The sequence below is a fragment of the Mesorhizobium sp. Mes31 genome (assembly GCF_024519675.1).
Taxonomy (GTDB): domain Bacteria; phylum Pseudomonadota; class Alphaproteobacteria; order Rhizobiales; family Rhizobiaceae; genus Mesorhizobium.
Genome location: NZ_JALJRL010000007.1, coordinates 159,789 through 217,459, shown reverse-complemented (window position 1 = coordinate 217,459; position 57,671 = coordinate 159,789). Strand labels below are relative to the sequence as shown.

General features: G+C 63.3%; 49 protein-coding genes and 2 tRNA genes (1 of these 51 only partly in view). 31 read left to right on the top strand and 20 right to left on the bottom strand.

Translation table 11 applies throughout. The features are described from left to right. Nucleotides 1-116, top strand: partial view of a hypothetical protein gene (locus NR193_RS14615; RefSeq protein WP_256751506.1) — the final stretch only. 400 nt of this gene lie to the left of the window's left edge; 116 of the gene's 516 nt are visible here — the last part of the coding sequence; its start codon lies beyond the left edge, outside the window; it ends in the stop codon at nt 114-116. 147 nt (nt 117-263) lie between these two features. Beyond that, nucleotides 264-548 (top strand): SCP2 sterol-binding domain-containing protein, encoded by a 285-nt coding sequence (locus tag NR193_RS14610; RefSeq protein WP_091578059.1) that lies wholly within the window; start codon nt 264-266, stop codon nt 546-548. A gap of 90 nt (nt 549-638) precedes the next feature. On the opposite strand, the gene NR193_RS14605 is transcribed toward NR193_RS14610, so the two are convergent. Both NR193_RS14605 and odc2 read right to left on the bottom strand, forming a co-directional pair. Beyond that, nucleotides 639-1,247 (bottom strand): GNAT family N-acetyltransferase, encoded by a 609-nt coding sequence (locus NR193_RS14605; protein ID WP_256751505.1) that lies wholly within the window; start codon nt 1,245-1,247, stop codon nt 639-641. A gap of 99 nt (nt 1,248-1,346) precedes the next feature. Next, nucleotides 1,347-2,480: an ornithine/lysine decarboxylase gene (gene odc2 / locus NR193_RS14600; RefSeq protein WP_256751504.1), complete on the bottom strand. Its 1,134-nt coding sequence runs from the start codon at nt 2,478-2,480 to the stop codon at nt 1,347-1,349. Between the two features lie 542 nt (nt 2,481-3,022). On the opposite strand from odc2, the gene NR193_RS14595 reads away from it, so the two are divergent. The 4 genes from NR193_RS14595 to NR193_RS14580 all read left to right on the top strand — a co-directional run bounded on the left by NR193_RS14595 (nt 3,023) and on the right by NR193_RS14580 (nt 7,121). Continuing rightward, a complete protein-coding gene (locus tag NR193_RS14595) occupies nt 3,023-4,219 on the top strand; it encodes an amidase (protein ID WP_256751503.1) in 1,197 nt (398 codons plus the stop codon). 2 nt (nt 4,220-4,221) lie between these two features. Next, nucleotides 4,222-5,121, top strand: coding sequence for a LysR family transcriptional regulator (locus tag NR193_RS14590; protein WP_091577813.1), 900 nt, complete (start codon nt 4,222-4,224; stop codon nt 5,119-5,121). A gap of 144 nt (nt 5,122-5,265) precedes the next feature. Beyond that, the gene (locus tag NR193_RS14585) at nt 5,266-5,934 is read left to right on the top strand and encodes a DUF1007 family protein (protein ID WP_256751502.1); all 669 of its coding nucleotides are present in this window, start codon (nt 5,266-5,268) and stop codon (nt 5,932-5,934) included. Next, nucleotides 5,931-7,121: a nickel/cobalt transporter gene (locus NR193_RS14580; RefSeq protein ID WP_256751501.1), complete on the top strand. Its 1,191-nt coding sequence runs from the start codon at nt 5,931-5,933 to the stop codon at nt 7,119-7,121. The genes NR193_RS14585 and NR193_RS14580 overlap by 4 nt, the downstream gene beginning before the upstream one ends. Nucleotides 7,122-7,270: 149 nt before the next feature. Here the strand turns inward: NR193_RS14580 and denD are convergent, their stop codons facing one another. From denD to NR193_RS14560, 4 genes are all read right to left on the bottom strand, one after another. Continuing rightward, nucleotides 7,271-8,245 (bottom strand): D-erythronate dehydrogenase, encoded by a 975-nt coding sequence (denD, locus tag NR193_RS14575; protein ID WP_256751500.1) that lies wholly within the window; start codon nt 8,243-8,245, stop codon nt 7,271-7,273. An 11-nt stretch (nt 8,246-8,256) separates the two neighbouring features. After that, nucleotides 8,257-8,469, bottom strand: coding sequence for a hypothetical protein (locus NR193_RS14570; RefSeq protein ID WP_091577817.1), 213 nt, complete (start codon nt 8,467-8,469; stop codon nt 8,257-8,259). Between the two features lie 89 nt (nt 8,470-8,558). Next, the gene (locus tag NR193_RS14565; RefSeq protein WP_256751499.1) at nt 8,559-9,542 is read right to left on the bottom strand and encodes a cation diffusion facilitator family transporter; all 984 of its coding nucleotides are present in this window, start codon (nt 9,540-9,542) and stop codon (nt 8,559-8,561) included. Between the two features lie 31 nt (nt 9,543-9,573). Then, nucleotides 9,574-10,260, bottom strand: a complete 687-nt coding sequence (locus NR193_RS14560; RefSeq protein ID WP_256751609.1) for a GNAT family N-acetyltransferase — start codon at nt 10,258-10,260, stop codon at nt 9,574-9,576. 83 nt (nt 10,261-10,343) lie between these two features. Between NR193_RS14560 and NR193_RS14555 the strand changes: the two genes are divergently transcribed. Then, nucleotides 10,344-11,528: a pyridoxal phosphate-dependent aminotransferase gene (locus tag NR193_RS14555; protein WP_256751498.1), complete on the top strand. Its 1,185-nt coding sequence runs from the start codon at nt 10,344-10,346 to the stop codon at nt 11,526-11,528. A gap of 148 nt (nt 11,529-11,676) precedes the next feature. Next, a complete protein-coding gene (locus tag NR193_RS14550) occupies nt 11,677-12,051 on the top strand; it encodes a YciI family protein (protein WP_256751497.1) in 375 nt (124 codons plus the stop codon). Nucleotides 12,052-12,076: 25 nt separating this feature from the next. Here the strand turns inward: NR193_RS14550 and NR193_RS14545 are convergent, their stop codons facing one another. The 3 genes from NR193_RS14545 to NR193_RS14535 form a co-directional block, all read right to left on the bottom strand. After that, nucleotides 12,077-12,832 carry an SDR family oxidoreductase gene (locus NR193_RS14545; RefSeq protein ID WP_256751496.1) on the bottom strand — a complete coding sequence of 252 codons (756 nt, stop codon included), beginning with the start codon at nt 12,830-12,832 and terminating at the stop codon, nt 12,077-12,079. A 293-nt stretch (nt 12,833-13,125) separates the two neighbouring features. Next, entirely contained in the window at nt 13,126-13,866 is a 741-nt protein-coding gene (locus NR193_RS14540; protein WP_256751495.1) for a tellurite resistance TerB family protein, read from the bottom strand. Between the two features lie 123 nt (nt 13,867-13,989). Next, entirely contained in the window at nt 13,990-14,916 is a 927-nt protein-coding gene (locus tag NR193_RS14535) for a rhodanese-related sulfurtransferase (RefSeq protein ID WP_256751494.1), read from the bottom strand. A gap of 177 nt (nt 14,917-15,093) precedes the next feature. On the opposite strand from NR193_RS14535, the gene NR193_RS14530 reads away from it, so the two are divergent. Beyond that, on the top strand, nt 15,094-15,732 hold the full coding sequence (locus NR193_RS14530) for a 2-dehydro-3-deoxy-phosphogluconate aldolase (protein ID WP_256751493.1): 639 nt from the start codon (nt 15,094-15,096) through the stop codon (nt 15,730-15,732). A 71-nt stretch (nt 15,733-15,803) separates the two neighbouring features. Here the strand turns inward: NR193_RS14530 and NR193_RS14525 are convergent, their stop codons facing one another. The 3 genes from NR193_RS14525 to NR193_RS14515 form a co-directional block, all read right to left on the bottom strand. Next, a complete protein-coding gene (locus NR193_RS14525; RefSeq protein WP_256751492.1) occupies nt 15,804-15,998 on the bottom strand; it encodes a hypothetical protein in 195 nt (64 codons plus the stop codon). A 178-nt stretch (nt 15,999-16,176) separates the two neighbouring features. Continuing rightward, a complete protein-coding gene (locus tag NR193_RS14520) occupies nt 16,177-18,006 on the bottom strand; it encodes a DUF882 domain-containing protein (RefSeq protein WP_256751491.1) in 1,830 nt (609 codons plus the stop codon). A gap of 449 nt (nt 18,007-18,455) precedes the next feature. Further along, nucleotides 18,456-19,997 (bottom strand): sigma-54 dependent transcriptional regulator, encoded by a 1,542-nt coding sequence (locus NR193_RS14515; RefSeq protein ID WP_256751490.1) that lies wholly within the window; start codon nt 19,995-19,997, stop codon nt 18,456-18,458. A 155-nt stretch (nt 19,998-20,152) separates the two neighbouring features. Between NR193_RS14515 and NR193_RS14510 the strand changes: the two genes are divergently transcribed. The 13 genes from NR193_RS14510 (at nt 20,153) to NR193_RS14450 (ending at nt 34,928) form a co-directional block, all read left to right on the top strand. Then, complete coding sequence (locus NR193_RS14510) at nt 20,153-21,991, top strand: M3 family oligoendopeptidase (RefSeq protein WP_256751489.1); 1,839 nt, start codon at nt 20,153-20,155, stop codon at nt 21,989-21,991. A 377-nt stretch (nt 21,992-22,368) separates the two neighbouring features. Then, nucleotides 22,369-23,163, top strand: coding sequence for a proton-conducting membrane transporter (locus NR193_RS14505; RefSeq protein WP_256751488.1), 795 nt, complete (start codon nt 22,369-22,371; stop codon nt 23,161-23,163). A gap of 219 nt (nt 23,164-23,382) precedes the next feature. After that, complete coding sequence (locus tag NR193_RS14500; protein ID WP_256751487.1) at nt 23,383-24,528, top strand: aminodeoxychorismate synthase component I; 1,146 nt, start codon at nt 23,383-23,385, stop codon at nt 24,526-24,528. After that, the gene (locus tag NR193_RS14495; RefSeq protein WP_256751486.1) at nt 24,477-25,139 is read left to right on the top strand and encodes an aminotransferase class IV family protein; all 663 of its coding nucleotides are present in this window, start codon (nt 24,477-24,479) and stop codon (nt 25,137-25,139) included. The genes NR193_RS14500 and NR193_RS14495 overlap by 52 nt, the downstream gene beginning before the upstream one ends. Nucleotides 25,140-25,165: 26 nt before the next feature. Then, nucleotides 25,166-25,453: a YciI family protein gene (locus tag NR193_RS14490; protein WP_256751485.1), complete on the top strand. Its 288-nt coding sequence runs from the start codon at nt 25,166-25,168 to the stop codon at nt 25,451-25,453. After that, complete coding sequence (locus NR193_RS14485) at nt 25,450-26,388, top strand: DUF3445 domain-containing protein (protein WP_256751484.1); 939 nt, start codon at nt 25,450-25,452, stop codon at nt 26,386-26,388. The genes NR193_RS14490 and NR193_RS14485 overlap by 4 nt, the downstream gene beginning before the upstream one ends. Nucleotides 26,389-26,518: 130 nt before the next feature. Next, complete coding sequence (locus NR193_RS14480) at nt 26,519-27,964, top strand: homospermidine synthase (protein WP_256751483.1); 1,446 nt, start codon at nt 26,519-26,521, stop codon at nt 27,962-27,964. A 187-nt stretch (nt 27,965-28,151) separates the two neighbouring features. Beyond that, on the top strand, nt 28,152-28,529 hold the full coding sequence (locus tag NR193_RS14475) for a hypothetical protein (RefSeq protein ID WP_256751482.1): 378 nt from the start codon (nt 28,152-28,154) through the stop codon (nt 28,527-28,529). A 187-nt stretch (nt 28,530-28,716) separates the two neighbouring features. Further along, nucleotides 28,717-30,801, top strand: a complete 2,085-nt coding sequence (locus tag NR193_RS14470; RefSeq protein WP_256751481.1) for a 5'-nucleotidase C-terminal domain-containing protein — start codon at nt 28,717-28,719, stop codon at nt 30,799-30,801. Between the two features lie 134 nt (nt 30,802-30,935). Beyond that, a complete protein-coding gene (hemH, locus tag NR193_RS14465) occupies nt 30,936-32,000 on the top strand; it encodes a ferrochelatase (protein ID WP_256751480.1) in 1,065 nt (354 codons plus the stop codon). 156 nt (nt 32,001-32,156) lie between these two features. Beyond that, the gene (locus NR193_RS14460; RefSeq protein ID WP_256751479.1) at nt 32,157-33,368 is read left to right on the top strand and encodes an FAD-binding oxidoreductase; all 1,212 of its coding nucleotides are present in this window, start codon (nt 32,157-32,159) and stop codon (nt 33,366-33,368) included. Nucleotides 33,369-33,489: 121 nt separating this feature from the next. Next, nucleotides 33,490-34,440, top strand: coding sequence for an SPFH domain-containing protein (locus tag NR193_RS14455; protein WP_091577846.1), 951 nt, complete (start codon nt 33,490-33,492; stop codon nt 34,438-34,440). A 23-nt stretch (nt 34,441-34,463) separates the two neighbouring features. Further along, nucleotides 34,464-34,928 (top strand): NfeD family protein, encoded by a 465-nt coding sequence (locus tag NR193_RS14450; protein ID WP_256751478.1) that lies wholly within the window; start codon nt 34,464-34,466, stop codon nt 34,926-34,928. A 3-nt stretch (nt 34,929-34,931) separates the two neighbouring features. Here the strand turns inward: NR193_RS14450 and NR193_RS14445 are convergent, their stop codons facing one another. Further along, on the bottom strand, nt 34,932-35,933 hold the full coding sequence (locus NR193_RS14445) for an SIS domain-containing protein (RefSeq protein ID WP_256751477.1): 1,002 nt from the start codon (nt 35,931-35,933) through the stop codon (nt 34,932-34,934). A 251-nt stretch (nt 35,934-36,184) separates the two neighbouring features. Here NR193_RS14445 and NR193_RS14440 point away from each other — a divergent pair, with 251 nt between their 5' ends. After that, nucleotides 36,185-37,969 carry an outer membrane beta-barrel protein gene (locus tag NR193_RS14440; protein WP_256751476.1) on the top strand — a complete coding sequence of 595 codons (1,785 nt, stop codon included), beginning with the start codon at nt 36,185-36,187 and terminating at the stop codon, nt 37,967-37,969. A gap of 71 nt (nt 37,970-38,040) precedes the next feature. On the opposite strand, the gene galU is transcribed toward NR193_RS14440, so the two are convergent. Next, nucleotides 38,041-38,946: a UTP--glucose-1-phosphate uridylyltransferase GalU gene (gene galU / locus NR193_RS14435; RefSeq protein ID WP_306280080.1), complete on the bottom strand. Its 906-nt coding sequence runs from the start codon at nt 38,944-38,946 to the stop codon at nt 38,041-38,043. 212 nt (nt 38,947-39,158) lie between these two features. Between galU and NR193_RS14430 the strand changes: the two genes are divergently transcribed. Together NR193_RS14430 and NR193_RS14425 are read left to right on the top strand one after the other, a co-directional pair. Next, the gene (locus NR193_RS14430) at nt 39,159-40,382 is read left to right on the top strand and encodes a lytic murein transglycosylase (protein ID WP_256751475.1); all 1,224 of its coding nucleotides are present in this window, start codon (nt 39,159-39,161) and stop codon (nt 40,380-40,382) included. A 127-nt stretch (nt 40,383-40,509) separates the two neighbouring features. Next, a complete protein-coding gene (locus tag NR193_RS14425; RefSeq protein ID WP_256751474.1) occupies nt 40,510-41,733 on the top strand; it encodes a DUF459 domain-containing protein in 1,224 nt (407 codons plus the stop codon). A gap of 80 nt (nt 41,734-41,813) precedes the next feature. On the opposite strand, the gene NR193_RS14420 is transcribed toward NR193_RS14425, so the two are convergent. Beyond that, nucleotides 41,814-43,268, bottom strand: a complete 1,455-nt coding sequence (locus NR193_RS14420; RefSeq protein WP_256751473.1) for a glutamate synthase subunit beta — start codon at nt 43,266-43,268, stop codon at nt 41,814-41,816. A 145-nt stretch (nt 43,269-43,413) separates the two neighbouring features. Further along, entirely contained in the window at nt 43,414-48,150 is a 4,737-nt protein-coding gene (gene gltB / locus NR193_RS14415; RefSeq protein WP_256751472.1) for a glutamate synthase large subunit, read from the bottom strand. A gap of 474 nt (nt 48,151-48,624) precedes the next feature. Between gltB and NR193_RS14410 the strand changes: the two genes are divergently transcribed. Next, nucleotides 48,625-49,677 carry a low specificity L-threonine aldolase gene (locus NR193_RS14410; protein WP_256751471.1) on the top strand — a complete coding sequence of 351 codons (1,053 nt, stop codon included), beginning with the start codon at nt 48,625-48,627 and terminating at the stop codon, nt 49,675-49,677. Between the two features lie 126 nt (nt 49,678-49,803). On the opposite strand, the gene NR193_RS14405 is transcribed toward NR193_RS14410, so the two are convergent. Next, nucleotides 49,804-50,271, bottom strand: a complete 468-nt coding sequence (locus NR193_RS14405) for an Hsp20 family protein (protein ID WP_256751470.1) — start codon at nt 50,269-50,271, stop codon at nt 49,804-49,806. 474 nt (nt 50,272-50,745) lie between these two features. On the opposite strand from NR193_RS14405, the gene NR193_RS14400 reads away from it, so the two are divergent. Next, nucleotides 50,746-51,723, top strand: a complete 978-nt coding sequence (locus NR193_RS14400) for an alpha/beta fold hydrolase (protein WP_256751469.1) — start codon at nt 50,746-50,748, stop codon at nt 51,721-51,723. A gap of 62 nt (nt 51,724-51,785) precedes the next feature. Here NR193_RS14400 and NR193_RS14395 read toward each other — a convergent pair whose 3' ends face one another. From NR193_RS14395 to NR193_RS14385, 3 genes are all read right to left on the bottom strand, one after another. Continuing rightward, on the bottom strand, nt 51,786-52,298 hold the full coding sequence (locus NR193_RS14395; RefSeq protein WP_256751468.1) for a DUF1579 domain-containing protein: 513 nt from the start codon (nt 52,296-52,298) through the stop codon (nt 51,786-51,788). Nucleotides 52,299-52,446: 148 nt separating this feature from the next. Beyond that, entirely contained in the window at nt 52,447-53,220 is a 774-nt protein-coding gene (gene hisN, locus NR193_RS14390; protein WP_256751467.1) for a histidinol-phosphatase, read from the bottom strand. Nucleotides 53,221-53,588: 368 nt separating this feature from the next. Then, nucleotides 53,589-54,530 (bottom strand): N-formylglutamate amidohydrolase, encoded by a 942-nt coding sequence (locus tag NR193_RS14385; protein ID WP_256751466.1) that lies wholly within the window; start codon nt 54,528-54,530, stop codon nt 53,589-53,591. 162 nt (nt 54,531-54,692) lie between these two features. Here NR193_RS14385 and cpdR point away from each other — a divergent pair, with 162 nt between their 5' ends. From cpdR to NR193_RS14365, 4 genes are all read left to right on the top strand, one after another. Beyond that, a complete protein-coding gene (gene cpdR, locus NR193_RS14380; protein ID WP_006199474.1) occupies nt 54,693-55,055 on the top strand; it encodes a cell cycle two-component system response regulator CpdR in 363 nt (120 codons plus the stop codon). A gap of 218 nt (nt 55,056-55,273) precedes the next feature. Next, a tRNA-Val gene (locus NR193_RS14375) sits at nt 55,274-55,348 on the top strand. A 662-nt stretch (nt 55,349-56,010) separates the two neighbouring features. Then, nucleotides 56,011-57,306, top strand: a complete 1,296-nt coding sequence (locus NR193_RS14370) for a phospholipase D family protein (RefSeq protein ID WP_256751465.1) — start codon at nt 56,011-56,013, stop codon at nt 57,304-57,306. Between the two features lie 286 nt (nt 57,307-57,592). Beyond that, a tRNA-Val gene (locus NR193_RS14365) sits at nt 57,593-57,667 on the top strand. The last annotated feature ends 4 nt before the right edge of the window (nt 57,668-57,671 follow it).

Below are 57,671 nucleotides of genomic sequence, written 5' to 3'. Positions count from 1 at the left end.
AGGTCCTGATCGATCAGGTCAACTTCCTGTCGAAGGACGAAATCCGCGACAACTGGCTGCGCCGCAAGAAAAGCGAGACGGCGTCGGAAATGACCAAGCCGTTCAAGGAACATTGAACCGCCCGAAGCCGGAATTCGCGTTGACGTAAACGTCAACCCAAAGCTATATGCGGCAGCGACCAGGATCGCGAAAAACACGGCATGGGGCTTCGGCCGGATCGAAGCGCCGTTGCGCGACAGATGCAACCAGACAAGGAGAACAGCGTGAGCGTTCAGGAGATTGCCGAGAAGATCAAGTCGCGCGTGGCCAGCAGCGGGTTCGATCGTTCCGTGAAGTTCGACACTGGCGGCGACGGCGTCATCGTCATCGACGGCGCGACCATTTCGACCACAGATGCCCCCGCCGATTGCACCATCAAGCTCTCGCTCGACGATCTGGATTCGCTGATATCAGGCGACCTGAACCCGACGATGGCGTTCATGACCGGCAAGATCAAGGTCGAAGGAGACATGACCGTCGCCATGGCGCTCAGCCAGTTGCTGGGCTGATCGATTTTAGACACCCAAAACGCCGCCGGACCGGCGGCGTTTTGTTTTCGACGATAGGTCACGTACCCGCTTCAAGCTGCGCCTGAAGCCTCAGGCCGCCGACGTCAGCTCCTGTCCCTTCAGCTTTCGTCCTGCCGCCTTCAGCGTGCCTTGCACGCCGTCGAGCGCGCCGTCCACGAGCTCCAGCGCCAGCAGGCGGTGCCGCTCATAGGGTCCCGGCATGGCAAGCGAACCGGTCCTGGCAGCCGAGAACCCGAAGCGTCCATAGTAGGGCTCGTCGCCGACCAGCAGGATCGCGGCGTGGCCGAGGCGCGCCGCCTCGGCGATTGCATGGCGCATCAGCGCCGAGCCGATGCCGGCACTCTTGAGCGAAGGGGCGACGGCGAGCGGGCCAAGCAGCAGCGCCGCCGGACCGCCCTCGCCCAGCCTGACATCCCACAGCCGCACCGTGCCGGCCACGGCGCTCGACGCATCGCGCGCGACGAAGGCAAGGCCTTCCGAAGGGCGACGGCCGCGCCGCAGCTTCTCCGACGATTTTGCCTTGCGCTTCGGCCCCATGGAATCGTCGAGCAAGGCTTCGCGCGCCGCGACGTCGGCCGCGGTTTCGGCAACGATGGCGACAGCGCCGGCCACCTCTCCCTCAAGGGAGGAGATCGACCAGTGCGCGGCGCCTTCAACAGTGAAATTTGCAATGTCCATTTCCGCAATCCCTGGCGAGCGGAGATCTGTTCCACAAGCGAGCCGAGGCGGGCGATCTCTTCGCCCGCGCCGGATGATCTGATCGGCTCTTGCGAACCGTCAGATCACGTAGGATCGGAGAGGCTCGAAGCCGTTGAAGGCGACCGCCGAATAGGTGGTCGTGTAGGCACCGGTGCCTTCGATCAGCACCTCGTCGCCGATGGTCAGCGACAAGGGCAGCGGATAAGGCGTCTTCTCGTACATCACGTCGGCCGAATCGCAGGTCGGGCCGGCGAGCACGCAAGGCGCGGTCTCCGTGCCGTCATGCCGGGTGACCAGGGGATAGCGGATCGCCTCGTCCATCGTCTCGGCCAGGCCGCCGAACTTGCCGATGTCGAGGAACACCCAGCGCACATTGTCGTTGTCGGCCTTCTTCGAGATCAACACGACTTCCGACTTGATGACGCCGGCGTTCCCCACCATGCCACGGCCCGGCTCGATGATGGTTTCCGGAATGGCATTGCCGAAATGCTTGCGCAGCGCCGAAAAGATCGACTGGCCATAGGCCTGGGCGGCCGGCACGTCGCGCAGATAGCGCGTCGGGAAACCGCCACCCATGTTGACCATCTTGAGCACGATGCCTTCCTCGGCGAGCGTGGCGAACACCGCCTTGGCGTCGGCGAGCGCACGATCCCAGGCGGTCAGGTCGGTCTGCTGCGAGCCGACATGGAACGACACGCCATAGGCGTCGAGGCCGAGCCCCTTGGCATGGCGCAGCACATTAACGGCCATCGCCGGTACGCAGCCGAACTTGCGCGACAGCGGCCACTCGGCGCCTTCGCCATCGGTCAGCACGCGGCAGAACACGCGCGCGCCGGGAGCGACGCGGGCGATCTTCTCGACCTCTTCGACGCAATCGACCGCGAACAGCTTGATACCGAGCTGGTAGGCGCGCGCGATATCACGCTCCTTCTTGATGGTGTTGCCGAAGGAAATGCGGTCCGCCGGCGCACCGGCGTCCATGGCCATCTCGACTTCGGCAACGGAAGCGGTGTCGAAGGACGAGCCCATCGCAGCAAGCAGGCGCAGGATTTCCGGCGCCGGGTTTGCTTTCACCGCATAGTAGATCTTCGAATCGGGGAGCGCCTTCTCGAAGGCGCGGAAATTGTCGCGCACGACATCGAGGTCGACCACGAGGCAGGGGCCGGTCGGACGTCGGGTGGCGAGGAAGTCAAGGATGCGCTGGGTAGCCATCGGGTCTCTCCATCAGCGCCTTTCGGCGCGCACAAAGGCTGCGGGACGCGGGCTCTCGGCCTCGCGAACACGCGGTGGACAAAGGCGGGACGGAAATCCATGGAACCAGCCGGTGGAGACCCCGGAACCATGAAACGCCGTCTCGCGGCGGTGAACCTTGGCCTTGCCCGGCCTCGGTTCGCTTTGTCTGCCTTGGCTTGGATTGGGAGACCCCGTTCCGCACTGCCGGCAATGAAGGTGTGCCTCTTCAGTAACCCCGGTCTTTGGACGACCGGCAGAACACCAGAAAGGCCCGCACCGTCGTTGCTTCAAGGTGTCCTCGGTCTGGCGGTTGGCCGCTAAACCGACTGGAGGGGTTGGCTCCAGCTACCTTACCGATTTCCCTCACCATTCGAGGATCGGCGGACACCCACAGGCACGTGCGACTTTGGGCAAGCGCGATATAAGAGCGAAGCGTTTCACAATCAATAAAAATCGCGTCCAAGGTTGTAAAATTTCCGGCATCGAACAATGTTGCGACAACCGTATCCGGATATCGAACGATGACAGGCACGCTCGGCCCTCTCAACGCCTTTCTCGATCTTCCCCAGATGCCAGTGGCACATGCCGAGCTCGGACCGCTTGCCGGCCTGCGGCTGGCCGTCAAGGACATCTACGACGTTGCCGGCTACCGCACGGGCTGTGGCAATTTACGGAAGTTCGCCGAAAGCGATGCCGCCTCGCGCACCGCCCCCGCCGTGCAGATGATTCTCGATGCCGGCGCACGCTTCGTCGGCAAGACCCAGACCGACGAGCTTGCCTTCGCGCTGTTCGGCCAGAATGCACACTTTTCGTTTCCGGTGAACCCGGCAGCGCCCGACCGCGTCACCGGCGGCTCATCGTCGGGATCGGCGGTGGCGGTGGCGGGCAGGCTGGCCGACATAGCGACCGGCTCCGACACCGGCGGCTCGATCCGCGCGCCGGCGAGCTTTTGCGGGCTGATCGGCCTGCGCACCACGCATGGACGCATCTCGCTCGGCGGCGCCATGCCACTGGCGCCGAGTTTCGACACGTTCGGCTGGTTCGCCGACGACATCGAGACCTACGAGACGGTCGGCAAGCTGCTGCTTGGCCGCGACCCGCACCACCATCCGTTGGACCGCCCGTTGTCGCTGGACTGGCTGGACGATCTGGTGGCCCGCCCGGCGATTGCCGAATATGCTGACATGAAGGCACTGGCGAGCGCGGTTTTCGGCGCGCCGGCGTCGCCGGAAACGCCCTTCACCTCGTCTCCGGATGAACTCTACTGGTGCTTTCGCCGGCTGCAGGCAAAGGAGGCCTGGGCGGTGCACGGGGAATGGATCACCAGTGGCGAGCGCGACCTCGGCCCCGGCGTCGAGGAACGTTTCGGCTTTGGCCGTGCCGTCGACGACCGAACAGCGCAGGCCGAGACGGTGCGCCGGCTGACCTTTCGCGGCGAACTGGCCGCCCTGCTCGGCAAGCACGGCTTCCTTGTCCTGCCGACGGTTCCCGGCCCGGCGCCGTATGTGGACAGCACGCCGGAGCAATTCCAGGCCTATCGCGAGCGGGCGCTGCAGCTTCTGTGCCTGGCCGGACTGTCCGGCTTTCCGCAAATCACCTTGCCCATCGGCTCGGTCGTCGGCGCGCCGTTCGGCCTGTCGCTGCTTGGCCCTTCCGGCAGCGACATTGCCCTGATACGGCTCGGCCGGAAACTTCTCGACGCGGCACGAAAGGCCTGATCATGGACACACTGACCCGCATGCGTGCCTTCATCGACGTGGTCGAAGCCGAGGGCTTTTCGGCGGCGGCGCGCAAGATCGGCCGCTCCAAGGCGCTGCTGTCGAAATATGTGCGCGAACTGGAGGACGAACTCGGCGCGCTGCTGCTCAACCGCACCACCCGCCAGTTCTCGATGACCGAGGCCGGCCACACCTACTACCGGCGCGCCTCGGAGATCGTGCGCGAGGTCGACAGCCTGGCCGACGCCGTGCGCGAATCCTCCGGCGACGTGCGCGGCCGGATCAAGCTGTCGGCGCCGCGCACCTTCGCCGACGCGCCGATCGGCCAGTCGCTGATCGACTTCGCCAAGCAGCACCCCGACATCGTGCTCGACATCCAGCTCGACGACCGTTTCGTCGATCTCGTCGAGGAAGGCTTCGACCTTGCGGTGCGCATCTCGCGGCTGGAGAACTCGTCGCTGATCGCCAGGCGCCTGGCGCCGTTTTCGATAAAGCTCTGCGCCTCCCCCGAACTGATCGCCAAGCATGGCACGCCGACACGGCCGCAGGACCTTGGCCGCATGCCGTGCATCATCGACACCAATGGCCGAGGCCTGAACAACTGGCCGTTCAAGGGTGACAATGGCGATCCGATAAGCGTTTCGGTGTCAGGCCCGATCGAAGTCAACAGCCCGATGACGGCGCGCGCCGCGGCGGTGGCGGGGCTGGGATTTTCCGTCCTGCCGGACTTCATCGCCGCGCCCGACATCGAGAGCGGCCGGCTGGTGACGGTGCTGGATGACCGCATCCTGTCCGGCGGCGGCATTTTCGCCGTCTACCCGCATCGCCGCTATCTGCCGGCGAAGGTCCGCGTCTTCGTCGACTTCCTGGTGCAGTGGTTCAGGACGCGCGAAGCTGCCTGACCAGTGTCAGCCGCCAAAGCGCGTTGCGCCCCAATGAGCCAAAGCCGCCACACTACCTGGGTGACACGCACCAGCGGTCCCAATTTCGCCCCCTTTCTGGTAACTCTCGACATCTCTCCGAGGCCGATGGAATCGCGACCGAGAATGCATCTTGAACGGCACGCAATCATGCTGGCTTCGGCCTTGGCGGCGACCTTTGCCGCCGTCGGACCGGCTGAGGTGCATCCGCACGTCTTCGCCGAGGCCCGCCTCGACGTGATCCTCTCCCCGGATCACCAAAGTGTGAAGGCGCTGCGCCATCTCTGGCGCTTCGACGATCTGTTCTCCAGCACGGTGATGATGGAGTTCGACAAGAACTCCGACCTCAAGCTTGACGACAACGAGCTGAAGGAGGTCGCCGACACCGTCCACGCCTCGCTGGCCGAGTTCAACTACTTCCAGCTCGTCACCGTCGACGGCAAGGACGTGGCGATGACACCGCCACCGCATTTGATGGCCAATTTCGACAACGACCAGCTGATCATCCTGTTCGAGTCCGAACCGAAGGTGCCGATCAAGCTGGCCGGCAAGATCGACATCGGCGTCTACGATCCAACCTTCTACACCGCGATCGACTTCACCGAGGACTCCAACATAACGGTTGAAGGCCTGCCGTCGAATTGCACCAGCAAGGTCGTTCGGCCGGACCCGGATGAAGCCATCAAGGAAAACCAGAAGACCCTGACGGACGCCTTCTTCAACGATCCGACAGGCACCGACATGAGCAAGATCTTCGCCACCAAGCTCGAACTGAACTGTCAGCCAGAAGGATGAACCCGGTGACGAAACCGTCCCTGCGTTTGGCATTCGGCCTGTTGGCCATCACCTTCGCCATGATGCATTTCGCCAACGTCGCCCATGCCCAGAGTTCGCTCGGCATCGGCGTCAATGACGGCATGGCGCCCACCACCGGCCCGTTCGCCCACATCCTGATGTGGATCAATCTCAGGCAGCAGGAATTCTATCGCGCACTGGCGACGGCGATGAAGGCGATGCGCCAGGACGGCAGCAAACTCTGGCTGCTCATCGGCCTGTCCTTCGCCTACGGCATCTTCCATGCCGCCGGTCCCGGCCACGGCAAGGCGGTGATCTCGTCCTACATGGTGGCCAATGAAGTGGCGCTGCGGCGCGGCATCCTTTTGTCCTTCGTCTCGGCGCTGCTGCAGGGCCTGACCGCGGTCGCGGTGATGGCGGTCGCGTATTTCGTCCTGCGCGGCACCGCCGTCTCGATGACCGACGCGGCCTGGTTCATGGAGATCATGAGCTTTGTCTTCGTCACCCTCTTCGGCGCCTGGCTGCTGTGGCGCAAGCTCGGCCCCTCCGTCCTGCGCCTGTTCGGCAGAGGGCCCGCCTACAGCCTGTCGGCGGCCCGCGCCGGTCATTCCCATGGCGGCCACTCGCATGCCGGTCATTCGCATGCCGGTCATTCGCATGCCGCCCACGGTCATTCGGCGCATGCTCATGCGCACGCCCTGCACGTGCATGACGATCACGATCATGCGCACGATCATCACGACCACGATGCGCACGATCATGGTGCGCATGATCATGCTCATCACGATCACCCGGCGGGCGAGGTCTGCGACACGTGCGGCCATTCGCATGCGCCCGATCCGGCGCTGCTGTCGGGCGATCGCTTCGACTGGCGCACGGCCTGGTCGGCGGTGGCGGCGGTCGGCATCCGCCCCTGCTCCGGCGCGCTGATCGTGCTCAGCTTCGCCCTGCTCAATGGGCTGTGGCTCGGCGGCCTGCTGTCGGTGCTGGCGATGTCGCTCGGAACCGCGATCACCGTCTCGGCCCTGGCCACGCTGGCGGTGACCGCCAAGAACTGGGCGGTGTATTTCGCCGGCGACGGCCGCATGGGCAACCGCATCCACTCGATCGTCGAGATCGGTGGCGCTGCCTTCGTGTTCCTGTTCGGGCTGCTGTTGCTGTCGGCCAGCCTGACGGGCAGCGTTTGACCCATAGGGAGCGCCCGAAGGTGTGTTGAGATTCAGGTCAGGCCGTGCCGAGAACGGTTGATACAGAGAACCGGAGCGGAGCGTACTTAAAGTACGTGAGCACCGGAAGCGCAGGTATCAGCCGTTCGCAGGCCGGCATCACCTGAATATCAATACACCTTGCCGCCCAGTTCATCCTCGATATAGGCGCGGATGATCTCGTCGAAACTCTTCTCGGCGCTGAAGCCCAGTTCCCTTGACCGCCGCGCCTCGAATCGTGTCGGCCAGCCCTTGACGATCGCCCAGATCGTTTCGTCCGGCTCCTCGCGGATCAGGCTTACCGCCTTGGCGCCGGCAACGCGCTCCAGCGCTTCGATCTGTTCGCCGACGGTGACGGCGACGCCGGGCATCGTCAGGTTTCGGCGCGGCCCGACGGCGCCGCCGTCGATCTGAGCCGCATGGATCAGGAAATTCACCGCCGAACGCGGGCTGGCGTGGGTGTGCACGACGGAGCGCGGCACCGGCAGGATCGCCTCCTGGCCGTTCAGCGGCTCGCGGATGATGCCGGAGAAGAACCCAGAAGCCGCCTTGTTCGGCTTGCCGGGCCGCACGCAGATGGTCGGCAGCCGGATGCCGATGCCGTCGAAGAAACCGCGTCGGGAATAGTCTGCCAGCAGCGCCTCGCTCATCTGCTTCTGCGTGCCGTAGGAGGTCAGCGGCGTCGGATGGAAGTCATCGGGTATGACATCCGGGAACGGCGCGCCGAACACCGCGATCGACGAGGTGAAGACGACGCGCGGCGCAAAGCCGGCCAGGCGGATGGCATCGAACAGCGCCCGTGTGCCGTCGAGATTGACGCGGTAGCCGAGATCGAAATTGGCTTCCGCCTCGCCGGACACGATGCCGGCAAGATGGAAGACGACATCGGGGCGCGACGCGACCAGGCCTTCCGCGGCACCCGCCACGGCGAGATCGCCCGTGTGAACCGCGACGCTGACGCCGTCCATGATCGGCGCCTGCGGTGGCACGATGTCGTGCAGGTCGAGCGCGGTGATCTTGCGGTCGCGCAGCATGCCGTCCTTGGCCAGCCGGGCGATGAGCTTGCGGCCGACCATTCCCGCGGCGCCAGTGATCAGAATGCGCATGTCAAAGACCTCTACTTACCCTGGTTTTTGCGCTGGTTGCGGGCCCGCAGCCAGAACACCGAGAAAAACGCCAGAACGAAGACAATGCCAAAGGCACCGGCCAGCACGGTCGAGAGGCTGCCCAGCGCCAACATCACGGTCGGCAGATAGAAGGCCGCGATGCCGAACAGAAGCATGATCCACACCGCCGCGATGGCGGCATTGCGCGTGTCGCGGTCCATCAGGCTGCACCCGGGCAGCGGTCATTCATCGAGCTGGCTTTCAAGGCTTTGGAACTCCTGAGGCAGGACCGATCGATATCAATCGATCGCCCCTAGTGATAATGGCCATGATGCGGCGCTGCATGGTGCCCGTGATCATGATCGTGGTCGTCGCCATCGTCGGCACACTGGCCGAATTCCGGTTCCACCGTGGCATGGCTGATGCCGTGCTCGCTGGCAAGCCGCTTCTTGACGGCGCTGACCGCCTGATAGGCATCGACGCCCTCGTCAAGGCAGGCATGCAGCGTCGCCATGTTGCTTGACCCATCGAGCGACCAGACATGCATGTGGTGCACTTCGCGCACGCCCGGGACCGTCGTTTCCAGGTCCCTGGCGATCAGATCCCGGTCGAGGGTCGGCGGCACGCCCTCGAGCAGCACATGCGCGGCTTCGCGCATCAACGACCACGCCGTGTACAGGATCAGCAGCGAGACCAGGACCGACAGGATCGGGTCGATCGGCGTCCAGCCCGTGGCCAGGATGACCAGCGCGGCAACGATCGCGGCGGCCGAACCGAGCAGGTCGCCGAGGACATGCAGGATGGCGCCGCGCATGTTCAGGCTTTCGCGGTCGCCGCCATGCAGCACGAAGAAGCAACCGATATTCACCACGAGGCCGAGGATCGCCACCGCCAGCATCGGCCCGCCAAGCACCGGCAACGGCGCCTGCAGGCGCCCCCATGCCTCGTAGACGATCCACAGCGCGATAACGAAGATGGCGATGCCGTTGGTGTAGGCCACCAGTGTCTTGACCCGCCCGAAGCCATAGGTGAGACGGCCGGTCGCCGGGCGCCCCGCGAGATGAAACGCATACCAGGCAAGGCCGAGCGCGATCGAATCTGCAAGCATGTGGCCGGCATCGGCCAGCAGCGCCAGCGACCCGGTGAAGAGGCCGCCGAGCGCTTCGGCGACCATGAAGCCACCGGTCAGGCAGGCGGCGATCAGGACGCGTTTCTTGTCGGTCGAGCCATGCACATGGCCGGCCCCATGATCGTGCCCGGTGTGATCGTGCCCGCTATGATCGTGGGTATGCGCCAATGACGAACTCCCGCTACGCACCGAATTCAGCTTACGCGCCGAACTCCGCGCGAAAATCCTCGAGCCGTCGCTTCTGGTGGCCGTCACCATCGAAGTTGGCCGGATCGAGCCACGCTTCATAGGCTTTGCTTAAGCGCGGCCACTCCTTGTCGATGATCGAATACCACGCGGTATCGCGGTTTTCACCCTTGACGATGAGATGCTGCCGGAAAATGCCTTCGAACTTGAAGCCGAACCGTTCCGCTGCCCGCTTCGATGGCTCGTTGCGGTTGTTGCATTTCCATTCGTAGCGGCGATAGCCGAGTTCGTCGAAGATGTATTTCATGAACAGGTACTGCGCTTCCGTCGCCGCTGGCTTGCGCGAGATCAGCGGCCCCCAATAGATGTTGCCGATCTCGATGACGCCGTAGGCCGGATCGATGCGCATCAGCGTCTGGCGTCCGGCAACCTTGCCGCTGGCCTTGTCGATGACCGCGAAGAACAGCGGATCCTCGCTGGCTTCCACTCTGTCCAGCCATGGCTGGAAGGCGGCGCGGGTTTCCGGCGGATAATCGGGCAGCCAGGCGAAGCGGCCGTCGACGTCGGATACGGAGGACGCCTCATAGAGACCGTCGCCATGTTTTGCGGCGCTCAGCGGCTCGAGCCGGACGTACCGGCCGTCGATGGTCTTGCGCGCGGGACGCGGGCGCGGCTGCCAATCTTTGAGATTTTCCGACACCGAAAGCTCCAATCTGTTTGACATTTGCCCGCCGAGGCTCACAAAAACGCACGCCAACAGTAAGAACCACACGGACGGGAAAAATGCTCCACACGATTTCGGCCTTCGACCGTCTCGGCGAGGAAAACGCCTTTGCCGTACTGGCGCGGGCGACGGCACTCGCGAGCCAAGGCCGCGATATCGTCAATCTCGGCATCGGCCAGCCGGACTTCAAGACGCCGCAGCATATTGTCGAGGCCGCCATCAAGGCGCTGCGCGACGGCCACCACGGCTACACGCCGGCAAACGGCCTGCAGGCGACGCGCGAGGCGGTGGTGCGCCGCACGCTGACCACCACCGGCGTCGAGGTCTCGCCCGAAGCGGTGATGATCCTGCCCGGCGGCAAGCCGACCATGTTCGCCGCCATCCTGATGTTCGGCGAGCCGGGCGCCGAGATCCTCTATCCCGACCCCGGCTTTCCCATCTACCGCTCGATGATCGAGTTCACCGGTGCCGCCCCGATCCCGGTGCCGATGCGTGAGGAGAACGGCTTTGCCTTCTCCGCCGAGGAGACGCTGGCGTTGATCACGTCCAAGACCAGGCTCCTGATCCTCAATTCGCCGGCCAACCCGACCGGCGGCGTCACGCCACGCGCCGAGATCGAGAAACTGGTCAAGGGGCTGGAGAGGCACCCCGACGTCGCCATCCTCTCCGACGAGATCTACGACGTCATGACCTATGACGGCGAGACGCATTGCTCACTGCTTGGCTTTCCCGAGATCCGCGACCGGCTGATCGTGCTCAACGGCTGGTCGAAGACCTGGGCGATGACCGGCTGGCGCATGGGCTGGTCGATCTGGCCGAATGGCGACAAGGGCGCCCATCTCTACGACAAGGTGCGCAAGCTGGCGGTCAATTGCTGGTCCTGCGTCAACGCGCCGAGCCAGTTGGCCGGCATTGCGGCCATCGACGGCCCGCAGGACGATGTCGACAAGATGATGCGCGCCTTCGACCGCCGCCGGAAGGTCGTGGTCGAGGGGCTGAATGCCTTGCCCAACATCTCCTGCATCACCCCAAAGGGCGCGTTCTATGCCTTCCCCAACGTGTCGAAGACCGGCTGGAAGGCGAAGAAGCTCGCCTCCGCCCTGCTCGACGATGCCGGCGTGGCGCTGATCGGCGGCCCCGATTTCGGCGTTCTCGGCGAAGGCTATGTCAGGCTCTCCTACGCCAACTCCGAGGAGAACATCCTGCGCGCGCTGGACCGGATCGGGGCGTTCCTCGCAAAGTAAGGCCCAGCCTCCGCCTTGCGAACCCATAAGGTTTCGGCCGGCTGCCATGGCGGTGTCATGAGCCGTCGGGAGACGAGCACTCGAGACTGGGCGTGCATAGCCAGAACGGTTACGGTCCTCGGATAAGGATCGAAGCGGGGTGCCCCAGATGTTCTATGCAATCCTTGCCTATCACGTGGAAGATGCGATCAAGGCGCTGACGCCGCAGGAAGATGCGGCCCTGATGGCCGACCTGCTGAAGATCAACACCCGGCTTCATGAGGAAGGCACGCTTGGACCGTCCGCGCGCTTGGGGCCCACCCAGGATGCCTGCACCCTGCGTGGTCCGGGCGACGGCATGATCATCGACGGCCCTTTCGCCGAGACCAAGGAACAGTTGCTCGGCCTCTATGTCGTCGACTGCGCCACGAGAGACGACGCCATCGCGATCGCCCGCGACCTTCGCCGCGTCAATCCGACCGCCGTTTACGAGATCAGGCCCATTCTGCTCTTCAAACCCGGAGTACCGCTGGCGGGCAAATGAGCCGGCCGCGAAAGCCCAGCACGGCTCACCCACGCCCGACGAACGGCATCTTGGTCGCCATCACCGTCATGAACAGCACATTGGCGTCGAGCGGCAGGCTGGCCATGTGAACGACGGCGTCGGCGACGCGCTGAACGTCCATCACCGCTTCGGCGGCGATGGAGCCGTTGGCTTGCGGCACGCCGACAGTCATCGGCTGCGCCATGTCGGTCAGCGCGTTGCCGATGTCGATCTGGCCGCAGGCGATGTCGTAGGGCCGGCCGTCGAGCGCCAGTGTCTTGGTCAGCCCGGTGATGGCATGCTTGGTCGCCGTATAGGGCACCGAGCCCGGGCGCGGCGCGTAGGCCGACACCGAGCCATTGTTGATGATGCGGCCACCCATCGGCCGCTGCTTGCGCATGGCGCCGAAAGCGGCGCGGGCGCACAGGAACGAACCGGTGAGATTGACGCCGACGATATCGTTCCACACCTCGACCGGGATCTCGTCGATCAGCGTCGATTTGTAGCCCATGCCGGCATTGTTGAAGAGCAGGTCGACACGGCCGAAGGCCTCCGCCACCGTCTCGAACAGATCATCGACCTCGCCGGCCTTGCTGATGTCGCAGGCAACCGCCAACGCCTTGGCGTTCGTGGGACCGGCCTCGACGATCGCCGCATCCAGCACGGATTTGCGGCGCCCACAGAACACCGTGTTCCAGCCGGCCTCGAGCAGCGCCGTGGCGACGCTCTTGCCGATGCCGGTGCCGGCGCCGGTGACGATGGCGGTTCGTTGCTCGGTCATGGCTGTCCTCCTGATGCCCTAAAGTGCGCTGCGTTTTTGGGACAACGACACGCATAAAACAAGGTGCCGCGCTTACTCGCCTGATTTTCAGGGTTTGGCGCGGAGGCTTTGCGGATAACGGCGTGATGGCAAGCGAGACCACCAGCAGGTCCCGACAAAAAGGGCGGCCATTGGCGACCGCCCTGATCTGAACCGGGCTTGGGAGGAGGAAAGCCGGTCCGACTGCATAGAATCATGCGCTTCCTGAGTTAACGAAAGGTTAACGCCGGGAAGACGACCTGTGCCGATTTGGACTACCAGCGCGGATTGGGTGAGGTCCCAGCCTGTGTTGCCGGCACCTTGGCCGCCGAAACCGTCGCCTCGACATGATCGACCAGCGCGTCCGGCAGGCCAAGCCGGCCGGCAAGCAGGTCCAGATAACCGCGCTCGGCGCGTGTGTCGGGATCGACGGTGAGGCGCGACGCGGTGTAGAGTTCGAGCTTCTGCGCATCGGTTTTGGCACCGGCCACCAGCGTGTCGAGATCGAGCGGGCTCTCCAGCTCCGCCATCAGGAATTTTTCGGCATCGGTACCGATCCCCGAGAGGCTCAGCTTGCCGGCGATCTTCTGGCGTTCGTCATCGTCGATATGTCCGTCGGCCTTGGCGGCCGAGATCATCGCGCGGATCAGGGTCAGCGTGAATTCGTCCTCGCCTTGCGGCGCCTGCGACGGGTGGAAGGCGGTGTCCTCGGGAGGCGGCAGCAATTCCGGTTCGCCGGCTGCCGGCGCTTCGGCGGGTGCGTTGCCGGCCTTGTAATTCTGGTACGCCTTGTAGGCGAGGCCACCGATCGCGGCCAGTCCACCAAGCTTCACCGCGGCGCCCGTCACCTCGCGACCGGCCCCCGTTCCGAGTAGCACGGCAGCGAGTGCGCCGGCGGCCAGCGGATTGTCCTTGGCCATCTGCACGGCTTGCCCCGCCTTGTCGCGGACGGTGCCGCTGGTGCCGGGAATTTGCGAGCCGAGCAGATCGTCGAGAAGCTTCTTGGGATCGAACATCAATGCCTCCAGGATTTGCCCGGCCGAACGGGCAGGTTTCGAACGTCGAAGACGTAGGGCCCGAATCTTTGCATTACAATGACAAACCGTCGCTTTGCCGCAGCCGTCGAAACCAGCACGGACTTATGATCCGATATGCGGACCCCTGCCCCGTGCCTGCGCCAGTTCGACCTGACGCTGGCGCTCGGCATAGCGCCGGCGGTCCTCGTCCGAACGGGCATCGAAGCAATGCGGGCACGAGACGCCGGCGGCAAATTCAGGCGACAACCGGTCGCTCGGCGTCAGTGGATGGCGGCAGGCGCGACACAGTTCGGCCTCGCCCTCGGCGAGGCCGTGCGACACCGAAACCCGCTCGTCGAAGACGAAGCACTCGCCTTGCCACAAGCTCTGTTCGGGCGGAACATCCTCGAGGTATTTGAGGATGCCGCCCTTGAGGTGGAACACGTCCTCGAAGCCGAGCGACTTGACGTAAGCGGTCGCTTTCTCGCAGCGTATGCCTCCGGTGCAGAACATCGCGACCTTGCGGCCCTCGAGCTCTGCCCGGTGCGCTTCAACCCAGGCCGGAAACTCGCGAAAGCTTGCCGTCGCCGGATCGATCGCCCCCGTGAAGGTTCCGATCGACACTTCGTAGGTGTTGCGGGTGTCGATGACGATCGTGTCGGGCTCGGAAATCAGCGCGTTCCAGTCGGCTGGCGCGACATAAGTGCCGGCGCTTGTCGTCGGGTCGATATCCCCGACACCCATGGTGACGATCTCGCGCTTCAGCCGCACCTTCATGCGGTGGAACGGCACTTCCGCAGCTACGCTGTACTTGACCTCGAGACCGGCCAGTCCTTCGAGGGCTTCGAGATGCGCGATCAGGGCGGCGATGTCGGCCTCGCTGCCGGCGACGGTGCCATTGATGCCCTCACGCGCCAGTAGCAAGGTGCCCTTGATGCCGCGCCCGCAGCAGAAGGCAGCGAGCGGCGCGCGCAATTCCTCGAAGGCGTCGAGCCGGGCAAACCGGTAGAGCGCGGCGACGCGAAAAGGTTGAGGCGTGGACGAAGTCATTGCCAAAGCCACTAAACGCTCATGCAAGCCGATTCAAGGCAGAGCCGGAGATCCTTCCTACATGGAGAGAAGAGCCGACTGATCCCGACTGCGTGACATCGCGACACGGCTGGTTTCGTGGACAGGAAAACGACCTTCTGCTAATCGGTTGAATTGTCCAGATCAAGGAGAGACGAAGTGCCCAGCAAGACCGAAAAGCTCCTGTCGCTCCTCAACGGCCAACCGGTCATTCCAGTGCTGAAGATCACCAATGTCGCTGACGCAGTACCGCTGGCGCGCGCTCTGGCACGCGGCGGCCTGCCGGCAATCGAGATCACGCTCAGAACCGCCGATGCGCTGGAAGCGATCCGTCGGGTGACAGCCGAGGTCAAGGAAGCCATTGTCGGCGCCGGCACCATTCTCGATGCCCGCCAGTTCGACGAGGCGGCCGCCGCGGGCTCGCGATTCATCGTCAGCCCCGGCATCACCCGCGAGCTTCTTGCCGCGGCCGCTGACAGCGAGGTTCCGCTGTTGCCCGGCGCCATCACGCCCGGCGAGATCATGGCCGCGCGCGAGGCGGGCTTGCGCTTTCTCAAGTTCTTCCCGGCCGAGCAGTCGGGCGGCATCGCCTCGCTGAAAGCCTTCGCTTCGCCGCTCGCCGATGTGAAATTCTGCCCGACAGGCGGCATCACCGGCAAGAACGCGGCCGATTATCTCAGCCTGCCCAACGTCGTCTGTGTCGGCGGCTCCTGGGTGGCGCCCGACGACTTGGTCAAGGCGGGCAAGTGGGACGAGATCGAAGCCCTGGCGCGCGGCGCGAGCAAGCTCGCGAAGTAAGACCTTCCGTACGGCATGAAAGCCCGGCCGGCTTGCGTCGACCGGGCTTTGCTGGATCGCCTTCAGGCCGCCTAATTGCAGACCCTGACCTTCTCGACCACCTTGTGATGATGCCGCCAATGCGTGATCACCTTGGTCCGGCAGTGCTTCTTCATCCCATGCATGTGGTCGTTGGTCTTGACGATCATGGTGGCGGCCTGCGTTGGAGCGATGGCCGCCGAAGCGGTTGCCAACGCGATGACCGATGCCAATAGAATGCTCTTCATGGATAACCCCGGGTTTGAATGAACTTGGGAGAAACCACTGAATTGGCAAGCAGTTCCACGATCACCGTAATGTCAGGCTGGCGTGATCGGACCTACGGGGGGCGGTGCACCCGCGCCCGGCCGCGCAACAAAAAGCCGCGCAGGTTTCCCGGCGCGGCTTTGTCGATTGCTTGGTCCGTTACTTGGTCTGGAAGCGAGCGACCGACAGGAACTTGACGGCATTGCCGGTGAAGCGGTTGGCATCGGCCATCTGGTTGCCCGGCTGGAAGCCGGCCGTGTAAACCTCGCTCGGCGGCGTATGCACGATATTGTAGGCATAGCCCGGCGCCGTCGTCGCGCTCGAAACGGTGGCGACATTGTCGCCGCTGGTCAGCGCCCAGCGAGCGGCCTGCGGCGCGGCGGCAACCACCATGGCCTTGGGGCCGGGTTTCAGGTCGCGGGCGGTAGGCCTCGATTCCTTGCGCGTCGTCTTCACGCCGGCGCCGATCGCGGCAACCGGGTCGGAGCCGGCCGGGCGGGCAGCGACAGCCACGCGCGGCGATGCGGCATCGGCGCCCGATGGGTCGTTGAAGGCCGAACGCGACTCGGGCAAGGAAGCGACCTGGTAATCGTCAGCCGCCTCGCCGACCTGGGCGTTGGCCTCGTCGAGCACGGCCTTTACCGCATCCGGCTTGGCCGTCTCGGGCCGTGCCGACGGCAGCACCGAGAACGCGGCGGTCGCGGTCTTGTCTTGCTCAGCCGTATTGGCCAGCGCCATCAGCACATCCTTGCTGGGAGGCGGGGCCAAGGCTGCAGGCAGCGTGCGCTCGGGACGCCATGTCGGCAACGGTATGTTGTTGACGGCAACCTGTGCCGGATCGGCGGTAGCCGATGCATCGGCCGTGCCGAAAGGAACACTGGCCGGCGCCTGCGCGGTCGCCACGGCCTGTTCGGTGGTGGCCGTCGCATCCGCCGTACCAAACGGCACGGTCTCAGGCGGCTGAGCGCCAATGTCGGCCTTCGGCCGCGGCGCGAAATCGGGCAGCGGAACCTCGCGGGCAGGCAGCGCCGCGATGATCGTCTCCGGCGTATCCTTTTCCGGCTCCTGAGTCTGCTCTTCGGCGACCTGCGGAATTTCGGCGCGCTGCGCGTTCTCAGGTGCCACGATGGCGATGCCCGGCAGGTTGCTGGTCTTGGCTGCCGCGGCCGGCTTCAGGTTTCTGGCCTTGGGCGGAGGCGCAGCCGAAGCGGTCACGACATCGGCGCTGTCGTCAGCCTCGTCTTCGCCGCCGCCGCCAAAGAAAGCCGACAGGAACCCACCCGACTTCTTGCCGCTGCCACCGGCGCTGGCCATCTCGATGGCCGGAGCGCCAGAACCCCTGCGCGCCTTGTAGGAGGCAAGCGCCTGCTCGTAGCCGGGCAGAGGCCGGCCGTCGCTCGGTACATGCAGCGTCTTGCCGTTGGGGAACAGGCTGACCAGTTCCTGGCGGCTGATGCCGGGCCAGTGGCGCACGTTGCCGACATCCATATGGACGAACGGCGAACCGGATGTCGGGTAGTAGCCGACGCCGCCGCCCTGCATCCTGAGACCGATGTTGCGCAGCTTCTTCAGCGGCACGCCGGGAATGTAGAAGTCCATCGCCTTGCCGAGCATGTGCTGGCTCTTTTCGGCGACACCCTTGCTGCGGCTGCGCAGCATCGAGTTCGTCGACGGCGAGCGATAGCCGCAGACGACCTGGATGTAGTCCGAGGAGCCGCTTTCCCGATAGGCTTCCCAAACCAGGTCAAGCAGGCGCGGATCCATCTTGGTCGGCTCGTTGCGACGCCAGTCGCGCAGAATGATGTTGATCTTCCTCAGGCCCTCCGGATCGTAGCGGCCATTGCGCTTGTAGACGATCTCGGCCTTCTCATGCGTGTGGAGGTGGTAAAGTTTCAGCGAACGTGTGTCGGCGCTGGCGCCCGTCGCGGCCGCGGCAACAAAACCAAATGCGACAATCAACGCTGCCAGCCACTTCGGCCAGACGCTCACGTGATGGTGCCGCCCGTCTGTGTGTCGTTCGATTCTGTTCAAATCAAAAGGCCTTGCAGGCTGCCGTTTGTCCCCGGATTTGCCCAAACGGATGTGTCGTTATCACATCCGAATATCGATCCTAATGGTTAATCATCGCTTATTGAAGCCGAAATGCGGTAACACCATGGCGATATCCCGTCAAAAATTGTTCACAGAGTTTCTTGGTAAACCGCTGGTTTAGATCATGTTTCCGCTTTCGCACGAAACACGATCTGTTACCGTTAGCCTTAATGCGTGAACAGGTCTGTCCATAGGCCTGCCGCATTTCCGCCAAAGCCCGATACCGGGCCTGTTCTGGCACTGCAAGCTGATCCCGACCTTGCGTGAGGGGCACGGTCCGGGTTTCCGGACAAGGTCACGCACAAACAAGCAGACAGGAATCCAGATTCGATCTGAAAGGAATCTGGCTAGGAAGCGAGCCGTTCGACGCGGCCGGTTTCCGGGTCGATGCCGTATTCCTTGAGCTTGCGGTAAAGCGTCGAGCGGCCGATGCCGAGGCGGCGGGCGACTTCGCTCATCTGGCCGTTGTAGTGGTCGATGGCGAGCTTGATCATCTCGAGTTCGACGTCGGCCAGCGCACGCACATTGCCGCGTTCGTCGAGCGCCCGCAACGTGCCGAAGCGAGACTGAAGCCTGGCCGGCGGATCAAGCTCTGTCGCCGAGGCGGCCTCGCCGGGCAAAGCGTGCTCGTCGCGCTGCTGGATGTCCAGGGGCAAGGACGGTACCGGCCTGACGCCACCGGCATCGAGGTTGACGGTGCCTTCCACCTGCGCTCGGATCTGCGGGAAGTCCTCGGTGGTCAGCACATCGCCTTCGCAGAGCACCGAGGCCCGGAAGACGGCATTTTCGAGTTGCCGGATGTTTCCGGGCCAGTCATAGGCCTGCAGCACGGCGAGCGCCGCGGCCGAGATGCCTTGCAGGCGATGGCGCGGGTCGGCCGGCGCCACCTTCTGCATGAAATGCGCGACCAGATAGGGAATGTCGTCGCGACGGTCGCGCAGCGGCGGCACGAAGATCGGGTAGACGTTCAGCCGATAGAACAGGTCCTCGCGGAACTTGCCGTCCTTGACCTGTTGCAGCAGGTTGCGGTGCGTCGCCGAAATCAGCCTGATGTCGACCCTTACGGTCGAGCGGCCGCCGACCGGATCGACCTCGCCGTCCTGTACGGCGCGCAGGAGCTTGACCTGCACGTCGAGCGGCAGGTCGCCGATCTCGTCGAGGAACAGCGTGCCCGAATGCGCCTCGACGAACTTGCCCGTGTGCTTGTCGGTGGCGCCGGTGAACGAGCCCTTCTCGTGGCCGAACAGGATCGATTCGACCAGATTGTCGGGAATGGCGCCGCAATTGACGGTGACGAAGGGTTTCGAGCGGCGGTCGCCGCTGCCCTGGATGGCGCGCGCCACCAGTTCCTTGCCGACGCCCGACTCGCCCTCGATCAGGATCGGTATATTGGATGCCGCCGCCTTCTGGCCAAGGCGGATCACCCTGTCCATGGCCGGGCCGTGCGTGATCATGTCCTTGAAGGTCAGAAGGCCGCCACGACGGCGCGACGTGCGCTTGACCTCGCCCTCGACGGCCTCGACCTTGAGCGCGTTGCCGATCGACGCCTGCAGCCTGTCGGGAGACGCTGGCTTGACGACGAAATCGAAGGCGCCGTGGCGCATCGCCGAAACCACGGTCTCGATGCCGCCCTGGGCGGTCTGCACGATCGACGGGACGTTTATGTCGCGATCGCGCATCGCCTTCAGCACGCCGATGCCGTCGAGACCGGGCATGACCAGATCGAGGATGACCACCGACACGTCGCGGGCGCTGGGCCCGTCGAGGACATCGAGCGCGGCCGCGCCGCCGTCGACCACGATTGCCGTATGGCCGAACCGCGTCACGGCGGCCTCGAGCAGCCGGCGCTGCACGGGATCGTCATCGACTATGAGTATGGAACCTGTCATGACTGGTACGACTACGCCCGCCCGAGGAATTCTGCCCTGTGGACCATCTTGGCACAGGGTTCTAAATAAGGTTTCAAAAAACCCGGTGAACGAATTCCTTAGGATTTGACCGGCTTCACGTTCTCTTTGAACCTTGGTCACGGAAGGTGTCGGCAATGCACATGGTTTCTGGTCGTCAGCTTGCGGCGCCAACGTCCAGTCAGGGCGCGGCCGAGCTTGGCGACCTGCCGGAGTGGAACCTTGCCGATCTCTATGCCGGCATGGAGGCGCCGGAACTGAAGCGCGACATCGCCAGGGCCGCCACCGACGCGATCAGCTTCGAGAGCCGCTGGAAGGGCACGCTGGCCGCAGAGGCCGGGCGTGGCAGCGCCGGCAGGCTGGGCGAGGCGCTTGTCGCCTACGAGGCGCTGGAGGAACTGATCGGCCGCATCGTCTCCTATGCGGGATTGGTCTATGCCGGAAACACCGCCGATCCGCAGCGCGCCAAGCTCTATGGCGACATCCAGGAGAAGATGACCGACGCCAGCGCGCACCTTCTGTTCTTCACGCTCGAACTCAACCTGATCGACGACGCGGCGATCGAAGGCGCGCTGGCCGCCGATCCCGCGTTCGGCCACTATCGGCCATGGGTGCTCGATCTGCGCAAGGACAAGCCCTACCAACTCGAGGATCGCGTCGAACAGCTTTTCCACGAGAAATCGATCACCGGGCGCGGTGCCTGGAACCGCCTGTTCGACGAGACGATGACCGACCTTCGTTTCGACATCGATGGCGAGGAGCTGACGCTGGAACCGGCGCTCAACCGCCTGCAGGATGCCGACGGCGAGGTACGCCGGCGGGCCTCCGAGGCGCTGGCCGCGACCTTTCGCAAGAGCCTGCGCACCTTCACGCTGATCACCAACACGCTGGCCAAGGACAAGGAAATATCCGACCGCTGGCGGGGCTTCGAGGACATCGCCGATTCACGTCATCTCGCCAACCGTGTCGAGCGCGGCGTGGTCGATGCGCTCGCCACAGCGGTGCGCGAGGCCTATCCGCGCCTGTCGCACCGCTACTACGCGATGAAGGCACGCTGGCTGGGCATGGAGGTGATGAACCACTGGGACCGCAACGCGCCGCTGCCGGATACGCCGCAGGCGATCATCGGCTGGGACGAGGCCAGGCACACCGTGCTTTCCGCCTATCAACGTTTTTCACCCGACATGGCCGAGATCGCGCGAACCTTCTTCGACCGCAACTGGATCGACGCGCCGGTGCGGCCGGGCAAGTCGCCCGGCGCCTTCGCGCATCCGACCGTGCCGTCGGCGCATCCCTATGTCCTGCTCAACTACATGGGCAAGCCGCGCGATGTGATGACGCTGGCGCACGAGCTTGGCCATGGCGTGCATCAGGTGCTGGCCGGCGGCCAGGGCGCGCTGATGGCCTCGACGCCGCTGACGCTGGCCGAAACAGCGTCGGTCTTCGGCGAGATGCTGACCTTCCGCTCGCTGCTCGACCAGACCTCCGACAGGCGCGAGCGCAAGGCCATGCTCGCCCAGAAAGTCGAGGACATGATCAACACGGTCGTGCGTCAGATCGCCTTCTACGAATTCGAGCGCAAGGTGCATGCCGAGCGCAAGAATGGCGAACTGACCTCCGACAGGCTCGGCCAGTTCTGGCTGGAAGTGCAGGCTGAAAGTCTCGGGCCGGCGATCAAGCTGCGCGAAGGCTACGAGGTGTTCTGGACCTACATCCCGCACTTCATCCATTCGCCCTTCTACGTCTATGCCTATGCTTTCGGCGACTGCCTGGTGAACTCGCTCTACGCCGTCTACCAGAACGCCGAGCGCGGCTTCCAGGACAAGTATTTCGAGATGCTGCGCGCCGGCGGCACCAAGCATCATTCCGAGCTTCTGGCGCCCTTCGGCCTCGACGCCACCGATCCCGCCTTCTGGCAAATCGGGTTGGGCGTGATCAGCGGCCTGATCGACGAACTCGAAGCGCTCGACGCATGAAACGCGTCCCGTAGATCTCATCTGTTCGCAAAGCAGTTTAGCCGGAATGCATATTGGAAACGGCTCTATTCTTGGCCTAAATATCTGTTCTTGAAGTACTCTCCACGGAAGTTTTCCGATAGCTTTCCACAAGCTCTATGGTAGCTTCGCTCCAAGCTCAGCCGGAGCCCATGCGGATCGGCGAGGAGAAGTCTCAGCCGGACGTGGCGCTCAGGCGAACGCGACAACGGCCGTTGGCCATGGGCAAGCAAAGCCATCGCTGACAGCTCCATCGAAGCCGGCTGTTCTGCGAACCCGCGGAACCACCATCGAGTAGTCCTTCGCCGAAAGTCATGGCCTCATGCCACGGCAGACGGACCTGACTGGAGAAAGAGACAATGGGCACTTTTTTCTACATGCTCCTGGCGTTCCTTGTGGGTTTGTTGGTTGGCTGGTTCATCTGGGGGCGTCTGCGTGGTGAACTCGACGGCGTGCGCGGCGACCTCGATCGCACACGCAGCGAACGCGACAGGCTGCGCGCCGACAGCGACCGCCTGACCGGCGAACTGGATGCATGCGGCAAGACCCGCGCCGACCTCGAGCGCCGGCTGCGCGAAGCGCAGGCAGCGCCCGCCGCCGGGACCAGCGCAGCAAAGCCGGCCAGCCAGGCCCCCGCGGCTTTGATGTCGACACCCGCGGCAGCCAAATCCGCTCCCGCAAAGCCTGCACCCGCCAAACCGGCCGCCGCGAAGGCCGCTCCTGCAAAACCGGCGGCGCCAAAGCCGGCCGCGGCGAAACCTGCGGCCAAGGCAACGGCATCAGCCAAATCCGTGGCGAGCAAGCCGGCCGCCACGGCCTCGGCAGCCAAGAGTTCGGCCGCGCCAAAGGCGGCGGTCGCCAAGAAAGCGGCGCCGGCGACAGCCAAGCCAGCATCCGGAAAGCCCGACAATCTACGCCGCTTGATCGGTATTGGCCCCGCCAACGAGAAGCTGCTCAAGGCGCAGGGTGTCACCAGCTTCGCCCAGATCGCCGCCTGGACCGCCGCCGACATCAAACGGATCGAGGATGTCATGAACTTCGACGGCCGCATCGCGCGCGAACGCTGGATCGAGCAAGCCAAGCTGCTCGCCGCCGGCAACGAGAAGGAATTCGCCAAGCAGTTTCCGACAGCGGGAACCGCCAGCAACACCTGAGCGGTTGGCAAGCTGCCACGATTGCAGCCGGCGGCGCGACCATGGCGCCGCCGGTTTGCTTTTGGCCGCGAGGCCGGCACCGAGGTCCCCCCGAAGGTTGGCCCAGAGGTCGGCCCAAAGGTCGGCTTTGAGGGAGAGGCTGCCGTTCCCTCGATTGCGCTTGAGCGGCCCCCCATATAGAGCGGTCGATGGCTTCATAGACCGCAGCATCCGAGTCCCATGTCCCTGCCCGCCGCAATTTTCCGCAACGACGAAAGCGCGCGCGAGCTCGTTTTCGACCGGCCGGCCGAAATCATCGTGGCGCATGAGGCAAAGGATTTCGGGCCGGCGCTGGCGGCGGCACAGGCCGCGCACGATGCCGGCAAATGGCTGGCCGGCTATTTTTCCTACGAGGCGGGTTACCTGCTCGAACCAAAGCTCGTTCCCCTGCTGCCGGACGGACGCCGCGCCCCTCTTGTCTGCCTGGGGGTCTTCGATACGCCGGTCGAACAGGCGGTGCCGACCCGCAATGCCGCGGCGACCAACGGACCGATCTTCGATGCCCGCGCAACCTGGTCGTTCGAGGATTACGAAAAGCGCTTCGCGCGGCTGCACCGGCACATCAGGCAAGGCGATTGCTACCAGGGCAACCTGACCTTCCCGGTGCATGCGCAATGGTCGGGCGACCCGCTGGCCGCCTTCGACGCGCTGACCGAACGCCAGCCGGTGAAGTATGGCGCTCTGGTCGCGCTCGGCGAGCCCATCGTGCTGTCGCGTTCGCCGGAGCTGTTCTTCGAGATCGACGCCAATGGCATGATCGAGACGCATCCGATGAAAGGCACGGCGCCGCGTGGCGCGACCAGGGCGCAGGACGAACGGCAGAAGATCTTCCTGCGTAACGACGAGAAGAACCAGGCCGAGAACCGGATGATCGTCGATCTCCTGCGCAACGATATCTCGCTGATCAGCGAGGTCGGCACGCTGGAGGTGCCGGCGCTGTTCCGCATCGAGACCTATCCGACCGTCCACCAGATGGTGAGCGACGTCAGGGCAAGACTGTTGCCCGGCCTCACCATCCGCCAGATCTTCGCCGCGCTGTTTCCTTGCGGCTCGATCACCGGTGCGCCGAAGATACGCGCCATGGAGATCCTGCACGACCTGGAGGGAACGCCGCGCGACGTCTATTGCGGCGCCATCGGCTGGATCGCGCCCGGCGGCACGATGCGCTTTTCCGTGGCGATCCGCACCATCTCGCTCTTTTCCAGCGGCGAGGCCGTCTACAATGTCGGTGGCGGCATCGTCTTCGATTCGACGGCGCAGGAGGAGTATCAGGAGTGTCTCTTGAAAGCGCGCTTCGCGACGGGAACGCCGCCAATTTCGACCTGATCGAGACCATGCGGTGGGAACCCGGCTCGGGCTTCCTGCGGTTCGAGCGCCATCTGGCGCGTCTCTACGGATCGGCGGCGGAACTGGGCTTCCGCCACGATCCGGGCAAGATCGGCGAAGCCTTGAGCAGCGCGGTCAACCGGTCCGGCATTGCGCTGCGCGCGCGCCTCGTCCTGTCGCGCGATGGCGCGGTGTCCGCCTCCGCGCAGCCCTATGAACCGCTCGCCGCCGACAGGGTCTGGGTGCTGCGGCTGGCGCGGACAAGGCTCGATTCGCACGACATGCTGCTGCGCCACAAGACCAGCCGGCGGCAGGTCTACAGCCACGCCCGCGCCGAATATCTCATCACCCAGGCCGACGAAGTGCTTCTGGCCAATGAGCGCGGCGAAATCTGCGAAGGCACCATCACCAACGTCTTCGCCGATCTTGGCGACGGCATGCTGGCGACGCCCCGGCTCGACTGCGGCCTGCTGCCTGGTGTATTGCGCGCCGAGCTTCTGGATGAAGGCCGCGCACGCGAAGCGATATACAGCCTGGCTGATCTGCAATCCGCCAAGGCGCTGTTCGTTGGCAACTCGCTGCGCGGACTGATCCCTGCGAGACTCGCCTGAGAGCCAAACCTGTCCGAGGGAATGCCATGTTCATCGTTTCGCTGAACTACAAGGTGCCACTGACCGAGATCGACCGCTTGCAGGCGGCGCATGTCGAATGGCTGAAGGCCTGCTATGCTGAAGGTATCTTCGTCGCCTCCGGGCCGAAGAAACCGCGGACCGGCGGCATCATCATCGCGCGCGGCTCTCGCGACGTGCTTGACGCCAGGTTGGCCGCCGACCCTTTCGCCAAGGCAGGCGCGGCCGATTACGATGTCACCGAATTCGTGGCGAGGATGACCGCGGCCGGGCTCGACACTTTCGGGGAAGCATGAGCTTGGCCGAAATCCTGCCCACCCATACGCCCTATGACGGCTCGTCGAAACTCTTCACCATCGGGCTGAAGCCGCTCGATCCGGCGGACTGGATCGAGGTCGACGACCATCTGCTGCCATATCTCGCCGAGAAGCGCCGGCTCTATGCCGAGATCCCCGAGCGGGTTTTCGTCGAGGAGGACCACACGCGAGACGCCCAGCAGGAAGTGCTCGACCTGCTCGGCACGCATTTGCTGGAGAAGTTCCCCGACACCTATCGGAGCACCGGTTCGGGCATCGAGGCAGGGGGCGCGGCGAGCCGTCTCACAGCTCCTTCCGGTCTCGACGGCGCCCCGCTTTTCACGGCCTCGCTGCTCATCCAGGAAGATCTGATCCTGATGCGCCGCGACGACAATGGCTGGCGGCTTGTCGCCGGCTCGCTGTGCTTTCCCTCGTCCTGGTCGCTGGTCGAGAAATTTGGCCGGCCGCTGCAGGATATCCATGCGCCGGTGCCGGGGTTCGGGCCGGGCACAAGGCCCGCCGAGCTGATCAACCGCATGTTCGACGGCCTCCAGGGCCAGGCCGTCGAGCGCTACAACTGGTCGATCCAGTCGGGCGACGCACTCTATCATCCGCTCTCCGACCTGCAGCGCATCGACCGCGCCACCAACCGCCCGTCGCGGTTTCCGGATGGCGACATCGACGCGCACGCCTTCATCCGCGTCGAGCGGCAGACGCTGAGGAAGCTGCCGGCATCGCGCGACATCCTGTTCACCATCCGCATCCATCTCGATCCCCTGGCGGTGCTGGCGCGGCATCCGGACCGGGGGAAGCTCGCGATGTCTTTCGCCGCCCAGCTCGAAGCCCTCGATCTTGCCCAGCTCGACTACAAGGGCCTGACATCAGACCGCGACCGGCTGGTCGTCGTCCTTAACCACATGGCCAATGACGCGTAGCCGCTGGTTGGCGCTTTTCGCTGGTTTGTGACAATGATCTGTGATGTAGCGCATGGCCGCCGGGCAAAAATGCCCGGTTTTTGCGCGTGTTTTCCCCGGTTTCCTGGGTTTTGAAGGAGTGTTCGATAAAATGGCGACTGAAAACTGGCCCGTTTACGGTGAGATCACCGGCCCTGTCGTGATGATCGGCTTTGGTTCGATCGGCCGGGGAACGCTGCCGCTGATCGAGCGCCATTTCAAGTTCGACAAGTCGCGCATGACGGTCATCGACCCGCGCGACACCGATCGCAAGCTGCTCGACGAGCGCGGCATCGCCTTCGTTCAGGAAGCCGTGACCGAGAAGAACTACAAGAAGCTCTTGACGCCGCTTCTGACCAACGGTGGCGGCCAGGGCTTTTGCATCAACCTGTCGGTCGATACCGGCTCGGTGGATCTGATGCGGCTCTGCCGCAAGCTCGGTGTGCTCTACATCGACACCGTCGTCGAGCCATGGCTTGGTTTCTATTTCGATGCCAATGCCGACAATGCCAGCCGCACCAACTATGCGCTGCGCGAAGCGCTGATCAAGGAAAAGCACGACAAGCCCGGCGGCGCGACGGCGGTCTCCACCTGCGGCGCCAATCCCGGCATGGTCTCGTGGTTCGTCAAGCAGGCACTGGTCAACCTCGCCACCGATCTTGGCCTCGAGTTTTCAGAACCCGCGCAGGAAGATCGCGAGGGCTGGGCCAAGCTGATGAAGAAGGCCGGCGTCAAGGGCATCCACATCGCCGAGCGCGACACGCAGCGCGCCAAGAAGCCGAAGCCGATGAATGTGTTCTGGAACACATGGTCGGTCGAGGGCTTCATCTCCGAAGGCCTGCAGCCCGCCGAGCTCGGCTGGGGCACGCATGAGAAGTGGATGCCGAAGAACGCCAAGAAGCACAAGCATGGCTCCAAGGCCGCGATCTATATCGAGCAGCCCGGCGCTAACACGCGCGTGCGCTCATGGTGCCCGACGCCCGGCCCGCAATACGGCTTCCTGGTGACGCACAACGAGGCGATCTCGATCGCCGATTTCTTCACCGTGCGCGGCAAGAAGGGCAAGGTGCATTACCGCCCGACCTGTCACTATGCCTACCATCCCTGCAACGACGCGGTGCTGTCGCTGCACGAGATGTTCGGCGCCGCCGGCAAGGCTCAGCCGGTACACCACGTGCTCGACGAGAATGAACTGGTCGACGGCGTCGACGAACTCGGCGTGCTGCTCTACGGCCACGACAAGAACGCCTACTGGTACGGCTCGCATCTCTCGCTCGCCGAGGCGCGCAAGCTGGCCCCCTATCAGAACGCCACCGGCCTGCAGGTCACCTCGGCTGTTCTCGCCGGCATGGTCTGGGCATTGGAAAACCCGCAGGCCGGCATCGTCGAGGCCGACGAGATGGACTACAAGCGCTGCCTGGAAGTGCAGTCCCAGTATCTCGGGCCGGTCGAGGGCCACTACACAGACTGGACGCCGCTCGATAACCGCCCCGGCCTGTTCCCGGAAGACCTCGACCGGAACGACCCGTGGCAATTCCGCAACATCCTCGTTCGATAGCACCCTGCGGAGCATATCTCCCTGCCTTGCAATCGCCCGGAAATCGGGCGATTGAAGGGATGCGGACGAGAGCGTCCTGCGTCCATTTGGACGCACGAGGTGCGCTCTCGAAACTTGGATGCACGCATCGTGCCTTACGAAGATCGATTCCGATTTTCGGGCCGATGCGAGAGGAGAGGATTTTCATATGACCATTGCGCGCAAAGTTCTTTCGATGAGCATCGCTGGCGCCCTTGCGACGATGCTTGCCGCTTGCGCCACCAGCGGCCCTGATCAGCCGCCGATGGCGGCCTCGCCGAAAGGCGTCGAAGGTTCCTGGATCGACGCCAAGGGCACCGGCCTTTCGACCTTCACCGGCGGTACCTTTACGACAGTCGCCACCGACACCGGCCAGAAGCTTGCCGACGGCAGCTACACGATGACCGGCGCCACTTCGGTGCAGATCAACGGCACCTCGCTGATCCGCCAGACGCCGGTCAGCTTCAACTGCCTGATGGTTTCGACAAGCCAGCTCAACTGCACCAGCGCCTCGGGCCAGAATTTCGTGCTGACAAGGCGCACCTGAACCAGCGCATCCATTCCTGCAGGACGGCGGCCGATGGCCGCCGTCCTTTTTTATGCCGGCAAAGCGCAGCCCGATTTCCGCTTGCGTCATCCGGAACGCGATGGGAACATGGCGGAAAACGCCGACTGTCATGTTCCAGTCCAGCTAGAGCGTTAAACGCCTCTGATCAGCTTTCCGGGAGACGAAGATGAAGAGACTTGCTGCCATTGCCGCCCTTTCTGCCTCCACGCTCGGCCTGTCGGCTGGCGCATCCTTTGCCGACTACACGCTGAACATCCTGCACATCAACGACTGGCACAGCCGCATCGAAGGCAACAACAAATACGAGTCGACCTGCTCGGCCGAGGAGGAGACCAAGGGCGAATGCATCGGCGGCGCGGGCCGGCTGATCACCGCGATCGGCCAGGAGCGCAAGAAGCTCGAAGGCCAGAACGTGCTGCTGCTCAGCGCCGGCGACAATTTCCAGGGCTCGCTGTTCTACACGACCTACAAGGGCAAGGTTGAAGGCGAATTCCTCAACCAGATGAAGTTCGACGCCATGGCGCTCGGCAACCATGAATTCGACGATGGCGAGACCGCCCTGGCGCCGTTCCTCGACATGATCAAGTTCCCGGTGCTCGGCGCCAATGTGAAGGCCAACGCGCAGTCCAAGCTCGGCGACCGCGTCAAGCCGTCGATCGTCGTCGAGGTCGGTGGCCAGAAGATCGGCATCATCGGCGCCGTCACCAACGACACGCCGGAACTCGCCTCGCCCGGCCCCAACATCACCATCGAGGACGACGTCAAGTCCATCACCGCCGAGGTCGAAAAACTGAAGGCACAGGGCGTCAACAAGATCATCGCGGTCACCCATATCGGCTACAGGCGCGAGCGCGATGTCATCGCCAAGATCCCCGGCATCGACATCGTCGTCGGTGGCCACAGCCATTCGCTGTTGTCGAACACCGACCCGAAGGCGGAAGGCCCCTACCCGACAATGGTCGACAACCCGGACGGCTACAAGGTGCCGGTGGTGCAGGCGGCGTCCTATTCGAAATATCTAGGCGAGTTCAAGGTGGTGTTCGACGACAATGGCGTCGTCAAATCGGCGAGCGGCGACCCGATCTATCTCGACAAGTCGATCACGCCTGACCCCGCCGTGCTCGCCCGCATCAAGGAACTCGGCGCGCCGATCGAGGCGTTGAAGAACAAGGAAGTGGCCGAGACCACCGACGTGATCGACGGCAGCCGCGAGAGCTGCCGCACCCGTGAATGCGCGATGGGCGACATGGTCTCCGACGCCATCCTCGACCGCGTCAAGGGACAGGGCGTCGAGATCGTCATCTCCAATGGCGGTGGCCTGCGCGCCTCGATCGACAAGGGCACCGTGACCATGGGCGAGGTGCTGACCGTGCTGCCGTTCCAGAACACGCTGGCAACCTTCCAGATTTCCGGCAAGGATCTGATGACAGGGCTCGAAAGCGGTCTCAGCCAGATCGAGGACGGCGCCGGCCGCTTCCCGCAGGTCGCCGGCCTGAAATATTCCTTCGACAAGTCGGTCGCGCCCAATGCCGGCCGTGTCAAGTCGGTGGAAGTCATGGAAGGCGGCGCCTGGACGCCGCTCAATCCGGACAAGGACTATCTCGTCGCCACCAACAACTACGTCCGCCAGGGCGGCGACGGCTACAAGGTCTTCGCCGAGAAGGCCAAGAACGCTTATGACTACGGTCCGGGCCTCGAACAGGTCGTCGCCGACTATCTCGGCGCACACCGGCCCTATACGCCGAAGCTCGACGGCCGCATCACCGAGATCGCCGCGACGGTTGCGGCAGCACCGGCAGCCGAACCCGCAAAGCCGGCCGAGCCCGCCAAACCCGCTGAGGCGGCTCCAGCAACTCCGGCTCCCGCTGCAGAACCGGCAAAGCCGGCTGAAGCCGCGCCGGCTGAACCGGCGATGCCCTCGCTGCCGGCCAATTCGGGCGATATCGCCGCCACGCCGCCGACCGTCCCGGCCGAAACCACACCGTCGACGCCGGCGCCCGCCGAACCGGCCAAACCAGCCGAGACTGCACCTGCGCCAGCGACCCCGGCGCCCGCTGCCGAGCCGGCAAAGCCGGCCGAGGCCGCTCCGGCCGAAAGCAGCCATGTCATCGTCGCCGGCGATACCTACTGGGATCTGGCCAAGAAGGCCTATGGCGACGCGACGAAGTGGAAGCAGATCTATGAGGCCAACAAGGGCCAAAGGCCCCACCAGCTCAAGCTTGGCGCGACGCTGACCATCCCGGCGAAGTAGTCGCTTCGCCCCTTTCAACGGAAAGCCCGCCCGGGAATTCGGGCGGGTTTTCCGTTTTCAGCCCAGGGTGCGGCCAGACGCGGTATTGAAAGCGCGCGCGAGATGATTAGGTTCGCGTCTCCTGGAGAACCCTTATGACGCTTTCCACCTCTGTCGATCCCAAAGCCGCGAAGGCCGTCGGCCCGTTGCCGGCCGGACATCCGCCGGTCAAGGCTGGCAAGATCGGCGTCATGCTGGTCAATCTCGGCACGCCCGACGGCACCGATTTCAAGTCGATGTGGCGTTATCTCCGGGAATTCCTCTCCGACCCGCGCGTCATCGAACTCAACAGAGCGATCTGGTATCCGATCCTCTATGGCCTGGTGCTCACCGCGCGACCGAAGAAGTCGGGTGCCAACTATGCCCGGATCTGGAACCAGGAGAGGAACGAGTCGCCGCTGCGCACCTACACCCGTGCCCAGGGCGAAAAGCTGGCCGAGGCGCTCGCCGACCTGCCCAATGTCGTCGTCGACTGGGCGATGCGCTACGGCAATCCTTCGACCGCGAGCGTGGCCCAGGGGCTGGTCGAAAAAGGCTGCGACCGCATCCTGTCGTTCCCGCTCTATCCGCAATACTCGGCGACCACCACCGCGACCGCCAATGACCAGCTTTTCCGAGCCTTGATGAAGATGCGGGCAGCGCCAGCCATCCGCAGCGTGCCGCCTTACCATGACGAGCCCGTCTATATCGAAGCGCTCGCCCGTTCGATCGAACGGCATCTGGCGACGCTGGATTTCGAGCCGGAGGTGGTCATCGCCTCCTATCACGGCATCCCAAAGCCCTATTTCGAGAAGGGCGATCCCTATCATTGCCACTGCCAGAAGACGACGCGGCTGTTGCGCGAGCGGCTCGGTTGGAGCGAGAAGAAGCTGATCATCACCTTCCAGTCGCGCTTCGGCGCACAGGAATGGCTGCAACCCTACACTGACAAGACGGTGGAGAAACTGGCCAAGGATGGCGTGAAGTCGATCGCCATCGTCAATCCCGGCTTTTCGGTCGACTGCATCGAGACGCTGGACGAAATCGGCCGCGAGGCGGCCGAGACCTTCCACCATGCCGGCGGCAAGAACTTCGCCCACATCCCGTGCCTCAACGACAGTGCCGAGGGCATGGCGGTGATCGAGGCGATGGTGCGGCGCGAATTGTCCGGCTGGGTATAAGGCAATTCCAGGAAAAGTTTGAAACGGTTTTCCCGGGAGAAGCGCATAGCGCTTCCCCTCAGGAATTGCCTCAAACAAAGAGTCAGAGCGGCTCGCCGCTCTGACACCGGAACCACACATGCTTCGGAGCGTTGAGGCGCACCTCCGGAGAATTCAATGTCTCGCAAACTCGACCTCAGAACTGGCCGGCCCGTCTGGTCCGCCTATCGCACGCCTGCGGTACCGACAAGCGCGCTCACCCGTGACGCCAAGGCCGATGTGCTCATCGTCGGCATGGGCATCAGCGGCGCCATGATGGCCGAGGCGCTGACGGCGGACGGTCATTCGGTGATTGGTATTGACCGCCGCGGCCCGCTGAAAGGCTCGACGCCCGCGACCACCGCGCTGGTGCAGTTCGAAATCGACCAGCCGCTTACGACGCTCGCGAAGATGATTGGCAAAGGCCCGGCGGAGCAGGCCTGGCGCCGCTCGCGGCTCGCCGTCTCCAATCTCGCCGCCCGCATTGCCGAACTCGGCATCAACTGCGGCCCGAGCCGCACCCAGTCACTCTATCTCGCTGGCACGGTGCTCGGCCCCTCGGAACTGCGTGATGAAGCCGACGCGCGTCGGCAGGCAGGCATCGCCGCGACCTATCTCACGCCGGCACCGCTGGCCGAGACATTCGGCATCGAACGCGACGGCGCCATCCTCAGCCATGGCAATATCGCGCTCGACCCGCGCAAGCTGACGGCCGGGCTGCTGCTCAAGGCGCTCGAGCGCAAGGCACGCTTCTACGCCCCCGTCGAAGCGACGGCGATCGAGGACAGCGCCGATGAGGTGGTCGTCTCGACCAGGGATGGCCAAACCATCACGGCACGGCATGTTGTCCTGGCCACCGGTTACGAACTGGTCGACGTCGTGCCGGCCGCGGCCCACCAGATCATCTCGACATGGGCGATGGCGACGCGCCCGCAATCGCGAAAGATCTGGCCGCGGGCGGCGTTCATCTGGGAGGCTTCGGACCCGTACCTCTACATGCGCGCGACAGCCGACGGCAGGGTCATCTGCGGCGGCGAGGACGAGGATTTTGTCGACGAGACACGGCGAGATGGCCTGATCGCCGACAAGAGCGCGCGGATATCCGAGAAGCTTGGCCGGCTGTTTCCGCATCTCGATGTCAGGCCCGAATTCGCCTGGACCGGTTCTTTCGGCACCACAACCACCGGCCTGCCCTATATCGGCGCCATTCCCAGGCACCCCCGCATCCACGCCGTCATGGGTTACGGCGGCAACGGCATCACCTTTTCACAGATCGCGTCGGAGATTGTCTCGGCCTCGATCAACGGGCTGGAAGACACGGATGCAAGGCTGTTTGCCTTCAACCGCTGATCGCAAGCCCACAAACAATCCCTCATCACCTGATTGTAACGCTCCTGAAACACACTTAAGTCTTTGGTGAAGTCGGCCGCGCGAGAATGGCTCGCGCGGCCGACGTCTGAGGGAGAGCCAAATGGATTTCAGTGGTTTTGATATCGCGGTCATTGTTCTGGTCGCGCTTGTCGTGCTGGTGCTGTTCAAGGGCATCAAGACAATTCCGCAAGGCTATAACTATACCGTCGAACGTTTTGGCCGTTACACCAAGACATTGAGCCCAGGCCTCAATCTCATCATGCCTTTCGTCGACCGCGTCGGCGCCAAGATGAACATGATGGAGCAGGTACTCGACGTTCCGAGCCAGGAGATCATCACCCGCGACAACGCCATCGTCGGTGTCGACGGCATCGCCTTCTACCAGATTCTCAACGCGGCACAGGCCGCCTACCAGGTTGCCGGTTTGCAGAACGCCATCCTCAACCTGACGATGACCAACATCCGTACCGTCATGGGTTCGATGGACCTCGACGAGTTGTTGTCCAACCGCGACGCCATCAACGAGCGGCTACTGCGCGTCGTCGACGAAGCCGCGCATCCGTGGGGCATCAAGATCACCCGCGTCGAGATCAAGGACATCAACCCGCCGGCCAATCTGATCGAATCGATGGGCCGGCAGATGACCGCGGAACGCAACAAGCGCGCGCAGATCCTCGCTGCCGAGGGTCTCAAGCAGTCGCAGATCCTCGAGGCCGAGGGCCGCAAGGAAGCCGCCTTCCGCGACGCCGAGGCGCGCGAGCGCTCGGCCGAAGCGGAGGCCCGCGCCACGCAGGTGGTGTCGGAAGCGATTTCCAAGGGCGACGTGCAGGCGCTGAATTACTTCGTCGCGCAGAAATACACCGAGGCGCTGGGCAAGATCGGCACGGCCACCAACAGCAAGATCGTGCTGATGCCCTTCGAGGCGTCGTCGCTGATCGGCTCGCTCGGCGGCATCGGCGAGATCGCCAAGGAAGTCTTCCGCAGCGAAGGCACGACCGGCGCGCAACGGCAGGCCGCGCGCCCGCCGGTCGTGCGCCCAACCGACAACTGATGTCTCCAACATAGGAGAACGCCATGATCGATCGTGTCATTTCCGAACTCGGCCCGTGGAACTGGATGGTTCTCGGCTTCGTCCTGCTGGTGATGGAAATCATCGCGCCGGGCATCTTCATGCTGTGGATCGGCATCGCAGCAATTCTGATCGGCGCCGTGTCGCTGTTGCTCTGGGATGCCGGCTTCTGGACCTGGCAGGTTCAGGTCCTCGCCTTCCTGGCGCTGTCGCTGGTCTCGGCCTATGTCGGCAAGAGACTGGTGGGTGGTCGCGAAGAACCGACCGATCAGCCGCTGCTCAACAGGCGCGGCGCGCAGATGGTTGGCAAGACGGCGACGCTTGCCGAGCCGATCGCGAACGGGCGCGGCCGCATCAAGCTGGGCGATACGCTGTGGCGTGTCTCCGGCCCGGATCTGCCGGCTGGCACGCAGGTGCGGGTGACGGCTGCGGCCGACACGGATCTGGAACTGACAGTGGAGCCGGTCTGAGGTTCAGGCCGCGCCGATGCGCAGCAGGTCGTGCAGGTGGATGAGGCCGATCGGCTTCTCGCCTTCCACCACCATCAGGCTGGTGATGGCCGAATTGTTGATGGTCTGCAATGCCGTTGCCACCAGCGTGTCCGGCGCTGCCGTCTTCGGCCCTCTTGTCATCACCTGATCCACCGTCATCGCCAGCAGGTTGCTGCCAATGTGACGCCTTATGTCACCATCGGTGATGATGCCGACCAGCGCGCCGTCAGCGTCAGTGATCGCCACGCAGCCAAATCCCTTGCGCGACAGTTCCAGGATCGCGTCTTGCATGCCAGTGCCCGAGACCACCAGCGGCAGCCTGTCGCCGACATGCATGATCTCGCGGATCTGCGTCAGGTTGGCGCCGAGCTGGCCACCCGGGTGAAAGGTGCGGAAATGGTCCGGTGTGAAGCCGCGCGCCTCGAGCAAGGCGATCGCCAGCGCGTCGCCCATCACCAGTTGCAGCAGTGTCGACGTCGTCGGCGCCAGGCCGTGCGGACAGGCTTCCTGAGCCCGCGGCAGCAGGAGCACCACATCCGCCGCGCGCGCCAGGGCTGACGTCTCTCCGGCCGTGATCGCAATCAGCGGAATGGAGAACCGCCTGGAATAGGCGACGATGCCGTTGAGTTCCTTGCTCTCGCCCGACCACGACATGGCGATGATGGCGTCGTCCCTGGCAATCATGCCGAGATCGCCATGATTGGCTTCGGACGGATGGACAAAGAAAGCCGGCGTGCCGGTCGAAGCGAGCGTCGCCGCGATCTTCGAGCCGATATGGCCGCTCTTGCCGACGCCGGTGACGATGACCCGGCCTTCGATTTTTGACACGATGTCGACCGCCTGGGCGAAAGGCCCGGCCAGTCCGTTCTCGAGCGCCTCGGCGAGTGCCGCGACACCGGCCTGTTCGGTTGCCACCGTTCTCAACGCCGAAGCGATCGACGCTTGCCCGTCCAAAGGCTTCTTATCGAGGGATCCCGCATGCATGGGTGATGCGATTAGCGCTTTGCCGCTCGCCTGTCCAACAGAAATGCCGCCGATGCGGATTGCCCAAGACCGTGCGGTGGTCCGGGCTAGCGGCAGCCATGAAAAAAAGACGCCTGACGCAAGCCGCATGTATCGCTTTGGAAATCGGCGGCTGAGGTTGCCAGCGGGTCGCCGCCTCAACCCTCCGTTAACCATCCCCATTTACGGTTCGGTAAGTATGGCGCGCGTGCGCCGCGCAAGCAGTGGTGGCGATGTCCGGGGCCCAGCCAGAAAAATCAGGAGGACGAAGGGGCAAGGCGGCCTGCGCCTTGCTGCTGGCGACCAGCATGCTTGCCTTGCTGCGCCCGGCGCCCCTCCATGCCCAGGAAACGGAACTGCGTGGCGAGGTCTCGGAATCGGCGATCCTGTCCGATCAGCAGCGCAAGGCGAGACAACTGGCTCTTGCCAGGCAGGCCCAGCAGGCATTGGCCAACGCGGCGCAGGACAACGCACCGGCGCGAACCTACCTGCCGGCCAGCGCCGGCGCTGTGCCTGACGACACGAACACCAACGACGCGACCGCGACCGGCAGTGTTTTCGATCCTCCGGCTGCCACCGACGACACGTCCACCGACACCGCGGCGCCGCCGAAGCCTCGCCGCCCATCGACTGCCAGGCAAAAGGCGGCGGACAAGGCCAAGGCCGCCGACAAATCGAAGAAGAAGAAGTCGACGACCGCGGCCACGGACGCCACCGCGACCACGAGCTCTACCGCGGCCGCAGCGGACAACGCTGACAATACCGACACGGATCAGGCGGCCAACCGCCGTGCCCTCACCATCGACAGCGCCGACCGGCAGAAGCTCGACCCCGGCGCCGAACGCACCGCCTCCATTGAAGGCCAGAACAAGAAGGTCGAGGACGATCCCTTTGCCGCCACCGGCATCAAGTGGGGCTCCTTCGTCATACGGCCGACGATCGAACAGGGCCTCACCGCCACCTCGAATGGCGATTCGAGCAATGCCGGCAAGTCGGCGCTGCTGTCCGAGACGGCGCTGCGCTTTTCCGCCGCCTCGGACTGGCGCGAGAACTCGGCGACGATCGACGGCTACGGCCTTTTCCGCGAGACCGTATCGGGTTACCCGGTTCACAATGCGCAGGGCCGCATCGAAGGCCAGCTCAACGTCGACCTCGACAACGAGTTGCGCGCCATCGCCAAGCTCGGCTACGAGGCCGTACCGGAATCAGCCTCGTCGCCGGACGCCATTGCCGGTGTCTCCTCGCAGCCGCTGCGGCAGACCGTGAACGGCAGCCTCGGCATCGAGAAGGATGTCGGCAAGATGCGCTATGCGTTGACCGGCGCGGTCCAGCACGACTTCTATGGCGACGCCAAGCTTTCGGACGGCACCTCGTTGTCGCAGAAGGATCGCGACTCCACGCTCTATACGGCGACCTTGCGGACCGGCTACGAAATCTCCCCCGCCATCACCCCCTTCACCGAGATCGAGGTCGGTCGCCGGGCCTATAATCTCCGCTTCGACACCGATGGCTTCGAGCGCTCCTCGACACGGCTCGGCGCGCGCGCCGGCCTGCAGCTGGACATGGGCGAGAAGCTCTCCGGCGAATTCTCGGCCGGCTGGCTAAGGGAAGCGATCGACGACGACCGGCTGGAGGCGATCTCGGGTGCGACCATGAACGCCGACCTCAAATGGTCGCCGGAACGCGGCACCACGATCGGACTGACCGGCAAGACCACCGTCGAAGGCACGACCACCGCCGGGCAAAGCGGCGACATCCTCTATTCAGGTCGCTTGACGGGCGAACGGCAGATTCGCGCCAACTTGACCGGAAATGCGGCTTTGGGCCTGGACTGGCGCGACTATATCGGCATCGACGGCCACGACATGACCTTGAGCGCCGAAGCCGGGCTGACCTGGTGGCTGAACCGCTATGCCGGCCTCACCAGCCGGATGAGAACTGAAAAGCTGACCAGCAACCTGCCCGGCCGCGACTACACCGCCAACAGCATCTACCTGGGCGTGAAAGTGCAGCGCTGAGCTGCTTGCGCATCAAGGGTATGTCGAGATTTCGAGCCGGCCGTTCACAGGCTGGCATTGCCTGACTAGCGCTAGAAGGCGGCGCCGCGCCGCTCCGATGGTTTTATCTCATCGAGCAGCGTGCGGATGACACCAGCCATGTTCTCGTTCATGTCGCTGCGCCACAGCGCGAAGGCGACATTGGCCTCGACAAAACCCTCAGGCGATCCGCAGTCGAAGGTGCGGCCCTGATAGTGGTAGCCATAGAAGGGCTGCTGCTTTTCCAGCTTCAGCATGGCGTCGGTGAGCTGGATCTCGTTGCCAGCACCTTTTTCCTGGTCTTCGAGTATCTTGAAGATCTCGGGCTGCAGGATATAGCGCCCATTGATGTAAAGGTTGGACGGTGCTGTGCCGGTCTTCGGCTTCTCCACCATCTCGGTGATGCGGAAGCCGTTATGCGTATCCTCGCCGCGACCGACGATGCCGTATTTATGGGCCTCTGCCGGGTCGCATTCCTGCACGGCAATGATGTTGTTGCCGGTTTCCTCGTAGAGCTCGACCATGGACTTCATGCAGCTCTTTTCCGACTGCATGATCATGTCGGGCAACAACAGCGCGAACGGCTCGTCGCCGACCAGCTCTCGCGCGCACCAGACGGCATGGCCGAGGCCCATCGGCACCTGCTGGCGGGTAAAGCTGGTTTGGCCCGGCGCCGGCTGCAGCCGCTGCAGGCGGGCAAGCTGCTCGTCCTTGCCGCGCTGCGCCAGCGTGTCATAGAGCTCGAACTGGATATCGAAATGATCTTCTATGACTGCCTTGTTGCGGCCGGTCACGAAGATGAAATGCTCGATGCCCGCCTCGCGCGCCTCGTCGACGACATACTGGATGACCGGCCTGTCGACGACGGTCAGCATTTCCTTGGGAACAGCCTTGGTGGCCGGGAGAAACCGCGTGCCGAGGCCGGCGACCGGGAAAACTGCCTTGCGAACTCTCTTCATGCTTTCAATTATCCGTTTGCTGGCCGGCTCCGCAATCCCTGTCTCGCGACATTTTCACGCCGGAATTGAAGATTACTGGGGGCGGGTAAGGGAAACTTGCACCGGTTAAAGCATCGAGGTGTCTTTTCGTTCCAGGCGACACCTATGGTAAACTAATTCCTAACCCGGTTCGGCGATGAATGGTCTTTCCTGAGACAGAGAAGGAGGAAAACATGTCCGTTCGCAATGCCGCAAAACGTTTGACCAGCGTCATGACGGCCGCCAGCCTCTCGCTCGCTCTGCTGATGCCTGCCGGGCCTGCCTTCGCCGATGCCGGTTTCCGGCAATGGGTCGCCGGATTCCGCGCCACTGCCGTGCAAGGCGGTGTTTCCGGCGCCCTCTACGACCAGGCCTTCAGGGACATCAAGGACATTGACCCGGTGGTGCTGGAAAAAGCGCGCACGCAACCCGAATTCACCGCGCCTGCCTGGGACTATTTCGACAACCGCGTCCACGACCAGTCTGTCGCCGTCGGCCAGCAGATGGCCAAGAAGTGGAAGCCATGGCTGGACAGGATCGAGGCAAGGTTCGGCGTCGACCGCTATATTCTGCTCGCCATCTGGTCGATGGAATCGAACTATGGCGAGATCCTCAAGCGCGATGACATCATGCGCAATGTCGTGCGCTCGTTGGCGACTTTAGCCTATGCCGATCCGAAACGCGCGAAATTCGCCCGCACGCAGCTGATCGCCGCGCTGAAGATCCTGCAGACCGGCGACATCGACGAAAGCCATCTGAGCGGGTCCTGGGCCGGCGCCATGGGCCACACCCAGTTCATCCCGACCAGCTATCAGCACTATGCCGTCGACATGGACGGCAATGGCAAGCGCGACATCTGGAACTCGATCCCCGATGCGCTGGCGACCGCCGCCAACCTCTTGAAGAAGAATGGCTGGCAGGCCGGCAAGACCTGGGGCTATGAAGTCACCCTGCCGGCAGGCAAGCTTCCCGCCGGATCGAAGACGCTGGCGCAATGGCAGGCGCTCGGCGTCGTCAGGGCCAACGGCAAGCCGTTCAAGAACGGCACGGACAAGGCGACGCTGAAAGTGCCGGACGGCCGCGGTGGGCCAGCCTTCCTGATGATCAAAAATTTCTCGGTCATCAAGGCCTACAACAACGCCGACAAATATGCGCTTGCCGTCGGTCTTCTTGCCGACGAAATCGCCGGTTCCAGCGGTCTTGTGCAGGACTGGAAGCGGCCCTTTACCAAGCTCACTTTCGAGGAAAGGCAGGAGCTGCAGAAGCGGCTTTCCCAGCACGGCCTTTACGACGGCAAGTTCGACGGCAAGATCGGCGACGGCTCGAAGACCGCCATCATGGCCTTCCAGGCCAAGGCTGGCTTGACCCAGGACGGCTATCCGAGCATGGAAGTGCTGAAGTGGCTCCGGCAGAAATAGAGCTACCTGCGGTGCCGTGCGGCCTTTCGGACGCGCAAAGGACACTGTAGCAATCTGATTGGCGCAAGGTTCTCCTCAAAGTCGATGCGATTTTTCGAGGGAAGCGCGCCAGGGATGGAGGAAACGATTGGCCTCGGCTGCGCGCATCGCAAGGCTTGTTCGTCGCGTGCCCGTGCTGATTCTGGCTGTCGTCCTGCTCACCGTCGGTGTCACGGCGGCCCTCCACAGCCCGGCCGTGGCGCAGGAACAGCAGCAAAGCCGTGGCTGGTCGTTGCGCGATCTCTTGTTTCCGCGCCGCAGCGAGCGGATCGAGCCGCCGCTCGACATCCAGCAGGCGAAGCCAAAGCCTCGCAAGCCCCGCGTCCCGCGTGCGCCGGCCGAGCCAGAGACGCCGATCGTCGAGAAAGCGCCTGATGCCCGCACCGTCCTGGTGGTCGGCGACTTCATGGCGGCCGGCCTTGCCGAAGGCCTCGACACCGCCTTTGGCGAAAACGCCGGCATCAGGATCGTCGCTCGCTCCAATGGCTCGTCCGGCTTCGTGCGCGACGATTTCTACAACTGGCCCGAACAGATCAAGTCGCTGATCGAGACTGAAAAACCCGCCGCCGTGGTCGTCATGCTGGGATCCAACGACCGCCAGCAAATGAAGGTAGGCGACGTGCGTGAACAGCCTCGGTCCGAGAACTGGACCAAGGAGTATGAGCACCGAACCGACGCGTTCGGCAAAGCCATCGCGGAGGTCAAGGTGCCTTTCCTGTGGGTCGGCATGCCGGCGTTCCGGGTGCCGAAGATGACCTCCGACATGCTGGCCTTCAACGACATCTACCGTCAGGCGGCCGAGGCCCATGGCGGCGAATTCGTCGACGTCTGGGACGGGTTCGTCGACGAGAACGGCGCCTTCGTCACCAGTGGCCCCGACATGAACGGCCAGCCCGTGCGGCTGCGCGCCGATGACGGCATCAACGTGTCGAAGGCCGGCAAGCGCAAGCTCGCCTTCTACACGGAAAAACCGCTGTTGAAGATCCTGGGCCTGACCGCGCCGGGAAGCCCGGTCACGGCCGCTCCGGCGGGCGCTCCCGTCGAGGCGCCGGCGCCTGCCGCGGCGCCCATCGTCATCGACCGCACCGCGCCGATGCTGCTCAGCGATCCGGCGCTTGACGGCGGTTCCGAACTGCTGGGCGCGGCACCGCCGGCAACGGCCAATCCGAACCTGCCCGGCGAAAAACTGGTGGTCGAGGGCAAGGCATCTCAGGCTTCGCCCGGCCGCGCCGACGATTTCTCGTGGCCGCCCAAGGCAAATCCGGCGACCGCCGCCACCGCGGTCGATGCGACGACGGCGGTCAATCCTTAGGACTGCGGACCTCTCGGAGGCGGTTTCGAAACTCGCCCCCTGCCAGTCACATGACCGCGGGAGTAGAGTCTCCAACGGGCTCAGCGGGGCAGAACGCTCGACCCCATCAGCGCCTCGTCGATCGAACGCGCCGCCTGGCGGCCCTCGCGGATCGCCCAGACGACCAGCGACTGGCCACGACGCACGTCTCCCGCTGCGTAGAGCCTGTCGACGCTGGTCCTGTAGTCGCGGTCATTGGCCTCGACGTTGCGCGAACGGCGGCTGTCGGTGACGATCTTCATCTGTCCGTCCAACTCCGACACCACTCCGGCGGCGGCCGGCCCGGCAAAGCCGATGGCGATGAAGGCGAGATCGGCGCGGATGACGAATTCGGTGCCGGGGATTGGCTTGCGCTTGTCGTCGACCTCGCAGCACTTGACGCCGGTCAGTTGGCCTTCTTCGCCGATGAACTCGAGCGTGGCCACCTGGAATTCGCGCTCCGCCCCTTCCGCTTGCGAGGACGAGGTGCGCATCTTGGTTGCCCAGTAGGGCCAGACCGAAAGCTTGTCTTCCTTCTCCGGCGGCTGCGGGCGGATGTCGAGCTGGGTGACGCGCACCGCACCCTGGCGGAAGGCGGTGCCCACACAGTCGGACGCGGTGTCGCCACCGCCGACGACGACGACATGCTGGCCACCGGCGATAATCGGATGCGACGGCCATGCCACCGACTGGATCGGCTCGCCGCCGACGCGCCTGTTCTGCTGCACCAGATACGGCATCGCGTCATGCACGCCGCCGAGATCATCGCCCGGAATGCCGGCCGCGCGTGGCGTTTCGGAACCGCCACAGTACAACACGGCATCATGTTCGGCCAGCAGTTCGGCAACCGGCTTGTCGACACCGACATTGACGTCGCAATGGAAGGTCACGCCCTCGCCTTGCATCTGCTCAATGCGCCGGTCGATATAGTGCTTCTCGATCTTGAAGTCCGGAATGCCGTAGCGCATCAGCCCGCCGGGCCGGCTCTCGCGCTCGTAGACATGAACGTCATGGCCGGCGCGGCCTAGCTGCTGGGCAGCAGCCATGCCGGCCGGGCCGGAGCCGATGATGGCGACACGCTTGCCGGTCTTCTTTTCCGGCGGATAGGGCCTGATGTGACCGGTCTCGTAGGCCTTGTCGGCGATCGCCTGCTCCACCGTCTTGATGGCGACGGGAATGTCCTCGAGGTTCAGCGTGCAGGCTTCCTCGCAGGGCGCGGGGCAGATGCGGCCGGTGAATTCCGGGAAGTTGTTGGTCGAATGCAGGTTGCGGATCGCGTTGTCCCAGTCGCCATTGTAGACGAGGTCGTTCCAGTCGGGGATCTGGTTGTGGATCGGGCAGCCCGTCGGTCCGTGGCAGAACGGAATGCCGCAATCCATACAGCGTGCGGCCTGTTTCTCGACCTCCTTGTCCGACATCGGCAGCGTGAACTCACGGAAATGCCGGATGCGGTCGGAGGCCGGCTGGTACTTGTGCACCTGCCGGTCGATTTCGAGAAAGCCTGTTACCTTGCCCATAGTCCAGTTCCTGCTGTCCAGATGGTGCGGTTTTCGCCGCACCCGTTAACCTCTTGAGGCAGCCATGGCAACCTTCCGCGCGAGGTCAAACTGTCGTTGAAAGTTGGGGGCCGGGAAACCTGGGCTTCCCGGCAATTCCAAAAGTCTATTCTGCCGCCACGCCCATGCGCATGCGTTCCATCTCGATCAGCGCACGTCGGTATTCGACCGGCATGATCTTGCGGAATTTCGGCCGGAACGTCGCCCAGTCGTCGAGGATCTCGCGACCGCGCACCGAGCCGGTGTAGTGCACATGGTTGGAGATCAGCTGGTAGAGGCGCTCCTCGTCATGGCTGGTCATGTCACCCGATACGTCGACGCGACCCTTGTGGTCGAGGTCGCCGCCATGATGCAGCAGTCTTTCCATCAGATCGTCTTCTTCCGGCACTGGTTCCAGTTCGACCATCGCCATGTTGCAGCGTTCGGCGAAATCGCCCGCCTCGTCGAGCACATAGGCGACACCGCCCGACATGCCGGCGGCGAAGTTGCGGCCGGTCTGGCCGATGACGACGACGATGCCGCCGGTCATGTACTCGCAGCCATGATCGCCGACGCCTTCGACGACGGCGGCCACGCCCGAATTGCGCACCGCGAAACGCTCGCCGGCGACACCCGCGAAATAGGCCTCGCCCTCGGTCGCGCCATAGAGCACCGTATTGCCGACGATGATGGATTCCGCCGCGACGATCTTGGCCTCTTCCGGTGGCCGGATGACGATGCGTCCGCCCGACAGGCCCTTGCCGACATAGTCATTGCCGGCGCCGACGAGATCGAACGAGATACCGCGCGCCAGGAAGGCACCGAAGGACTGGCCGGCGGTGCCGGTCAGCTTCACCGAGATCGTGTCCTCGCGCAGGCCCTTGTGCTTGAAGCGCTTGGCCACTTCGCCCGACAACATGGCGCCCGTCGAACGGTCGACATTGCGGATGTCGACCTCGATCTTGACCGGCTGCTTGCTCTCGAGCGCCGGCTTTGCCAGTTCGATCAGCTTGCGGTCGAGCACGTCGTCGATCGGATGCTTCTGCCGTTCGGTCCAGTGCACCGCTTCATGCGGCGCATCCGGCTTGAAGAACATCTTCGAGAAGTCGAGCCCGCGCGCCTTCCAGTGCACGATCAGGTCGCGCTTTTCCAGAAGGTCGGTATCGCCGATGATCTGGTCGATATGGGTGTAGCCCATCTCGGCCAGCAGCGCCCTCACCTCTTCCGCCACATAGAAGAAGAAGTTGATGACGTGTTCGGGCGTGCCCTTGAAGCGCTTGCGCAGCACCGGATCCTGCGTCGCGACGCCGACCGGACAGGTGTTGAGGTGGCACTTGCGCATCATGATGCAGCCGGCCGCGATCAGCGGCGCGGTCGAGAAGCCGAACTCGTCGGCGCCGAGCAGCGCGCCGATGACGACGTCGCGACCGGTGCGCAACCCGCCATCGACCTGCAGCGCGACGCGCGAGCGCAGGCCGTTCAGCACCAGCGTCTGATGCGTCTCGGCCAAGCCCATTTCCCACGGGCTGCCGGCGTGCTTGAGCGAGGTCAGCGGCGAGGCGCCAGTGCCGCCATCATAACCCGATATGGTGATGTGGTCGGCCCGCGCCTTGGCCACGCCTGCCGCAACCGTGCCGACGCCGACTTCCGACACCAGCTTGACCGAGACATCGGCTGTCGGATTGACGTTCTTCAGGTCGTAGATCAGCTGCGCCAGATCCTCGATTGAATAGATGTCGTGATGCGGCGGCGGCGAGATCAGGCCGACGCCCGGCGTCGAATGCCGGACCTTGGCGATGGTGGCGTCGACCTTGTGGCCGGGCAACTGGCCGCCCTCGCCGGGCTTGGCGCCCTGCGCCACCTTGATCTGCATGACATCGGAATTGACGAGATATTCCGCCGTCACGCCGAAACGACCCGAGGCGACCTGCTTGATCGCCGAACGTTCGGGATTCTTGCCGCCGCCGGGCAGTGGCAGATAACGGTCTGCCTCTTCGCCGCCCTCGCCGGTGTTGGACTTGCCGCCGATCTGGTTCATGGCGCGCGCCAGCGTGGTGTGCGCCTCGCGCGAGATCGAGCCGAAGGACATCGCTCCGGTCGAAAACCGCTTGACGATGTCAGCCGCCGGCATCACCTCGTCGAGCGCGACCTTCTTGCGGCCAGTTTCGTCCGCGAGCTTGATCCTGAACAGGCCGCGAATGGTCTGGGCCCGCGCCGTCTCGCTGTCGATCTGGGCGGAATAGTCCTTGAACGTCTCCCACGATCCCTGGCGCACCGCGTGCTGCAAGGTGGCGACCGCGTCGGGCGACCATATATGCGCCTCGCCGCGCATGCGGAACATGTATTCGCCGCCGACTTCGAGGCTGTTGCGCAGCACCGGATCATTGCCGAAGCCGTCGGTGTGGCGGCTGAGCGTCTCGGCCGCGATCTCGTCCAGTCCGACGCCTTCGATCAGCGTGGCGGTGCCGGTGAAATACTTCTGCACAAAATCCGACTTCAGCCCGATGGCGTCGAAGATCTGCGCACCGCAATAGGACTGGTAGGTCGAGATGCCCATCTTGGACATCACCTTGAGGATGCCCTTGCCGATCGACTTGATGTAGCGGGAGACAACCTCGTAGGCGTCGACTTCCGCCGGCAACTCGCCGCGCTTGTGCATGTCGGTGAGCGTGTCGAAGGCGAGATACGGATTGATCGCCTCGGCGCCATAGCCGGCAAGGCAGCAGAAATGATGCACTTCGCGCGGCTCGCCGGATTCCACGACAAGGCCGACGGAGGTGCGCAGGCCCTTGCGGATCAGGTGATGATGGACCGCTGCCGTCGCCAGCAGCGCCGGTATGGCGATACGGTCCGGCCCGACCTGGCGGTCGGACAGGATGATGATGTTGTAGCCGCCGGCGACCGCCGCCTCCGCTCGCTCGCACAAGCGGTCGATGGCGCCCTGCATGCCCGCGGCCCCTTCGTTCGAGGCATAGGTGATGTCGATCGTCTTGGTGTCGAAACGGTCCTCGGTGTGGCCGATGGAGCGGATCTTCTCGAGATCGCCATTGGTCAGGATCGGCTGGCGCACTTCGAGCCGCTTGCGGCGCGAATTGCCGACCAGGTCGAAGATGTTGGGACGTGGTCCGATGAAGGAGACCAGGCTCATCACCAGCTCCTCGCGGATCGGGTCGATCGGCGGGTTGGTGACCTGGGCGAAGTTCTGCTTGAAATAGGTGTAGAGCAGCTTCGACTTGTCCGACATGGCCGAGATCGGCGTATCGGTGCCCATCGAGCCAACCGCTTCCTGGCCTGTCGTCGCCATCGGCGACATCAACAGCTTGGTGTCTTCCTGAGTGTAGCCGAATGCCTGCTGACGGTCGAGCAGGCTGACATCCTTGCGCAACGCACGCGGCTCGACCGGCTTCAGGTCTTCCAGGATCAGCTGCGTGTTGGCGAGCCAGGTCTTGTAGGGATGCTTGGTCGCGATCTCCGACTTGAGCTCCTCGTCGGAGACGATGCGCCCCTTCTCCAGGTCGATCAAAAGCATGCGGCCGGGTTGCAGCCGCCACTTCTTGACGATCCTCTCCTCCGGCACCGGCAGCACGCCAGCCTCCGAGGCCATGATGACGCGGTCATCGTCGGTGACGATGTAACGCGCCGGGCGCAGCCCGTTGCGGTCGAGCGTGGCGCCGATCTGTCGGCCGTCGGTGAAGACGACCGCCGCCGGTCCGTCCCACGGCTCCATCAGCGCGGCATGGTATTCGTAGAAAGCCTTGCGGTCGGCATCCATGAGCTTGTTGCCGGCCCAGGCTTCCGGGATCAGCATCATCATGGCGTGGCTGAGCTTGTACCCGCCCTGGAACAGGAACTCGAGCGCGTTGTCGAAGCAGGCGGTGTCGGACTGGCCGTCGTAGGAAATCGGCCAGAGCTTCGAGATGTTGTTGCCGAACAGCTCGGAATCGACCGACGCCTGCCGCGCCGCCATCCAGTTGTTGTTGCCGCGCACGGTGTTGATCTCGCCATTGTGCGCGACCATGCGGTAGGGATGCGCCAGCTTCCACGACGGGAAGGTGTTGGTCGAGAAGCGCTGGTGGACGAGGATCAGCGCGGTTTCGAAACGCGGATCGGTCAGGTCCTTGTAATAGGCGCCGACCTGATAGGCCAGGAACATGCCCTTGTAGACGATGGTGCGCGCCGACAGCGACACGCAGTAGGCGCCGATGTCCTTGTTGTCGTTCTCGGCGTAGATGCGGCCCGATATGACCTTGCGCAGCAGATAGAGCCTGGCCTCGTACTCCTCGTCGTCGGTGATGTCGGCTGTACGGCCGATGAAGATCTGCCGATGGAACGGCTCGGACGCAGCGATGTCCGGAGCCTTTGACAGAGAGGAATTGTCGACGGGCACGTCACGGAAACCGATGAGCGGAAGCCCCTCGGAATGCGCCGATTCGGCAATGATATCCTCGATATGGGCACGCAGGGCGGCGTCCTGCGGCATGAACCAGTGTCCGACGCCATACTGACCCGCCGGCGGCAGTTCGATGCCTTGCGCCGCCATCTCCTCGCGGAAAAATTGGTCTGGAAGCTGCACAAGCACGCCGGCGCCATCGCCGACCAGCGGATCGGCGCCGACGGCGCCGCGATGCGTCAGGTTTTCAAGCACGGCAAGCCCGTCCTTGACGATCTGATGCGACTTCACGCCCCTCATGTTGACGATGAAGCCGACGCCACAGGCGTCATGCTCGTTGCGCGGGTCGTAGAGGCCTTGGGCGGAAAACCCGGTTGAGGTTCGGCCAGAATTGGATCGGAGGGTATTTTTGACGGTTGCCGCTTTCGTCTGCGCGGCCGGGCCGTTCGTCGCAGAGAGCGTCATGTCCGTCATCGTCCTGTCCTCCGTTCCCAGCCCTTCGGGCGCCGGTTTGCCTCGGCAAGCGCTTGGCTCACCCTTGATCCTTGCGGCACGTCTTGCGAAATCCTTGCCGAACCAGGCGGCTTTCCGCATGGCTCGTATTCGTACAGGCCAGATTGAGGCCGTCCACCTGTCGCTCGCGGCAACAGCCGGAGAGGCCCAAATGATACGCCAATCCAGCCTGTTTTGTGCGACAAAATAAGACAGCACTACTGTCCTAAATTTTTATGACAGAAATCCTGGACGCGCACAAGACCGATTCACAAAAAACTTGGGCCGCCGACGACAGAAAATTACGTGAAGCCGGGCAGAAACGTAAGCTTCGGTCTCCGGCCGTTGCCCAGCCAGATTGGCTGGCTTTAATGGTTTTCCAGTGTCTGGCCCTTGCGAGGAAGCCATGAAACCGGCCAAGGTCACAGCGACTTTCCCCAAAACACAGGCAGATGCATGTTCTTCGCTTCCGACAATTGGGCAGGCGCCCATCCCGACATCGCCGCCGGCCTGTCCGCCAATGCCGGCGGCTTTTCCACCGCCTATGGCGACGGCGCACTCGACCAGGCCGTCTACCGGCGCTTCAGCGAGATTTTCGAACGCGAGGTCGCGGTGTTCTTCGTGGCGACGGGTACAGCCGCCAACTCACTGTCTCTGACCACCTTCAACAAGCCCGGCGGCATTTCCTTCGCCCACCGCGAATCGCATGTCATCGAAGATGAATGCGGCGCGCCGGAGTATTTTTCCGGCGGCTCGCGGCTGCATGCCGTCGACGGCGCGCTGGGCAAGGTCGACCCGCACAATCTGGAAAGGGCCATTGGCCGCTTCGCGCCCGAAATCGTCCATTGGGGGCGCCCGATGGCCGTTTCGGTCACCCAGTCGACCGAGGTCGGCACCATCTATGGCCTGGATGAGATCGAGACGATTTCGGCGATCGCCAAAAGGCACTCCGTACCGCTGCACATGGACGGCGCGCGCTTTGCCAACGCGCTGGTCGCGCTCGACACGACGCCGGCCGAAATGACCTGGAAACGCGGCGTCGACATCCTGTCCTTTGGCGGGACCAAGAATGGCTGCTGGTGCGCGGAAGCGATCGTGCTGTTCGATCTCGACCGCGCCAGGGAACTGGCCTTCTTGCGCAAGCGTGCCGCCCAGCTGTTTTCCAAGTCGCGCTTCGTCGCGGCGCAGTTCGAAGCCTATTTTCAGGATGGGCTGTGGCTCGACACAGCCAGGCATGCCAATGCCATGGCCGCCCGCCTCGCAGCGGCGATCGAGGACTCGGCCTCGGCGAAGCTGGCATGGCTGCCGCAGGCGAATGAGGTGTTCGCGGTGATCAAGAAAGCCGAAGCCGAAAAGCTGCAGGCGGCGGGCGCTGCCTTCTACGACTGGCACAAGCCACACGGCTTTGATGGCCATATCGGCGAGGACGAGTTGCTCTATCGCTTCGTCACCAGTTTCGCCACGACGGCCGAAGAGGTCGACCGCTTTGGCCAGATGATCGCCGGATAATCGGTATCCCCGGCCACAAAAAAGCGGCGCCTTTCGGCGCCGCTTCCGTCTCGGGAGGAGACTTTTAAAGCAATTCCGGGAAACGCGTGAAGCGGTTTTCCGTTTGGAATTGCGTCAGAACAGACATCAGGCGGCAGTCTTGGCCTCGATCTGCTTGGCCTTGGCCGAAGACGCCGTAATGGCGATCTTGCGCGGCTTCAGCTCTTCGGGAATGTTGCGCTTGAGGTCGACGAAGAGCAGGCCGTTCTTCAGTGTGGCGCCGACGACGTCGACATGGTCGGCAAGCTGGAAGCGGCGCTCGAAGGCCCTGGAGGCAATGCCGCGATAGAGCAGTTCGGAACCTTCACCGGTGCCCTCGTCCTTGCGCTCGCCTTTAACGGTCAGCACGTTGCGGTGGGCTTCGATCGAGATTTCGTCGTCCGAGAAGCCGGCAACCGCCATCGAGATCCGGTAGGAATCCTCGCCGGTGCGCTCGATGTTGTAGGGCGGATAAGTCTGCGCGCCGTCAGGCTGCGCGAGCGAATCGAGCATGGTGAACAGACGGTCGAAGCCGACGGTCGAACGATAAAGCGGGGAAAAATCAACGTGACGCATGAGGTGTTCTCCTGTTGAGCAACATGGTTTGCGTATGGCCGCTGCGAAACCCACGATCGGCGTTTCCGACGGACCAGCGGCCCCGACATTGGCGGCCGCATCCAACATTTGGGGAGCGCTCGAAAGCATTTCAAGATTTCGCCTGCTCGCAAAGAAACGACCGGCGACGTGCTCGATGAACGGCAGATGAACCGCCGCTTCGGCGTCCGTTCAGACTGCCGGCGCTAGAGTGTCCCCAGGATCGAGGACAGGCGGCGCCGACATAGCAGGTGCCGCGACGAGGCCGAACCGGGTGTTAACGTCCCTTCCTCCCGGATCGACAGGGGCCGGAGGCACGCGAGAAGCTGCTTCCGGCCTTCCCGTTGCAGAGCCCATCACCCGGAATTCCTTTGCTTTTGGCGCATGGGCGTCTATCACCTTAGCGGAGCCAGCCAGCACCGGCGGGCACGCCAGACGCCAAGCACGAAGCGCTGAATGATGGATCTTGTCCACGAAATCCCCCTTTTTCACGAAATCGAGGGCAATCCGCGACCGAAAAATGCCACTGGCGGCTTCTTCACCACCCGTGACGGCAAGAAGATCCGCTACGGCCTGTTTGCAGCGGTCGCGCGCCCGTTGAAGGGCACCGTGGTCGTCCTGTCCGGCCGCAACGAGTGCATCGAGAAATATTTCGAAACCATCCGCAACCTTGCCGATCGCGGCTTTGGCGTTGCCACCCTCGACTGGCGCGGCCAGGGCGATTCCGACCGGCTGATCCGCGATCGCCAGCGCGGCTATGTCAGGAGCTTCCGCGACTACACTGCAGACCTGGAGCAGTTCTTCGAGGAGATCGTGCTGCCCGACTGCCGCGGGCCGTACTACATCCTCGCCCATTCGGCCGGCGCCGTGATCACGCTGCTTGCCGCGCCGTCGATGGTGAACCGCGTGCGGCGCATGGTGCTGATCGCGCCGTTCCTCACCTTGCCAGATCTGCCGGTCTCGATAAGGACGGTGCGCCGCGTCTGTTCGTTTTTCTGCGCGCTCGGCCTTGGCCGGCTCTATGCCGCCTGGGGTCCGCGGCCGAAGGTGACAGCCCCCTTCGACACCAACAAGCTGACCAGCGATCCCGTGCGCTATCGACGCAACACGCGCATCTACGAAGAGTACCCGCAACTGGCGCTTGGCGGCCCGACGATCCGCTGGCTGCAGGCCGCCGCGAAAGCATCCGAAGCCGTCAGCGACCCCGATTTCATGGCCGGGATCCAGGTTCCCCTGCTGATAATTGCCGCTGGCGCCGACCAGGTCGTATCGACCAAGGCGGTGGAAGCCTATGCCCGGCATCTGCGGCTCGGCTCGCTGCTGATGATCGATGGCGCGCGCCACGAAATCCTGCAGGAAGCCGACATCTACCGCGAGCAACTCCTTGCCGCCTTCGACGCGTTCATTCCCGGCAGCGACGACCCCACGGTCTGATAGCGCCCCACGATAGCGCATTGTCGAGCGGAGGAAGGCCTGGCCGGTGTCGGTCGGTCGGTTCATGCCTGGCGGGCGAATTCCATGACCCAGTTGGTCTCCCAGCTCGTGCCGTCATCCGCTGAAAAAGCCTGCTCCCAGCGCGCCGTATTGTGTGTGATCCCTGACCAGAGGAAGCGAACCCGGATCGGCCTGTTGTCGAAGACATCCTCGCACAGGAATGTGCCGACGCCATCGGTGAACGCGCCGCACATCGGCACGTCGATGGTCAGGGGATTGCGGCCGTCGATCCACCAGATCGACCATTGCCTCGTCGCCGGATCGAAGGTTCGCACCGTGGCCGCACGATAGGCGCCGCCCGGCAGCTCGATCATATTATCGTCGACATTGCCGAGCCCGCCGAGCAGTGGACGCACCGCGCATGTGCCGCTGAACACGTCCCAGTTGCCGTCGCCTGCCAGACGCTTTTGCAGCCTTCGATGGCTGACGTTCCAATTGCCGAAGAAAAAATCGAAATCGCTGCGGCCGTCCACCGGTGCGTCATTGACGCGGTTGGCCATTGATTGCGTCGGCATGTGATCCTCCCTCAGGCGACATGCCTCTATAGCAGAGGAATGCCGACAGCTTCCTGTCAGGAGGATTGCCCTGTCGGATCTGGCAACGACTGCCTTAACCCTAACCTGCGCGTCACCACGTTGAGATTCAGGTCCTGATCAGCGGACCTTAACCGCGCAACGCCGCCATGGCGGCCGCATGCAGCTCCGGCGTCGCCGCCGCCAGCACGTCGCCACCCTTTTCCGCCGGTCCGCCGTCGAAGGTGGTGATGACGCCGCCCGCCTTCTCGATGATCGGGATCAGCGCCACGATGTCGTAAGGCTTCAATCCGGGATCGGCGACAATGTCGACGCTTCCTGAAGCGACCATGGCGAAGGCATAGCAATCGGTGCCGTAGCGGGCGAGTTGGACCTGCTTTTCGAACTGATCGTAGCGCTTGCGAGCCTCGCCCTTGTAGAGCGCCGGCGTCGTGGTGAAGAACGTCGCATCGGCAAGCTTCGTCGTCTTGCGAGTTGTCAGCTTGCGCGGCCCTCCCGGCCCCTCATAGTGCGAGCCCGAGGCGTTGGCGTAGAACAGCTCGCCGGTGAAGGGTTGCGACATCATGCCGGCAACCGCGTCGCCGTCGACGGTCAGCCCGACGAGCGTCCCCCACACCGGCAGGCCGGAAATGAAGGCGCGCGTGCCGTCTATCGGATCGATCACCCAGACATTCCTGCTGGTTGTATTCTCGCTGCCATGCTCCTCGCCGAGGATGCCGTGATCTGGATACTCCGCCGATATCAGCGCCCGGATGGCGCGTTCGGCCTCGCGGTCGGCTTCGGTGACCGGATCGAAACTGCCCTTTTCCTTGTTGGCGACCGCGCCCTGGCTGCGAAACCGCGGCAAGGTTTCCGCCGCTGCCGCCTGCGCAATGCGACGCATGAAATCGATGCTGATGTCCAACTGATTCTCCCGCATTGCAGCATGGCCGAGCCATGCTCTGCCGCCACTTTCCAGCCAAAATAAGGGTGTTCGACGAGTTTTCCGCTGAGACTACCGTTGCCAAAATGTCACGCCAACGTCATCGAAACGCAATTTCCACATCACTATGAATTAAAAAAGCCTGAACATCGCTTGACATTTGTGCAGCGCACAATACCATCAGCCTCGGACAGGTTTTCCTGTCCATGCCCTCCTTGGGCGTTTCCTCCCTAGACTTCGACCGTATCGTGCAAACGATGCGGTCTTTTTTTATGCCGCAATTCCCGATGCATGTCGCCCAAAAGTGCGCGGCGGTTTTGGGACGACTTATATGAGAACAAGCCTCGATTTCACTCCGCGGCCAGCGGCAGGTCAACGAAATGATGGTCGGGCATCGCCATCAGATCCGCCGAGAAGCGCGTCAGGTCGTCGGCCAGCGCGTCGAAGCCGGCGGCTTTCTCGAAGGTCCGCTCGTTCATGTAGAGCCCGCGATTGACCTCGATCTGCAGCGCATGCAGATGGCGCGCCGGGCGACCGTAGTGTTCGGTGATGAAGCCGCCGGCATAGGGCTTGTTGTGGGCGACGGTATAGCCCATGGCAGTGAGCAGACCGATGGCGGTCTCGGTCAATGCCGCGGTGGCCGAGATGCCGAAACGGTCACCGATGATGAAATCGGGCCGCAAACCGTTGTCGCCGACACGGATGCTCGCCGGCATCGAATGACAGTCGATCAGCACGGCAAAGCCGAAGCGGGCATGGGTTCTGGTCAACAGCCGTTTCAGCGTCTCGTGATAGGGCTTGTAGACGGCCTCGATGCGGGCGATCGCTTCGGCCAGCGGCAAGCGGCCGGAGTAGATGTCCAGCCCCTCGCCCACCAGCTTGGGCACGGTGCCAAGCCCGCCGGCCACCCGCGCCGACCGGATGTTGCAGAAGGACGGCACCGGCTCGGCGAACATGCGCGGATCGAGTTCCCAGGGCTCGCGGTTGACGTCGAGATAGGCGCGCGGGAAATTTGCCGCCAGCATCGGCGCGCCGAGCGCGACGGCGCCGCCGAACAACTCATCGACATAGCAATCCTCCGAGCGGCGGATGGCGTTGCGGTCCAGCCTTGCCATGGCAAGGAAGCGCTCCGGATAGTAGCGGCCGCTATGCGGTGAGTTGAAGAGGAAGGGGACGCGCTGCTCGGCGCCCGACCGGATCTCGAAGGGTGGAACGACCGAAAAATCCTCGGCTGCCGTCTTCAATTTGAACGAACCCGAAAATACCAGTGCATCATCATGTGAAAGTGCCACCTTGCCGGCCGCGTGTCCAGCATTTCAGCGGCCGCGCCGCCGGGCAAATATGGCTCATCGCCGTCTTCGTTCACTTGATGTTTACCCTCACCTCCTCATATACAGGATGGTTAACGGGCTTGCCCAACGGCAATCTCGGGCGGGTGATTCGGACGGGATATCATGGCACGCATTCTTCTGGCGGAAGACGACGACGATATGCGTCGGTTCCTCGTCAAGGCGCTGGAGCGCGCCGGCTATCAGGTCAGCGATTTCGACAACGGCGCCAGCGCCTATGAGCGCCTGCGCGAAGAACCGTTCTCGCTGCTCTTGACCGACATCGTCATGCCGGAGATGGACGGCATAGAACTGGCGCGGCGCGCCACCGAGATCGACCCCGACCTCAAGGTCATGTTCATCACCGGTTTCGCCGCCGTCGCACTGAACCCTGATTCCAAGGCGCCGAAAGACGCCAAGGTGCTGTCGAAGCCATTCCACCTGCGCGATCTCGTCAACGAGGTCGAAAAGATGCTGCAGGCGGCCTGAGCCGCTTTGCGGCAGAGCATGTCGCTCAAAAGTGGCCCCGGTTTTGGGGGAACGACATGCATGAAAACAAAGACCTAAAGTGCGTCGCCTGAATCCGTTCAGACTCGACGCGCTTTAGCCATCGGCGCCCGTTCGCCGCTGCGGCGAGACGACGCCTTCTTTCCTTTTTCCTGCTATTGACGCGCCGGATCAAAAATGGTGTATGCGCGGCTTCGGATGGGCGTGTAGCTCAGCGGGAGAGCACTGCATTGACATTGCAGGGGTCACAGGTTCAATCCCTGTCACGCCCACCATCCAAGCCTCTGATTTCTATAAGCAAATCAGGGCCCAAGCGTTGGCAAGCCGCCTCTCTTCGCTCGCCTTCACTGGCGAGGACATCGAAGGAGGACCACCTCGGCTTAAAACCGAGGAAATCTTCGGGCGCCTTTGAAAGACCGGGCGGGGTCATGAGCCCTTAGCCCCCGTCTCGTTCCTTTTTCTCTGGATCGTAATGGTGATGATCTAGCTGCCCGAAGAGTGCAGCGAGTTCTCGCCCTGTCATGCCGACAACCGATGGAGTAGCTGTATACCCTTCCGTCGAGGCGCCCGGATCTCGCGCCTACACGCTGGATGTTTGCGACCGCCCGCTAGGCAGTGCACGCCGCGCTTTGCGGGATGCCCGGCAGTCCCGTGACAAAGGCGCATTTTGGGTCCACCTACAGGCGCTTTTCAGTACCACCTTGTAGTAGTCGGATCGGGCTCCATCGTTAATGAGAAGGTAGTTAGTGGACCATAAGCAGGCCAAGAATACCTCGCAGTTGAGATCGATGTCGTTCCAGCCATAGGAAGAAATAAAATCTCCGTCCCGGTTGGGATGCGATTGGAGCGCTATCACTAGTCTGGTACACGCGAACATCAGAAGGGTGGCGATGCGGTCTCAAACAGTCCCCGAATCATCCGGCATATAGGGCACTTGATGAATCCCACCCTTCAAACTGAGGTTCTCTTTGATCGCCCGCAGCAGGAGATCGCCTCGCTTATTGGCGATAGGATAAATCGCTGTGACGAAGTATCAATTGTCGTGGGCTTTGCCACTGAGGGAGGCCTAAATGCGATTGCATCACCCTTGGCCGCGACACCAGGAAAATTAAAGACCTTCGTCTTGGGTGCGGCCACTCACCGTGGCTATGACGCTCTCGATCAACTTCAGAGTTATGGAATTCCAGCTGATCGACTTCTGGTCCACCTCGGCCATACGACGAGCCAAGCGACCGGTGGATTCGTTAAGTATCATCCAATGATGCACAGCAAGGTATATTTGATGGAAATGTCAGAAGGGAGAACTTGTGCGTTCATAGGGTCGCATAATCTGACCAGCTTTGCGTTAAATGGAAAGAATGGCGAAGCCGGAGTCCTAATAGAAGGGGAAGCCAACAACATCGAATTTCAGAAAATCCGGTCCCATATTGCGGAGGCATGTTCGCAGTCTGTCCAATATGATCCGAGCATGAAGGATGCCCTCAGTTGGTGGGCAGCGCAATATTTCGACGGGATTCGCCAAGTAATTGTTGTCGACGACGATAGCGATATAGAGGCTAGAAAAACTTTCGTCATTTTTGCAGAGACGAGCTCTTCGAGGAGGCCCAAAAAGAACGAGAGAATATACTTTGAGATACCTTCTGGCCTCGGCTTGAACGCTCTGGCAAGTGAGGTTCACATATACATATTTGATAAATTGCCAGGATCGCCAATGGAAGCTTTGGACCGACTCGATGGTGCCTCATACTCACTCTGGTGCAAGACGCAGGGTTTGGAATTAAAGAGAGGAGGTGTCGAACTCCAAGCGGAATGGCAAATTGTGGGTTCGCGTGCTCCGACCCTTAGACTAACTCCAACGCCATTTCGCCCTTCACCAACCGCAGACATGCAGCAAGTTCGAGTGAATGTCTTCCGCGAGGTAAAAGGGCGGTTCAAATATCTATTTGGACAAAGGGATCGGTGGCAACCTGTATATGACACGAGTGAGCGGCTGGATGCCAACATCGAAGTCAAGCTAGATGCGGCAGCTAGCGAAGAGCCCCAGCGGCGATGGGATCTCGTTCGGGGATTGGAAAAAGTTGGCCCGATTGGAAGGCGGCAGTATTTGGAGGCGATCAAAGAAGTCTCTCCCGAGGCGGGGAATTTTCTCCTACTTTCGTCGCGCCGAATCGACTTGGAAAAGCGGAAGTCCGACGACGACAAATCTGATGAAGCTACAGACTTGGATCTCTGAGCAACCTTGACGGTCAGTCATTCATTAGACTCCGGCGTCAGAGCGCAAGTCGCGATGCCGATTGCGACGATAGCGCGATATGCCCTTTCGTCGCCATTCAAACTCATCGGTGGTTTCAAAGGGGTTCTTTGGCGAGAGGTGATGAATTTGGAGCATTGCGGTCACACTCTGGTCACAACGCAACCTAGCTGGAGGGATTTCTTGGGGCCTTGCTTGTCACAAGAGAAAACTGTAGAACATAGGAAGCAGTTGAATTCATTGAGTCTTTAGGATCGCGGCTTCGGATGGGCGTGTAGCTCAGCGGGAGAGCACTGCATTGACATTGCAGGGGTCACAGGTTCAATCCCTGTCACGCCCACCATCCT

Bases quoted from the DNA above. Each gene is read 5' to 3' on its own strand.
- NR193_RS14455 (WP_091577846.1), top strand. From the start codon at position 33,490: ATGGATTTCAGTGGTTTTGATATCGCGGTCATTGTTCTGGTCGCGCTT.
- galU (WP_306280080.1), bottom strand. From the start codon at position 38,946: ATGAAGAGAGTTCGCAAGGCAGTTTTCCCGGTCGCCGGCCTCGGCACG.
- NR193_RS14445 (WP_256751477.1), bottom strand. From the start codon at position 35,933: ATGCATGCGGGATCCCTCGATAAGAAGCCTTTGGACGGGCAAGCGTCG.
- NR193_RS14510 (WP_256751489.1), top strand. From the start codon at position 20,153: ATGCACATGGTTTCTGGTCGTCAGCTTGCGGCGCCAACGTCCAGTCAG.
- NR193_RS14555 (WP_256751498.1), top strand. From the start codon at position 10,344: ATGCTCCACACGATTTCGGCCTTCGACCGTCTCGGCGAGGAAAACGCC.
- NR193_RS14420 (WP_256751473.1), bottom strand. From the start codon at position 43,268: ATGGGCAAGGTAACAGGCTTTCTCGAAATCGACCGGCAGGTGCACAAG.
- NR193_RS14550 (WP_256751497.1), top strand. From the start codon at position 11,677: ATGTTCTATGCAATCCTTGCCTATCACGTGGAAGATGCGATCAAGGCG.
- NR193_RS14585 (WP_256751502.1), top strand. From the start codon at position 5,266: ATGCATCTTGAACGGCACGCAATCATGCTGGCTTCGGCCTTGGCGGCG.
- NR193_RS14430 (WP_256751475.1), top strand. From the start codon at position 39,159: ATGTCCGTTCGCAATGCCGCAAAACGTTTGACCAGCGTCATGACGGCC.
- NR193_RS14490 (WP_256751485.1), top strand. From the start codon at position 25,166: ATGTTCATCGTTTCGCTGAACTACAAGGTGCCACTGACCGAGATCGAC.
- NR193_RS14470 (WP_256751481.1), top strand. From the start codon at position 28,717: ATGAAGAGACTTGCTGCCATTGCCGCCCTTTCTGCCTCCACGCTCGGC.
- NR193_RS14460 (WP_256751479.1), top strand. From the start codon at position 32,157: ATGTCTCGCAAACTCGACCTCAGAACTGGCCGGCCCGTCTGGTCCGCC.
- denD (WP_256751500.1), bottom strand. From the start codon at position 8,245: ATGCGCATTCTGATCACTGGCGCCGCGGGAATGGTCGGCCGCAAGCTC.
- NR193_RS14400 (WP_256751469.1), top strand. From the start codon at position 50,746: ATGATGGATCTTGTCCACGAAATCCCCCTTTTTCACGAAATCGAGGGC.
- NR193_RS14605 (WP_256751505.1), bottom strand. From the start codon at position 1,247: ATGGACATTGCAAATTTCACTGTTGAAGGCGCCGCGCACTGGTCGATC.
- NR193_RS14535 (WP_256751494.1), bottom strand. From the start codon at position 14,916: ATGACTTCGTCCACGCCTCAACCTTTTCGCGTCGCCGCGCTCTACCGG.
- NR193_RS14500 (WP_256751487.1), top strand. From the start codon at position 23,383: ATGTCCCTGCCCGCCGCAATTTTCCGCAACGACGAAAGCGCGCGCGAG.
- NR193_RS14475 (WP_256751482.1), top strand. From the start codon at position 28,152: ATGACCATTGCGCGCAAAGTTCTTTCGATGAGCATCGCTGGCGCCCTT.
- odc2 (WP_256751504.1), bottom strand. From the start codon at position 2,480: ATGGCTACCCAGCGCATCCTTGACTTCCTCGCCACCCGACGTCCGACC.
- NR193_RS14505 (WP_256751488.1), top strand. From the start codon at position 22,369: ATGGGCACTTTTTTCTACATGCTCCTGGCGTTCCTTGTGGGTTTGTTG.
- NR193_RS14545 (WP_256751496.1), bottom strand. From the start codon at position 12,832: ATGACCGAGCAACGAACCGCCATCGTCACCGGCGCCGGCACCGGCATC.
- gltB (WP_256751472.1), bottom strand. From the start codon at position 48,150: ATGACGGACATGACGCTCTCTGCGACGAACGGCCCGGCCGCGCAGACG.
- hemH (WP_256751480.1), top strand. From the start codon at position 30,936: ATGACGCTTTCCACCTCTGTCGATCCCAAAGCCGCGAAGGCCGTCGGC.
- NR193_RS14405 (WP_256751470.1), bottom strand. From the start codon at position 50,271: ATGCGTCACGTTGATTTTTCCCCGCTTTATCGTTCGACCGTCGGCTTC.
- NR193_RS14540 (WP_256751495.1), bottom strand. From the start codon at position 13,866: ATGTTCGATCCCAAGAAGCTTCTCGACGATCTGCTCGGCTCGCAAATT.
- NR193_RS14410 (WP_256751471.1), top strand. From the start codon at position 48,625: ATGTTCTTCGCTTCCGACAATTGGGCAGGCGCCCATCCCGACATCGCC.
- NR193_RS14525 (WP_256751492.1), bottom strand. From the start codon at position 15,998: ATGAAGAGCATTCTATTGGCATCGGTCATCGCGTTGGCAACCGCTTCG.
- NR193_RS14395 (WP_256751468.1), bottom strand. From the start codon at position 52,298: ATGCCGACGCAATCAATGGCCAACCGCGTCAATGACGCACCGGTGGAC.
- NR193_RS14580 (WP_256751501.1), top strand. From the start codon at position 5,931: ATGAACCCGGTGACGAAACCGTCCCTGCGTTTGGCATTCGGCCTGTTG.
- NR193_RS14590 (WP_091577813.1), top strand. From the start codon at position 4,222: ATGGACACACTGACCCGCATGCGTGCCTTCATCGACGTGGTCGAAGCC.
- NR193_RS14515 (WP_256751490.1), bottom strand. From the start codon at position 19,997: ATGACAGGTTCCATACTCATAGTCGATGACGATCCCGTGCAGCGCCGG.
- NR193_RS14485 (WP_256751484.1), top strand. From the start codon at position 25,450: ATGAGCTTGGCCGAAATCCTGCCCACCCATACGCCCTATGACGGCTCG.
- NR193_RS14440 (WP_256751476.1), top strand. From the start codon at position 36,185: ATGTCCGGGGCCCAGCCAGAAAAATCAGGAGGACGAAGGGGCAAGGCG.
- NR193_RS14595 (WP_256751503.1), top strand. From the start codon at position 3,023: ATGACAGGCACGCTCGGCCCTCTCAACGCCTTTCTCGATCTTCCCCAG.
- NR193_RS14370 (WP_256751465.1), top strand. From the start codon at position 56,011: ATGAATCCCACCCTTCAAACTGAGGTTCTCTTTGATCGCCCGCAGCAG.
- NR193_RS14480 (WP_256751483.1), top strand. From the start codon at position 26,519: ATGGCGACTGAAAACTGGCCCGTTTACGGTGAGATCACCGGCCCTGTC.
- cpdR (WP_006199474.1), top strand. From the start codon at position 54,693: ATGGCACGCATTCTTCTGGCGGAAGACGACGACGATATGCGTCGGTTC.
- NR193_RS14450 (WP_256751478.1), top strand. From the start codon at position 34,464: ATGATCGATCGTGTCATTTCCGAACTCGGCCCGTGGAACTGGATGGTT.